The 56734-nt window shown below is 60.8% G+C and carries 51 protein-coding genes and 2 tRNA genes (2 of these 53 cut by a window edge); 30 read left to right on the forward strand and 23 right to left on the reverse strand.

Annotated features, from left to right (window positions below; all coding sequences use genetic code 11):
- The 6 genes from ptsP to TU73_RS17070 form a co-directional block, all read right to left on the reverse strand.
- Nucleotides 1-2144, reverse strand: the 5' portion of a protein-coding gene (gene ptsP, locus TU73_RS17045) for a phosphoenolpyruvate--protein phosphotransferase (protein WP_057013201.1). It extends 367 nt beyond the left edge of the window; the window shows 2144 of its 2511 coding nt (coding positions 1-2144); the start codon lies at nt 2142-2144; the stop codon falls past the left edge of the window.
- A 30-nt stretch (nt 2145-2174) separates the two neighbouring features.
- A complete protein-coding gene (locus TU73_RS17050; RefSeq protein ID WP_057013202.1) occupies nt 2175-3185 on the reverse strand; it encodes an SIS domain-containing protein in 1011 nt (336 codons plus the stop codon).
- The gene (nagA, locus tag TU73_RS17055; RefSeq protein WP_057013203.1) at nt 3178-4284 is read right to left on the reverse strand and encodes an N-acetylglucosamine-6-phosphate deacetylase; all 1107 of its coding nucleotides are present in this window, start codon (nt 4282-4284) and stop codon (nt 3178-3180) included. Before nagA ends, TU73_RS17050 begins: the two co-directional genes overlap by 8 nt.
- 10 nt (nt 4285-4294) lie before the next feature.
- A complete protein-coding gene (locus tag TU73_RS17060) occupies nt 4295-5053 on the reverse strand; it encodes a GntR family transcriptional regulator (RefSeq protein ID WP_043046851.1) in 759 nt (252 codons plus the stop codon).
- 263 nt (nt 5054-5316) lie between these two features.
- A complete protein-coding gene (locus tag TU73_RS17065; RefSeq protein ID WP_057013204.1) occupies nt 5317-5820 on the reverse strand; it encodes a L,D-transpeptidase family protein in 504 nt (167 codons plus the stop codon).
- Nucleotides 5821-5857: 37 nt separating this feature from the next.
- On the reverse strand, nt 5858-6406 hold the full coding sequence (locus tag TU73_RS17070) for an NUDIX hydrolase (RefSeq protein ID WP_057013205.1): 549 nt from the start codon (nt 6404-6406) through the stop codon (nt 5858-5860).
- Nucleotides 6407-6553: 147 nt separating this feature from the next.
- Between TU73_RS17070 and TU73_RS17075 the strand changes: the two genes are divergently transcribed.
- The 5 genes from TU73_RS17075 to purT all read left to right on the forward strand — a co-directional run bounded on the left by TU73_RS17075 (nt 6554) and on the right by purT (nt 9795).
- The gene (locus tag TU73_RS17075) at nt 6554-7156 is read left to right on the forward strand and encodes a CoA pyrophosphatase (RefSeq protein WP_057013206.1); all 603 of its coding nucleotides are present in this window, start codon (nt 6554-6556) and stop codon (nt 7154-7156) included.
- 35 nt (nt 7157-7191) lie between these two features.
- A complete protein-coding gene (locus TU73_RS17080; RefSeq protein ID WP_005791135.1) occupies nt 7192-7716 on the forward strand; it encodes a gamma carbonic anhydrase family protein in 525 nt (174 codons plus the stop codon).
- Nucleotides 7713-7928, forward strand: a complete 216-nt coding sequence (locus TU73_RS17085) for a DUF1289 domain-containing protein (protein ID WP_057013207.1) — start codon at nt 7713-7715, stop codon at nt 7926-7928. The genes TU73_RS17080 and TU73_RS17085 overlap by 4 nt, the downstream gene beginning before the upstream one ends.
- Before the next feature lie 148 nt (nt 7929-8076).
- Nucleotides 8077-8544: a preQ0 transporter gene (locus TU73_RS17090; RefSeq protein WP_057013208.1), complete on the forward strand. Its 468-nt coding sequence runs from the start codon at nt 8077-8079 to the stop codon at nt 8542-8544.
- Nucleotides 8545-8613: 69 nt separating this feature from the next.
- Nucleotides 8614-9795 (forward strand): formate-dependent phosphoribosylglycinamide formyltransferase, encoded by a 1182-nt coding sequence (gene purT, locus TU73_RS17095; protein WP_057013209.1) that lies wholly within the window; start codon nt 8614-8616, stop codon nt 9793-9795.
- Nucleotides 9796-9898: 103 nt separating this feature from the next.
- Here purT and TU73_RS17100 read toward each other — a convergent pair whose 3' ends face one another.
- The 3 genes from TU73_RS17100 to TU73_RS17110 all read right to left on the reverse strand — a co-directional run bounded on the left by TU73_RS17100 (nt 9899) and on the right by TU73_RS17110 (nt 13639).
- The gene (locus TU73_RS17100) at nt 9899-11209 is read right to left on the reverse strand and encodes an MFS transporter (protein WP_057013210.1); all 1311 of its coding nucleotides are present in this window, start codon (nt 11207-11209) and stop codon (nt 9899-9901) included.
- A gap of 366 nt (nt 11210-11575) precedes the next feature.
- A complete protein-coding gene (locus tag TU73_RS17105; RefSeq protein WP_057013211.1) occupies nt 11576-12814 on the reverse strand; it encodes a transporter associated domain-containing protein in 1239 nt (412 codons plus the stop codon).
- A 12-nt stretch (nt 12815-12826) separates the two neighbouring features.
- The gene (locus TU73_RS17110) at nt 12827-13639 is read right to left on the reverse strand and encodes a cytochrome C assembly family protein (RefSeq protein ID WP_057013212.1); all 813 of its coding nucleotides are present in this window, start codon (nt 13637-13639) and stop codon (nt 12827-12829) included.
- Between the two features lie 232 nt (nt 13640-13871).
- On the opposite strand from TU73_RS17110, the gene ffh reads away from it, so the two are divergent.
- The 11 genes from ffh to TU73_RS17165 all read left to right on the forward strand — a co-directional run bounded on the left by ffh (nt 13872) and on the right by TU73_RS17165 (nt 27810).
- Entirely contained in the window at nt 13872-15248 is a 1377-nt protein-coding gene (gene ffh, locus TU73_RS17115; protein ID WP_010207982.1) for a signal recognition particle protein, read from the forward strand.
- Nucleotides 15249-15499: 251 nt separating this feature from the next.
- On the forward strand, nt 15500-15751 hold the full coding sequence (gene rpsP / locus TU73_RS17120; RefSeq protein WP_003175899.1) for a 30S ribosomal protein S16: 252 nt from the start codon (nt 15500-15502) through the stop codon (nt 15749-15751).
- A 5-nt stretch (nt 15752-15756) separates the two neighbouring features.
- A complete protein-coding gene (rimM, locus tag TU73_RS17125; protein WP_003175898.1) occupies nt 15757-16293 on the forward strand; it encodes a ribosome maturation factor RimM in 537 nt (178 codons plus the stop codon).
- Nucleotides 16275-17048 (forward strand): tRNA (guanosine(37)-N1)-methyltransferase TrmD, encoded by a 774-nt coding sequence (gene trmD, locus TU73_RS17130; protein ID WP_172833430.1) that lies wholly within the window; start codon nt 16275-16277, stop codon nt 17046-17048. Before rimM ends, trmD begins: the two co-directional genes overlap by 19 nt.
- Before the next feature lie 45 nt (nt 17049-17093).
- On the forward strand, nt 17094-17444 hold the full coding sequence (gene rplS, locus TU73_RS17135; protein WP_003175895.1) for a 50S ribosomal protein L19: 351 nt from the start codon (nt 17094-17096) through the stop codon (nt 17442-17444).
- Between the two features lie 175 nt (nt 17445-17619).
- On the forward strand, nt 17620-18516 hold the full coding sequence (xerD, locus tag TU73_RS17140; RefSeq protein WP_003193961.1) for a site-specific tyrosine recombinase XerD: 897 nt from the start codon (nt 17620-17622) through the stop codon (nt 18514-18516).
- Between the two features lie 148 nt (nt 18517-18664).
- Nucleotides 18665-19396, forward strand: a complete 732-nt coding sequence (locus TU73_RS17145; RefSeq protein WP_005791088.1) for a thioredoxin fold domain-containing protein — start codon at nt 18665-18667, stop codon at nt 19394-19396.
- A 128-nt stretch (nt 19397-19524) separates the two neighbouring features.
- Entirely contained in the window at nt 19525-20829 is a 1305-nt protein-coding gene (locus TU73_RS17150; protein WP_003193959.1) for a homoserine dehydrogenase, read from the forward strand.
- A gap of 66 nt (nt 20830-20895) precedes the next feature.
- Nucleotides 20896-22305 (forward strand): threonine synthase, encoded by a 1410-nt coding sequence (gene thrC / locus TU73_RS17155; protein WP_057013213.1) that lies wholly within the window; start codon nt 20896-20898, stop codon nt 22303-22305.
- Nucleotides 22306-22474: 169 nt separating this feature from the next.
- Nucleotides 22475-26047 carry an ATP-binding protein gene (locus TU73_RS17160; protein ID WP_057013214.1) on the forward strand — a complete coding sequence of 1191 codons (3573 nt, stop codon included), beginning with the start codon at nt 22475-22477 and terminating at the stop codon, nt 26045-26047.
- Between the two features lie 518 nt (nt 26048-26565).
- Nucleotides 26566-27810, forward strand: coding sequence for an EAL domain-containing response regulator (locus TU73_RS17165; RefSeq protein WP_057013215.1), 1245 nt, complete (start codon nt 26566-26568; stop codon nt 27808-27810).
- Here TU73_RS17165 and TU73_RS17170 read toward each other — a convergent pair.
- Entirely contained in the window at nt 27779-28441 is a 663-nt protein-coding gene (locus TU73_RS17170) for a response regulator (protein WP_057013216.1), read from the reverse strand. The genes TU73_RS17165 and TU73_RS17170 overlap by 32 nt on opposite strands.
- A 206-nt stretch (nt 28442-28647) precedes the next feature.
- Between TU73_RS17170 and TU73_RS17175 the strand changes: the two genes are divergently transcribed.
- A complete protein-coding gene (locus TU73_RS17175; RefSeq protein WP_057013251.1) occupies nt 28648-28932 on the forward strand; it encodes a DUF3509 domain-containing protein in 285 nt (94 codons plus the stop codon).
- Nucleotides 28933-29102: 170 nt separating this feature from the next.
- Here the strand turns inward: TU73_RS17175 and TU73_RS17180 are convergent, their stop codons facing one another.
- The gene (locus TU73_RS17180; RefSeq protein WP_057013217.1) at nt 29103-30302 is read right to left on the reverse strand and encodes a CaiB/BaiF CoA transferase family protein; all 1200 of its coding nucleotides are present in this window, start codon (nt 30300-30302) and stop codon (nt 29103-29105) included.
- Nucleotides 30303-30433: 131 nt separating this feature from the next.
- Here TU73_RS17180 and TU73_RS17185 point away from each other — a divergent pair, with 131 nt between their 5' ends.
- Nucleotides 30434-30976, forward strand: a complete 543-nt coding sequence (locus TU73_RS17185; RefSeq protein ID WP_003193952.1) for a YaeQ family protein — start codon at nt 30434-30436, stop codon at nt 30974-30976.
- 157 nt (nt 30977-31133) lie between these two features.
- Nucleotides 31134-32843 (forward strand): single-stranded-DNA-specific exonuclease RecJ, encoded by a 1710-nt coding sequence (gene recJ / locus TU73_RS17190; protein WP_046069396.1) that lies wholly within the window; start codon nt 31134-31136, stop codon nt 32841-32843.
- A gap of 138 nt (nt 32844-32981) precedes the next feature.
- Here the strand turns inward: recJ and TU73_RS17195 are convergent, their stop codons facing one another.
- The 4 genes from TU73_RS17195 to TU73_RS17210 all read right to left on the reverse strand — a co-directional run bounded on the left by TU73_RS17195 (nt 32982) and on the right by TU73_RS17210 (nt 37513).
- A complete protein-coding gene (locus TU73_RS17195) occupies nt 32982-34262 on the reverse strand; it encodes a virulence factor family protein (RefSeq protein ID WP_057013218.1) in 1281 nt (426 codons plus the stop codon).
- Nucleotides 34262-36904, reverse strand: coding sequence for a bifunctional lysylphosphatidylglycerol flippase/synthetase MprF (gene mprF, locus TU73_RS17200; RefSeq protein WP_057013219.1), 2643 nt, complete (start codon nt 36902-36904; stop codon nt 34262-34264). Before mprF ends, TU73_RS17195 begins: the two co-directional genes overlap by 1 nt.
- 279 nt (nt 36905-37183) lie before the next feature.
- Nucleotides 37184-37260: transfer RNA gene (locus tag TU73_RS17205), tRNA-Met, on the reverse strand.
- 176 nt (nt 37261-37436) lie between these two features.
- Nucleotides 37437-37513 (reverse strand) — tRNA-Met (locus TU73_RS17210).
- Nucleotides 37514-37791: 278 nt separating this feature from the next.
- Here TU73_RS17210 and dinB point away from each other — a divergent pair.
- On the forward strand, nt 37792-38850 hold the full coding sequence (dinB, locus tag TU73_RS17215; protein ID WP_005791058.1) for a DNA polymerase IV: 1059 nt from the start codon (nt 37792-37794) through the stop codon (nt 38848-38850).
- Nucleotides 38851-38979: 129 nt separating this feature from the next.
- Here the strand turns inward: dinB and TU73_RS17220 are convergent, their stop codons facing one another.
- The 4 genes from TU73_RS17220 to TU73_RS17235 form a co-directional block, all read right to left on the reverse strand.
- Nucleotides 38980-39933, reverse strand: coding sequence for a lipoprotein (locus TU73_RS17220; RefSeq protein ID WP_046069392.1), 954 nt, complete (start codon nt 39931-39933; stop codon nt 38980-38982).
- A gap of 20 nt (nt 39934-39953) precedes the next feature.
- Complete coding sequence (locus tag TU73_RS17225; RefSeq protein ID WP_057013220.1) at nt 39954-41669, reverse strand: proline--tRNA ligase; 1716 nt, start codon at nt 41667-41669, stop codon at nt 39954-39956.
- A 205-nt stretch (nt 41670-41874) separates the two neighbouring features.
- Nucleotides 41875-43407 (reverse strand): AmpG family muropeptide MFS transporter, encoded by a 1533-nt coding sequence (locus TU73_RS17230; RefSeq protein ID WP_057013221.1) that lies wholly within the window; start codon nt 43405-43407, stop codon nt 41875-41877.
- Between the two features lie 43 nt (nt 43408-43450).
- On the reverse strand, nt 43451-43765 hold the full coding sequence (locus TU73_RS17235; protein ID WP_057013222.1) for an MGMT family protein: 315 nt from the start codon (nt 43763-43765) through the stop codon (nt 43451-43453).
- Between the two features lie 197 nt (nt 43766-43962).
- Between TU73_RS17235 and TU73_RS17240 the strand changes: the two genes are divergently transcribed.
- The 5 genes from TU73_RS17240 to groL all read left to right on the forward strand — a co-directional run bounded on the left by TU73_RS17240 (nt 43963) and on the right by groL (nt 48585).
- On the forward strand, nt 43963-44970 hold the full coding sequence (locus tag TU73_RS17240) for a DUF481 domain-containing protein (protein ID WP_057013223.1): 1008 nt from the start codon (nt 43963-43965) through the stop codon (nt 44968-44970).
- A 103-nt stretch (nt 44971-45073) separates the two neighbouring features.
- Complete coding sequence (locus TU73_RS17245) at nt 45074-45805, forward strand: HugZ family pyridoxamine 5'-phosphate oxidase (RefSeq protein WP_057013224.1); 732 nt, start codon at nt 45074-45076, stop codon at nt 45803-45805.
- Nucleotides 45806-45871: 66 nt separating this feature from the next.
- Nucleotides 45872-46348, forward strand: a complete 477-nt coding sequence (locus TU73_RS17250; RefSeq protein ID WP_057013225.1) for an FxsA family protein — start codon at nt 45872-45874, stop codon at nt 46346-46348.
- Between the two features lie 247 nt (nt 46349-46595).
- Nucleotides 46596-46889, forward strand: a complete 294-nt coding sequence (locus TU73_RS17255; RefSeq protein WP_043051598.1) for a co-chaperone GroES — start codon at nt 46596-46598, stop codon at nt 46887-46889.
- 49 nt (nt 46890-46938) lie between these two features.
- Complete coding sequence (groL, locus tag TU73_RS17260) at nt 46939-48585, forward strand: chaperonin GroEL (RefSeq protein WP_057013226.1); 1647 nt, start codon at nt 46939-46941, stop codon at nt 48583-48585.
- A 58-nt stretch (nt 48586-48643) separates the two neighbouring features.
- Here the strand turns inward: groL and TU73_RS17265 are convergent, their stop codons facing one another.
- Together TU73_RS17265 and TU73_RS17270 are read right to left on the reverse strand one after the other, a co-directional pair.
- On the reverse strand, nt 48644-49378 hold the full coding sequence (locus TU73_RS17265; protein WP_057013227.1) for a phosphatase PAP2 family protein: 735 nt from the start codon (nt 49376-49378) through the stop codon (nt 48644-48646).
- Between the two features lie 51 nt (nt 49379-49429).
- Nucleotides 49430-51379, reverse strand: a complete 1950-nt coding sequence (locus tag TU73_RS17270; RefSeq protein WP_057013228.1) for an LTA synthase family protein — start codon at nt 51377-51379, stop codon at nt 49430-49432.
- Between the two features lie 200 nt (nt 51380-51579).
- Between TU73_RS17270 and colR the strand changes: the two genes are divergently transcribed.
- The 5 genes from colR to TU73_RS17295 all read left to right on the forward strand — a co-directional run bounded on the left by colR (nt 51580) and on the right by TU73_RS17295 (nt 55350).
- Nucleotides 51580-52263, forward strand: coding sequence for a two-component system response regulator ColR (gene colR / locus TU73_RS17275; RefSeq protein WP_003208587.1), 684 nt, complete (start codon nt 51580-51582; stop codon nt 52261-52263).
- A complete protein-coding gene (locus TU73_RS17280; protein WP_057013229.1) occupies nt 52253-53533 on the forward strand; it encodes a sensor histidine kinase in 1281 nt (426 codons plus the stop codon). The genes colR and TU73_RS17280 overlap by 11 nt, the downstream gene beginning before the upstream one ends.
- A 188-nt stretch (nt 53534-53721) precedes the next feature.
- Nucleotides 53722-54402 carry a class I SAM-dependent methyltransferase gene (locus TU73_RS17285; protein ID WP_057013230.1) on the forward strand — a complete coding sequence of 227 codons (681 nt, stop codon included), beginning with the start codon at nt 53722-53724 and terminating at the stop codon, nt 54400-54402.
- Between the two features lie 4 nt (nt 54403-54406).
- Complete coding sequence (locus tag TU73_RS17290) at nt 54407-55126, forward strand: lipopolysaccharide kinase InaA family protein (RefSeq protein WP_057013231.1); 720 nt, start codon at nt 54407-54409, stop codon at nt 55124-55126.
- Nucleotides 55123-55350 carry a hypothetical protein gene (locus TU73_RS17295; RefSeq protein WP_043051098.1) on the forward strand — a complete coding sequence of 76 codons (228 nt, stop codon included), beginning with the start codon at nt 55123-55125 and terminating at the stop codon, nt 55348-55350. Before TU73_RS17290 ends, TU73_RS17295 begins: the two co-directional genes overlap by 4 nt.
- Nucleotides 55351-55426: 76 nt before the next feature.
- On the opposite strand, the gene TU73_RS17300 is transcribed toward TU73_RS17295, so the two are convergent.
- Both TU73_RS17300 and TU73_RS17305 read right to left on the reverse strand, forming a co-directional pair.
- Complete coding sequence (locus TU73_RS17300; RefSeq protein ID WP_057013232.1) at nt 55427-56524, reverse strand: DUF1513 domain-containing protein; 1098 nt, start codon at nt 56522-56524, stop codon at nt 55427-55429.
- 2 nt (nt 56525-56526) lie between these two features.
- On the reverse strand, nt 56527-56734 hold the final stretch of the coding sequence (locus tag TU73_RS17305) for an imelysin family protein (protein ID WP_057013233.1). 857 nt of this gene lie beyond the right edge of the window; 208 of the gene's 1065 nt are visible here — the last part of the coding sequence; the start codon falls outside the window, past its right edge; its stop codon occupies nt 56527-56529.

The raw sequence follows: 56734 nt of genomic DNA on the forward strand, positions 1-56734 counted from the left end.
ATGGATAAAAAGTCCGCATGCTTGGCCAACTGCTCGGCCATCAGCGCGGCGGCGGGCACTTCGATCATCACGCCCAGCTCGGGGCGTTGCGTCAGCTCAAGCTCCACGCACAGTTCATCCAGGCGCTGGCGGATCTGCAGCAATTCATCCACTTCGCTGACCATCGGCAACAGGATGCGGCAGCGCGCCAGTGGCGAGACTTGCAGCAGGGCGCGCAGTTGCTGGTCGAGCAGTTCCGGGCGCACCTGGGCCATGCGAATACCGCGCAGGCCCAGTACCGGGTTGGCCTCGACGGGCAGCGGCAGGTAGTCGAGCTGCTTGTCGCCACCCACGTCGATGGTGCGGATGATCACCGATTTGTCGCCCATGGCATCCAGCACGGCTTGATAGGCCTGGCGTTGCTCCTGTTCATCCGGCGCGTTGCGGCGGTCAACGAAGAGGAATTCAGTGCGCAGCAGGCCGACGCCGTCGGCGCCGTTGTCAAACGCCACTTGGGCTTCGGCGCTGGAGGCGACATTCGCCGCGACTTCAACCGTCACGCCATCGGTGGTGCACGCCGGTTGTTGGGCTTGGGCCTGTTGCTGCTGGCGTCGCAATTTCTGTGTTTCGCGAATCTGATGAACCTCGGCGTGGCGTGCATCGCTGGGGGCCAGTTCCAGACGGCCGTTGGCGGCGTCGAGCACCACCCGTTGGCCTTGGGGTACGTCGAGCACTTCATTGCCCAGGGCGACGAGACACGGCAAGCCTTTGCCCCGGGCCAAAATGGCCACATGGGATGTGGCGCCGCCTTCGGCCATGCAGATGCCCGCAGCCTGTTGCGCGCTCAGTTGCAGCAAGTCCGAGGGCGTCAGCTCATGGGCGCTGACAATCGCCCCCGCCGGCAGTTCGAAATGCCAGGCTTCACCCAGCAACGCACGCAGCACCCGTTGTTGCAGGTCGCGCAGGTCATTGGCACGCTCGGCAAACAGCGGCTTGCCCAATGCCAACAGTACGGCGCATTGGGCCTGGATCGCATCGCGCCAGGCGTGGGTGGCGGCGCTGCCTTGTTCGATGGTGGCGGTGGCCGCGTCGAGTAAGGCCGGGTCTTCCAGCAGGGCGAGGTGGGCGGCGAAGATCTCTTCTTCTTCGACGTTCTTGCGTTGGCGCGCCTGGTCCAGCGTATTGCGGATTTCGCCGCGCACTTGCTCAAGGGCCGCATCCAGGCGTTGCAGTTGTTCTTCGACGCTATAACTGCCGCTGTCTTGCGGCAGCTCGATGCCAGCCAGGCGGAACAGCGGCCCACACACCAGGCCCGGTGCCGCGCATACGCCTTGCAGCACGTTGGCTTCGGTATTCGCCCGGCGTGGTGTGGCAACGACCGGCGCGTGATGCTCCTCTTGGATCGCCACGGACAGCGCGGCGACCAATGCCTGTAACGCCGCCTCGCCATCCTTGCCACGACAGGTCACCCGTACCTCATCACCTTCGCCAATACCCAGCCCCATCAGGCCGATCAGGCTGTCGCAGGCCGCCGATTTATCAGCGAAGTGCAGTTGCGATTGGCTGCTGAAACCCTGTGCAGTCTTGCGGATCAGCGCGGCAGGGCGCGCATGCAAGCCGCCACGGTGGGTGATGCGTACCATGGCGCTCACTTCTGCGAACGAGTTATCCACAGCGGTTTGAACCGGTGCGGATGTGCGCAGGGCAATGCGCATCAGCGCTTCACCGACCTTCACCGTCTTGCTTGCAATCGGTTGCAGCTCGAAGCGTTCACTGTTGGTCAGGATGATCAGGCTGACCAGACTTTTGCACTGGCGCGCAATGCGGTCCAGATCAAACTGCACCAACGGCTGGCCCTCGCTCACCCGTGCGCCATCCTTCACCAGCAAGGCAAAGCCTTCGCCATTGAGCTCCACGGTGTCGATGCCTACATGCATCAGCACTTCGGCACCGCTGTCGGCGCGGATGGTCAGGGCATGCCCGGTGCGGGCGACATGGATGATCACGCCGTCACAGGGCGCGTGCAGGCAATCATTCAGCGGGTCGATGGCCACGCCATCGCCCATGGCGCCGCTGGCGAACACTTCGTCGGGAACGTTGCCCAAGGCCAGCACCGGCCCGCTTAAGGGGGCGCTGAGGGTCAGTACATTATTGTTGTTGGACATGGGCACGGTACTCATCAGGAAAACGCCGCTTTAGTGAGTGCGGGTGACTTTGCTCAGGTGGCGCGGCTGGTCCGGGTCCATGCCCCGTGCCTCAGCCAGGCCGGCGGCCATCACGTAGAAGCTCTGGATCGCCAGGATCGGGTCCAGGCTCGGGTGTTCGGCGCGGCTCAGGGTCAGGTCACGCTCGGCGATATCGTCCGGCGCGGCCAGCAATACGCGGGCGCCGCGTTGGCGCATATCGGCGGCCAGGCTCAACAGGCCGGCTTGTTCGGCGCCGCGTGGGGCGAATACCAACAGCGGGTAGTTCTTGTCGATCAAGGCCATCGGCCCATGGCGCACCTCGGCGCTGCTGAAGGCTTCGGCCTGGATCGCCGAAGTTTCCTTGAGCTTGAGCGCGGCTTCCTGGGCGATGGCAAACCCGGCGCCACGGCCGATCACCATCAAGCGCTGGCTATCTTTAAGGGCGTCGATGGCCGTGCGCCAATCCTGTCTGGCGGCGTCACGCAGGCCATCGGGCAAGGCCTGGCAGGCTTGCAGCAGGTCGGCTTCCTGATTCCAGTGGCCGATCAACTGCGCGCTGGCGCTGAGGGTGGCAATAAAGCTCTTGGTGGCGGCCACGCTGAGTTCCGGCCCGGCGCACAGTGGCACGTGGAATTCGCAGGCGGCTTCCAGCGGCGAGTCTTCGGCGTTCACCAGCGAGATGCTCAGGGCGCCGCGCTTGCGCAATAGGCGCAGGCTGTTGACCAGATCCGGGCTCTGCCCCGACTGGGAGAACCCAAACGCCACCTGGCCGCTGACCTTCATCGGCGCCTGCAACAGGGTCACCACCGACATCGGCAACGACGCCACCGGGATGCCCACATGCTGCATGGCCAGGTAGGCGAAGTAACTGGCGGCGTGGTCGGAGCTACCACGGGCGATGGTCATCGCCACTTGCGGCGGTTGGCGACGCAGGCGCCCGGCAACTTCTTCCAGCATGGGATTCAGGCGCTGCAGTTGTGCCGCAACGGCGTCGCAGGAGGCCAAAGCCTCTTCAAGCATTTTTGAAGTCAATGGTGTCTCCTTCGACCATTACGTCGGTGAGTGTCAGTGAGCGGTCCAGGCGCACGCAGTCGGCAAAGCTGCCGGGCTGCAGGCGGCCGCGTTCTTCCAGGCCCAGGTAGTCCGCAGGAAATTGCGACAGGCGTTGTGAGGCTTCGCTGATGGGCAGGCCGATTTTCACCAGGTTGCGCAGCGCCTGATCCATGGTCAGGGTGCTACCGGCCAGGGTGCCGTCGGCCAGGCGCACGCCACCCAGGCATTTGGTCACGGTGTGGCTGCCCAGCTTGTATTCGCCGTCGGGCATGCCGGCGGCAGCGGTGGAGTCGGTGACGCAATACAGGCACGGGATCGCGCGCAGGGCCACGCGCATGGCGCCGGGATGTACGTGGAGCAGGTCCGGGATCAGCTCGGCGTATTGGGCATGGGCCAGCGCGGCACCGACGATGCCGGGTTCGCGGTGATGCAGCGGGCTCATGGCGTTGTACAAATGGGTGAAGCTGGTGGCGCCGGCGGCGAGGGCGGCGACGCCTTCTTCATAGCTGCCCAGGGTATGGCCGATCTGCATGCGCACGCCGCGTTCGCTGAGGGCGCGGATCAGGCCGTCATGGCCGGCGATTTCCGGTGCGATGGTGATTACCCGGATCGGCGCCAGGCGCAAATAGGCTTCGACTTCGGCCATCAGCGCGGTATGGGCGAAGTTGGGTTGGGCGCCGAGTTTGCCTGGGTTGATATAGGGGCCTTCCAGGTGCACACCGAGCACCCGCGCACTGCCGGCAGGGCGTTGCTCGCAGAAGCTGCCGAGTTCACTGAGGACCTGGGAGATTTCATCCACCGGGGCAGTCATGGTGGTGGCCAGCAGCGAGGTGGTCCCAAAACGCACGTGGGTGCGGGTAATGGTCTCGAAGGCGTTTGCCCCCTCCATGATGTCGGCACCGCCACCGCCGTGCACATGCAGGTCGATAAAGCCTGGCAGCAGGTAGGGCAGGTCGTTGTCAGCCGGGTCGCAAGGCGTGCCTTCGATGGCAACCACCTTGCCGTGCTCGTGCACCAGGCGGCCGCGAATCCAGCCACTGGGCGTGAGAATATTGTCTTCTGGCATGGGCAGTTCTCTAGAGTCGCAATTCAGCGGAATAGTCGTGGCGACGCAGCTCTGCGACAAAGTCGTAGTAGTCGTTGCGGCAGTAGGTATCGGTAATTTCAATCGGCGTGTTGTCGGCGGTGTAGCCAACGCGGGTCATCAGCAGCATGGCGGTGCCGGGGGCGATGCCCACCAGCTTGGCGAATTCGTCCGAGGCATTGATTGCCTGGATATGTTGCAGGGCGCGCACGATGGGCTTGCCGATGCCTTCCAGGTATTCGTACAGCGAATTGCCGATGGCTTGCGGGTGCGGCAACACCGAGGCGGGCATGGCGGTCATTTCAATCGCCATCACCGTGTCATCGGCTTTGCGCAAACGCTTGAGGCGCGCCACTTTGTCGGTGGGCGACAGGCACAGGCGGATCAGCTCTTCGTGGGTCGGCGGGGTGATGTCGCGCTCCAGCCACTGTGACGTGGGAACAAAGCCCTTGAGCCGCAGCATTTCGCTGAACCCCGACAAACGCGACAAGGGCTGTTCCAGGCGCGGTGTGATAAAGGTGCCAGAGCCTTGGCTGCGCCGGATCAGGCCCTGGGCAAACAGCACTTCCAAGGCTTTGCGGGCGGTGACCCGCGAGATGCTTAACTGCTCGCTGAGGGCGCGTTCCGATGGCAAGGCCTGCTCGGATTTCCACTGGCCGGCATGGATCGCCGCTTCAAGGTTGCGGGCCAATTGCAGGTACAGCGGCGTGGATTGCTTGTCGTCGGGGCGCAGCGTCAGGATGGGATTCATCTGTGAAGTTTCCGATGCGGTTATTGGAGTGTTGTCGCCCGGTAATGGCCGGAAATTAATACCACTTAAATACCATGTCAATGCTGCCAAAACGGTGCGAACCCCGGTTCCTGGGCTCTTTAATGGGGCTTGGTATCAAGTGGTATTAGAGAGGTCTTTGTGGCGCGCACAAGTGCAGGGTCCCGCGCGGTGAACTGGTATTCACCGGCAGGCGCTGCCAGGGGCAGGAATTATTTTCGAATTAATTTACGAACGGTACGAGATTACGGCCGGATCTCGATCAGGGTGCCGTCCTTGACCAGGTTCCACACTTCACGCATATCCACATTACGCATGCCGATGCAGCCGTCGGTCCAGTCCAGGGTGTGGAACCACTGCTCCGGGTAGTCTTCTGTGTCGGGGGTGCCGTGAATCATGATCATGCTGCCCGGTTTCACCCCTTCGCGGCGGGCGCGGGCGGCGTCGCTGATGTTCGGGTAGGAGATGTGCATGGCCAGGTTGAAGCGCTCGCTGGTCTTGCGCCAGTCGATCCAGTAGAGACCTTCGGGCGTGCGGCGGTCGCCTTCGATCAGCTTGTGGCCCTTGGGGTTCTTGCCCAGGGAGATGCGATAGGTCTTGAGGGGCTTGCCGTCGTTGATCAGTTGCAACTGGTGGGCGGACTTGAGCACCAGGACTTTCTCGACGGTTTTACCGCCGAGGGTTTCCACCGTGGAGGCTGGGGACAGCGTGGCGAACGACAGGCAGATAAGAACAAGCAACCAACGCATTGAAACGGTATCCCTGATAAAGGTGCTGCCTGGAAGGTTATTTGGCTGGGCGCGTCATCGGTGGCACCGACTCGCTGCGCACCGGGAACAGTTGCTGCCGACGGTCAGCGAAAAAGCATTCTAAGGTACGCCCGACGGTGCGGAAAGCCAGCTCGGACCAAGGGATGTCGGCTTCATTGAACAGCTTCACCTCAAGGCTTTCGGGGCCTGCGGCAAAGTCCAGGTCGATCAGCTCGGCGCGATAGAAGATGTGCACCTGGCTGATGTGCGGCACATCGATCAGGGTGTAGATGCTCAGGTTACGCACCCGGGCACAGGCTTCTTCCAGGGTTTCACGCATGGCCGCCTGTTCCACGGTCTCGCCGTTTTCCATAAAGCCTGCGGGCAGGGTCCAGTAACCCAGGCGCGGTTCGATGGCGCGGCGGCAGAGCAGTACTTGATCACCCCAGACTGGCACGGTGCCGGCGACGATATTGGGGTTCTGGTAATGAATGGTCGAGCAGTGATCACACACATAACGCAGGCGTACGTCGCCCTCGGGAACGCGTTGGATAACCGGTTTACCGCACTGGCTGCAGAAATTCATGCTGGGGTTCCTGGAGAATGGGCACATCTTGGCTTGGTGCCGGGCGTTCCTGCAAGTTGTCGTTTCGCGACATGCACCGGGTTTTGGGCTTGGGCGCCCGCCCGCTTTGGTGCATGATGCAAGGTAGCCAACAGACCGAGATGACTCATGCTGGACGAGCTACTTCGCCGGGTAAGCAATCACACCCCTCACACCTTGGAAACTGACGGGCGTTTCCCCGAGGCCGCGGTACTGGTGCCGATTACCCGCAGTGACGAACCTGAGCTGATCCTGACCCTGCGCGCCAGCGGCCTGTCGACCCACGGTGGCGAAGTGGCCTTTCCTGGCGGGCGCCGCGACCCTGACGACCCGGACTTGGTCTTCACCGCCTTGCGCGAGGCCGAAGAAGAAATCGGCCTGCCACCCGGGTTGGTGGAGGTGATCGGGCCGTTGAGCCCATTGATTTCCCTGCATGGCATTCGCGTAACGCCCTACGTCGGCGTCATTCCCGATTACGTCGAATACCTGGCCAACGACGCCGAAATCGCCGCCGTCTTCAGCGTACCCCTGGAGTTTTTCCGACAGGACCCACGCGAACATACCCATCGGATCGATTACCAGGGCCGCAGTTGGTACGTGCCCAGCTACCGGTTCGGCGAATACAAGATCTGGGGCCTGACGGCGATCATGATTGTCGAACTGATCAATCTGCTCTATGACGACGCCAAGATCAGCCTGCACCAACCGCCCAAGAGCTTCACCAATATCTAAGCCATCGCTTGAATGGCGAGCCGTGAGGAAAAACCATGAAATACCGCCTGGGCGACGCCCGTGTCGAGACCCATCCCAACAGTTGGGTAGCACCGAATGCCACGCTGGTAGGCAAGGTCAAGCTGGAGGAGGGCGCCAACGTCTGGTTCAACGCGGTGTTGCGCGGCGACAACGAGCTGATCCTGATCGGTAAGAACAGCAACGTGCAGGACGGCAGCGTGATGCACACCGACATGGGCTACCCGCTGACCCTCGGCACCGGCGTGACCATCGGCCATAACGCCATGCTGCACGGCTGCAGCGTCGACGACTACAGCTTGATCGGCATCAACGCCGTGATCCTCAACGGCGCCAAGATCGGCAAACATTGCATCATCGGCGCCAATTCGCTGATCGGCGAAGGTAAGGAGATTCCTGATGGTTCGCTGGTGATGGGCTCGCCTGGCAAAGTCGTGCGTGAGCTGACCGAGGCGCAGAAACGTATGCTCGAGGCCAGTGCCGCGCACTATGTGCATAACTCGCAGCGCTATGCCCGAGACTTGGTTGAGCAGGAAGAATGAGTGCGGTTGAACGGCCTGTTGCCTCGCCGTGCGTGAGTATTTGCGCGCTGGATGATGACGACATCTGCACCGGCTGCCAGCGCAATGTGGATGAAATCACGCGCTGGAGCCGCATGGATAACGCCGAGCGCCGGGTGGTGCTGGGGTTGTGCCATGAGCGGGCGGTGGCGAGTGGGATGGTGTGGATGACCCCTGGGAAATCTGGCGCCTGACAGGCCGCCATCGCAGGCAAGCCAGCTCCCACCCTTGATGTGTGAATACCTTCAAATGTGGGAGCTGGCTTGCCTGCGATGAGGCCCTGCCAGACGACATCCTTGTAATTGTGTACCCTGTGCGGCATTGCCCACAGGTTCATCCTCCATGTTCTTCCTGATCGCCTACATCAGCAGCGTCGTGCTGATCAACTTCGCCTTCTCCACCGCCCCACACCTGGACATCATCTGGTCCGCCTGGGGCGGCCTGGTCTTCATCCTGCGCGATATGGTGCAAACCCGCTTCGGCCATGGCGCAATCATCGCCATGCTGGCGGCGCTGGTGCTGTCGTATATCACCTCCGACCCGTCCATCGCCCTGGCCAGTGCCACGGCGTTCGCAGTGTCCGAGTGCATCGACTGGCTGGTGTTCAGCATCACCAGGCGCCCCCTGCATGACCGCCTGTGGATAAGTTCGGCGCTGAGCATTCCCCTCGATACCTTTATCTTCTTCGGCCTGATCGGTGCGCTGACGCCTGCGGTGGCCGGTACTGCGCTGGTGTCGAAGTTCGCCGGGGTCACGGTGGTGTGGTTGATCATGGCCTGGCGCCTGCGCAAGCGCGCCGTCGCCAACTGAGGCCAATTCTTGCAGTTCATGTAAAATGCCGGCCTTTCTCCCCATGATCCGCTCCCCTGAGGACCTGAGATGACCCGAATCGGAACTCCATTGTCGCCAACCGCGACCCGCGTTTTGCTGTGTGGCTGCGGTGAGCTGGGCAAGGAAGTGGTAATCGAGCTGCAACGCCTGGGCGTTGAAGTGATTGCCGTGGATCGCTACGCCAACGCGCCAGCCATGCAGGTGGCGCACCGTAGCCATGTGATCAACATGCTCGACGGCGCCGCCCTGCGTGCGGTGATCGAGGCGGAGAAACCGCATTTCATCGTGCCGGAAATCGAAGCCATTGCCACTGCGACCCTGGTGGAACTGGAAGCCGAAGGCTTCACCGTGATCCCGACCGCGCGTGCCACATCACTGACCATGAACCGTGAAGGCATCCGTCGTCTGGCCGCCGAAGAGCTGGATCTGCCGACCTCGCCGTATCACTTCGCCGACACCTTTGAAGACTACAGCAAGGCCGTCCAGGACCTGGGCTTCCCCTGCGTGGTCAAGCCGGTGATGAGTTCGTCGGGCAAGGGCCAGAGCCTGCTGCGCAGCGCAGAAGATGTGCAAAAAGCCTGGGATTACGCCCAGGAAGGCGGGCGTGCCGGTAAAGGCCGGGTGATCATCGAAGGTTTTATCGACTTCGACTACGAAATCACCTTGCTGACCGTGCGCCATGTCGGTGGCACCACCTTCTGCGCCCCGGTCGGTCATCGTCAGGAGAAGGGCGACTACCAGGAATCCTGGCAGCCACAGGCCATGAGCCCGATTGCCCTGGCCGAGTCCGAGCGCGTTGCCAAAGCAGTGACCGAAGCCCTGGGTGGCCGTGGCCTGTTTGGCGTGGAGTTGTTCATCAAGGGCGATCAGGTGTGGTTCAGCGAAGTGTCGCCGCGCCCCCATGACACTGGCCTGGTGACCCTGATTTCCCAGGACCTGTCGCAGTTTGCCCTGCACGCCCGCGCCATCCTCGGCCTGCCGATCCCATTGATCCGTCAGTTCGGGCCTTCGGCGTCGGCGGTGATCCTGGTGGAAGGGCAATCGACCCAGACGGCGTTTGCCAACCTCGGCGTTGCATTGAGCGAGCCGGACACGGCGTTGCGTCTGTTTGGCAAGCCAGAGGTCAACGGCCAGCGCCGCATGGGTGTGGCGTTGGCGCGGGATGAGTCGATTGAAGCGGCTCGGGCCAAGGCAACCCGGGCTTCCCAGGCAGTGGTGGTAGAGCTCTAAAAGCATCGGGGGCAAGCCCCCTCCCACACTTGACCCAGTTCACAGAGTCAGATTTGTGAATACATTCAAATGTAGGAGGCGGCGTGCCCCCGATAGCGGTCTATCAGACCACGCGATTCAAATCGTTATCCCGCGTTTCTTTCAGGCACAGCACCGCAATCAAGCTCAGCAACGCTGCCGCCGACACATACCCACCCACATAACTCAGCCCACCCATCGCCACCAGCTTGGTCGCAAAGAACGGTGCCGCCGACGCCCCGACAATCCCACCCAGGTTATACGCCGCCGAAGCGCCGGTATAACGCACACGGGTCGGGAACAATTCCGGCAGCATGGCGCCCATCGGCGCGAAGGTCACGCCCATCAAGAACAGCTCCAACGCCAGGAACAACGCCACGGCCCAGGTCGAACCATGGGTCAGCAACGGCTCCATGGTAAAACCCGACAGAATCGCCAGGATCGCGCCAGCGATCAGCACCGGCCTGCGCCCATAACGATCACTGGCCAGCGCCGCCAGCGGCGTTGCCAAGCCCATGAACAATACCGCGAAGCACAGCAGGCCGAGGAAGGTTTCACGGCTGTAGCCCAAGGTCGACACGCCATAGCTCAAGGAAAACGCCGTGGTGATATAGAACAGCGCGTAGCACACCACCATCGACGCAGCGCCCAGCAGCACCGGCAGCCAATGCTGGCTGAACAGTTCTACCAGCGGTACTTTCACCGGCGCTTCTTTAGCGACGGCGTTGGCGAACACCGGGGTCTCGTGCAGCTTGAGCCGCGCATACAGGCCGACCATCACCAGCGCAGCACTGAGGATGAACGGAATGCGCCAGCCCCAACTGCGGAACTGCTCGTCATCCAGGCTCATGGCCAAGATCAGAAACAGACCATTGGCCGCCAAAAAGCCAATCGACGGGCCCAATTGCGGAAACATGCCGAACCAGGCGCGCTTGCCCTTGGGCGCATTCTCGGTCGCCAGCAATGCCGCGCCGCCCCATTCCCCGCCAAGGCCCAGGCCCTGGCCGAAGCGCAATACGCACAAGAGAATCGGTGCCCAGGCGCCGATGCTGTCGTAGCCTGGCAGCAAGCCGATCAAGGTGGTGCACACACCCATCAGCAGCAGCGAGGCCACCAGGGTGGATTTACGCCCGATACGGTCGCCGAAGTGGCCGAACAACGCCGAGCCCAGCGGGCGTGCGATAAAGGCGATGCCGAAGGTCAGGAACGAGGCCAGCATCTGCGCGGTTCCGGAGCTCTGGGGAAAGAACACCGGGCCGATCACCAGCGCGGCAGCCGTGGCGTAGATATAGAAATCGTAGAACTCGATGGCAGTGCCGACGATGCTCGCCGTGGCGACGCGGGCGGTCGAGTTGGTCGGCGCGGCGGTCGCAGCGTCTTGGTAGGTGGTGCTCATGGCAGTATCCCTGACGGTCATTGCGCGTTTGGACGCGGATTATTATTGGTCGAACACCCATGGATCAGGGTTGTGCGCGGGGTGGCTCGGGATGGGAGCCGGCACCGGTCGGACAAGGTGAAGCTGTGCCTTGACGCGCTGAGTGCGGGTAGCACGCGGTCGGGCGGGGGCTTGGGTAAGCCGCAGGGATTATAGGAAGGGGGCTAAGGATCCAACAAGGGGCTGGTGAGGATCTATGGCCTGGAACTGGATCAATGTGGGAGCTGGCTTGCCTGCGATAGCATCACCTCGGTTCAACTGAAGGACCGAGTCGCCTGCATCGCAGGCAAGCCAGCTCCCACATTGACCGGGTTGAGCCTGCTGAGGTCAGGCGGCCACCGGCACATGGCTGGTATGCCAGATCAATACCTTGCTCACCCGGTTGTCCTCGGTCTCGAGGATTTCCAGGCGATAGCGGCCGATCTTCAGGCACACCGCGCAATCCGGAATGGTTTCCAGGGCTTCGGTCACCAGGCCGTTGAGGGTCTTGGGGCCATCGCTGGGCAGGTGCCAGCCCAGGCTCTTGTTCAGTTCGCGGATCGAGGCGGCGCCGTCGATGATGTAGCGGCCATCGGGCTGGGCTTCGATATGCGGGTTATCCACAGTCTGGTCGCTTTCGAATTCGCCGACGATCTCTTCAAGAATGTCTTCCAGGGTAACGATGCCCAGCACTTCGCCGTATTCGTCCACCACCATGCCCAGGCGCCGCTGCTGCTTGTGGAAGTTCAGCAGTTGCAGTTGCAATGGCGTGCTTTCCGGGACGAAGTAAGGTTCGTGGCAGGCAGCGAGCAGCGCCTCTTTGGTCAGGCTGGCGTCGGGCAGCAGGTGCTGGACCTGGCGCGTGTTGAGCACTGCTTCGACCTGGTTGATATCGCTGTGGAACACCGGCAGGCGGGTGCGTTGGGAGCTGCGCAGTTGCTCGATGATTTCGTCGATCGAGTCATCCAGGTTGATACCGTCCACTTCGCTGCGCGGTACCAGGATGTCGTTGACGGTGATGTTATCCAGGGCGTGGATACCAGGCATGCCGGGCATGCGGTCTTCGTCGGCTTCGGGCTGCGGTTCGTTGTCGTGGTGGGGTTGGGGCTCGTCGCTGTGTTTCACCACGCCGGCCTTGCGGGCAAACGGGCGCAGCAGCAACAGGCTGATGCCATTGAGCAGCCAGGCCAGGGGGTAGAGGATTTTCAGCGGTACACCCAGCAGGGTGTTACCAAAACCCAGCACCGCTTGCGGATGGCGGGTGGCCAAGGCGCGGGGCAGGTAGTCAGCCAGTATCAGCAGCAGGGCGCAGGAGATCAGCCAGCCCAGCCATGGGCCGTTCTGCGCCCAGGCATAGATTGCCAGCAGCGTGCAGAGGATCACCACCGCGGCACGGCACAGGCTGTTGCACAGGATCAGGCTATGGCGCGGGAAGCTCAGGCGTGCGGCTGCCTTGTCGCCCTGGCGTGTACCGGGGCGCAGGGCCAGCAGGTGTTGTTGCGCGGCTTCAATGGCGGTAAACAGCGCCGCCCATAAAACCAGCAGGGCAATTACGGCGAGCATCGGCCCCAGGGGCAAGTTGTCCATGATCGCTGCCCGTCAGATATGCAGGATGTATTCGCGAACCAGCTTGCTGCCGAAATAGGCCAGCATCAGCAGGCAGAAACCGGCCAGGGTCCAGCGGATTGCCTTGTGCCCGCGCCAGCCGAGGCGGTTGCGGCCCCACAGCAACACGCTGAACACCACCCAGGCCAGGCACGCCAGCAAGGTCTTGTGCACCAGGTGCTGGGCGAAGAGGTTCTCGACGAATAGCCAGCCGGAGATCAGCGACAGCGACAGCAGGGTCCAGCCGGCCCACAGGAAGCCGAACAGCAGGCTTTCCATGGTCTGCAGCGGCGGGAAGTTCTTGATCAGCCCGGACGGGTGCTTGTGCTTGAGCTGGTGGTCCTGCAGCAGCAGGAGCAGGGCCTGGAATACCGCGATGGTGAACATGCCGTAGGCGAGGATCGACAACAGGATATGGGCAAGGATGCCCGGTTCCTCGTCAATCACCTGTACCGTGCCAGTGGGCGCGAATTGCGCCAGCAGCACTGTCAGCATGCCCAAGGGGAATAGCAATACCAGCAGGTTCTCGACCGGAATGCGGTAGCAAGCCAGCAGCGTCAGCGCGATGACGGCCGCCGCGATCAGGCTGGCGGCGCTGAAAAAGTCCAGGCCCAGGCCCACCGGGGTCATCAGGTGGGTGAACAGGCTGGCGGCATGGGCCAGCAGGGCCAGCACGCCAAGGCCGACGAGCAGACGTTTGTCCGCTTTAGTGCCTTGGGCCAGACGAGTGCCCTGGTAGAGAGTCGCAGCGGCATACAAAATGGCGGCGGCGAGGCTGGGTAGCAAACTGGGTGACAAGGGGAGCATAAATCCTGATAGGCAAGCCCGAAAGGCGCTGAGTTTGGCACACACCTGCGCTCCACGAAAGACTCCCGGGCCAGACAGCGGGTGTGCATGGGCGCAGTCTTCGCTATAATCCGCGACCTGCCCACGCCGCAGGCTCGGCGAACGCTGTTATTAATAGCGATTTCCCCCAGCCTGGGCCGCCATTACCTCGGTCTACCTGCATTTCGATGAATAGGGCCTGAAAGGATCGCGCATGTTTGAAAACTTGACTGACCGTCTCTCGCAGACGCTGCGCCACGTAACCGGCAAGGCCAAGCTGACCGAGGACAATATTAAAGACACCCTGCGTGAAGTGCGCATGGCGTTGCTGGAAGCCGACGTGGCTTTACCGGTGGTGAAGGACTTCGTCAACTCGGTCAAGGAGCGTGCGGTCGGCACCGAAGTGTCCCGCAGCCTGACCCCGGGCCAGGCCTTTGTGAAGATCGTCCAGGCCGAACTCGAAAGCCTGATGGGCGCGGCCAACGAAGATTTGAACCTCAGCGCCGTGCCACCGGCCGTCGTGCTGATGGCCGGTTTGCAGGGCGCGGGTAAAACCACCACCGCCGGCAAGCTGGCGCGTTTCCTTAAAGAGCGCAAGAAGAAATCCGTGATGGTGGTGTCGGCCGACGTGTACCGTCCGGCGGCCATCAAGCAGTTGGAAATGCTCGCAGGCGAAGTGGGCGTGACCTTCTTCCCGTCCGACCTGAGCCAGAAGCCGGTCGACATTGCCAATGCGGCAATTAAAGAAGCCAAGCTCAAGTTCATTGACGTGGTCATCGTCGATACCGCCGGTCGCCTGCACATCGACGAAGAGATGATGGGCGAGATCAAGGCGCTGCACGCTGCGATCAACCCGGTCGAGACGCTGTTCGTGGTCGATGCCATGACCGGCCAGGATGCGGCCAACACCGCCAAGGCCTTTGGTGACGCACTGCCGCTGACCGGCGTGATCCTCACCAAGGTCGACGGCGACGCCCGTGGCGGTGCTGCGCTGTCGGTGCGTGCCATCACCGGCAAGCCGATCAAGTTCATCGGTATGGGCGAGAAGAGCGACGCGCTCGAGCCGTTCCACCCCGAGCGTATCGCTTCGCGCATCCTCGGCATGGGCGACGTGCTCAGCCTGATCGAGCAGGCCGAAGCCACGCTGGACAAGGACAAGGCCGACAAGCTGGCCAAGAAGCTGAAGAAGGGTAAGGGCTTCGATCTCGAAGACTTCCGTGACCAGCTGCAACAGATGAAGAACATGGGCGGCCTCGGCGGCCTGATGGACAAGCTGCCGAACATCGGTGGTGTGAACCTGGCGCAGATGGGCAATGCCCAAGGCGCGGCAGAGAAGCAGTTCAAGCAGATGGAAGCCATCATCAATTCCATGACCCCGGCCGAGCGCCGCGACCCTGAGCTGATCAGCGGTTCGCGCAAACGTCGGATCGCCATGGGCTCCGGCACCCAGGTGCAGGACATCGGTCGCTTGATCAAGCAGCACAAGCAAATGCAGAAGATGATGAAGAAATTCTCCGCCAAAGGCGGTATGGCCAAGATGATGCGCGGCATGGGCGGTATGTTGCCCGGCGGCGGCATGCCGAAAATGTAAAAGTTTCGAGCGGGAGTTCACTCCTGCTCCGACCCACAGGGATGTGGGATCTCCAGCAAACCCGCCGTTGGCGGGGGCTGACTCGCCGTTTTAACCGACGGCTCTATAGCAGATCTGAGTGGCACGCTGACTAGGCGCCAGAAAAAGACATTTGCAAAAGTCCGGATATTCCTTAGAATATGCGGCCTTTCGGGCACCTATGCCCGCTGTGCATTTAGATTTGCAGCACCGACTACAGGAACGATGTTCACATGCTAACAATCCGTCTTGCCCTTGGCGGCTCCAAAAAGCGCCCGTTTTACCACTTGACCGTAACCGACAGCCGCAACCCGCGCGACGGTTCGCACAAGGAACAGGTTGGTTTCTTCAACCCTGTTGCTCGTGGTCAAGAAGTTCGTCTGTCCGTGAACCAAGAGCGCGTAGCCTACTGGCTGAGCGTTGGCGCACAGCCATCCGAGCGCGTTGCAAAACTGTTGAAGGACTCGGCTAAGGCCGCAGCCTGAGCAATATGAACGCGACGCCAGCTGTTGCTGATGATTTGATCGTTATCGGCAAGATTTACTCTGTTCATGGCGTTCGCGGCGAAGTGAAGGTGTATTCCTTTACTGATCCGACTGAAAACCTGTTGCAGTACAAGACTTGGACGCTCAAGCGCGAGGGTAGTGTGAAACAGGTTGAGCTGGTCAGTGGACGCGGGAGCGATAAGTTCCTGGTCGCGAAGCTCAAGGGTCTTGATGATCGTGAAGAAGCTCGTCTTCTGGCCGGTTATGAGATCTGCGTGCCGCGCAACCTGTTCCCTGAATTGACCGACGGCGAGTACTACTGGTACCAGCTCGAAGGTCTGAAGGTTATCGATCAACTCGGGCAATTGCTGGGGAAAATCGACCATCTTCTGGAAACCGGCGCCAATGATGTAATGGTGGTCAAGCCTTGCGCTGGCAGCCTGGATGATCGCGAACGCCTGTTGCCCTATACCGAGCAATGCGTGTTGGCCGTCGACCTGGCAGCGGGCGAGATGAAGGTGGAATGGGACGCGGACTTCTAGGCGTGGCTAATTTGCGCATTGAAGTGATCAGTTTGTTTCCCGAGATGTTTTCCGCCATCAGCGAGTACGGCATCACCAGTCGGGCGGTGAAACAGGGGCTGTTGCAGCTTACCTGTTGGAACCCGCGAGACTACACGACGGATCGACATCACACTGTGGACGATCGCCCATTTGGCGGTGGCCCGGGCATGGTGATGAAGATCAAGCCCCTGGAAGATGCGTTGGTTCAGGCCAAGGCCGCCGCCGGGGAGAAGGCGAAGGTGATTTACCTGTCCCCTCAAGGCCGTCAGCTGAAACAGGCGGCGGTACGCGAACTGGCGAATGAGGAAAGTTTGATCCTGATTGCCGGTCGCTATGAAGGCATTGACGAGCGTTTTATTGAAGCTCATGTCGATGAAGAGTGGTCGATTGGGGACTATGTATTGTCAGGCGGCGAGCTGCCGGCAATGGTCCTGATAGATGCGGTTACACGACTGCTGCCTGGAGCTTTAGGGCATGTGGACTCTGCGGAGGAAGATTCCTTCACGGATGGTTTGCTGGATTGCCCGCACTACACCCGACCGGAGGTGTATGCGGATCAGCGTGTTCCCGACGTATTGCTAAGTGGCAATCACGCACACATCCGGCGTTGGCGTTTACAGCAGTCCCTTGGTCGGACCTATGAACGACGCGCCGATCTTCTGGAAAGCCGCTCGCTTTCTGGAGAAGAGAAGAAGCTGCTCGAGGAATACATCCTCGCGCGGGACGATAGTTAACAACGTATCGATGGTAGGTCCATTGACTTACCTTAGGAGCACAGCATGACTAACAAAATCATCCTTGCACTCGAAGCAGAGCAGATGACCAAAGAGATCCCTACCTTTGCCCCGGGCGACACCATTGTCGTTCAGGTGAAAGTGAAGGAAGGCGACCGTTCGCGTCTGCAAGCGTTCGAAGGCGTGGTAATCGCCAAGCGTAACCGTGGTGTGAACAGTGCTTTCACTGTTCGTAAAATCTCCAACGGTGTTGGCGTAGAGCGTACCTTCCAGACCTACAGCCCGCAAATCGACAGCATGGCCGTCAAGCGTCGCGGTGACGTACGTAAAGCCAAGCTGTACTACCTGCGTGACCTGTCCGGTAAAGCAGCTCGCATCAAGGAAAAACTGGCTTAAGTCCAGCTTCCCGATGCAGAAGAAAGCAGCCTACGGGCTGCTTTTTTGTGCCTGAAATTTGATCGTTCCCACGCAGAGCGTGGGAACGATCGTACGCGCGACACAAATCCGTGTGGGAGCTGGCTTGCCTGCGATAGGATCTACCGGACATCACCGTCATCAGCCTGAGCCCCCCATGCCCGCCATCGACCATCCCCTGATCGACCGCTTCCTCGACGCCCTCTGGCTGGAAAAAGGCCTGTCAGACAACACACGCCAGGCTTACCGCAGCGACCTGGCGCTGTTCAACGGCTGGCTGCAGGAGAAAAACCTGGAACTGATCAACGCCGGCCGCGAGCTGATTCTCGATCACCTGGCCTGGCGTCTGGAGCAGAACTACAAGCCGCGCTCCACGGCGCGATTCCTGTCCGGCGTGCGTGGCTTTTATCGCTACCTGCTGCGGGAAAAGCTCATCGCCGTCGATCCGACCCTGCAAATCGACATGCCGCAACTCGGTAGGCCGTTACCCAAATCCTTGTCGGAAGCCGACGTGGATGCTTTGCTCGCCGCCCCGGACCTGAGCGAAGCCATCGGCCAACGCGACCGCGCCATGCTGGAAGTGTTGTACGCCTGCGGCCTGCGGGTGACCGAGCTGATCAGCCTGACCCTGGAGCAAGTCAACCTGCGTCAGGGCGTGCTGCGGGTGATGGGCAAGGGCAGCAAGGAACGGCTGGTGCCGATGGGCGAGGAGGCGATTGTGTGGGTCGAGCGCTACATGCGCGATGCGCGCCACGAGCTGCTCGGCGGGCGCCCCAGCGATGTGCTGTTTCCCAGCCTGCGCGGCGAGCAGATGACGCGCCAGACCTTCTGGCACCGCATCAAGCACCAGGCCAAAGTGGCCGGGATCGGCAAGGCGTTGTCGCCCCATACCTTGCGCCATGCGTTCGCCACCCACTTGCTCAACCACGGCGCGGATTTGCGCGTGGTGCAAATGCTGCTTGGGCACAGCGACTTATCCACAACCCAGATCTACACCCATGTGGCACGCGCACGTTTGCAGGACATGCACGCCAAGCACCACCCGCGCGGATAAAACCGTCGGAAATGGCCCATTTTAGCTGTCGCGGTCTGCCCTCCCGCCCAACTGTGGTAGGCTTTGCCGGTTCGCGAAGGGGACGGCACCCGTTGTGTTCCAGATCAGTATTCTGCTCCCGTCCCTGCCTCTGCCTTCAGGAGTTCCCATGCGCTTGACCCAGATTATTGCCGCCGCAGCCATTGCGTTGGTTTCCACCTTTGCGGTCGCCGATGATGCGGCCGAGCAGACCATTCGCAAGAGCCTGGCCAACCTGGCGCTCGACACCCCGATCGAAAGCATCAGCGCCAGCCCTATGGCCGGCCTGTATGAAGTCAAGCTCAAGGGTAGCCGTGTGCTGTACGCCAGTGCCGACGGCCAGTACATCGTCCAGGGCTACCTGTTCCAGCTCAAGGACGGCAAGCCGGTCAACCTGACCGAGAAAGCCGAGCGCCTGGGCGTGTCCAAGCTGATCAACGGCATCCCGGTGGCAGAAACCGTGGTTTACCCCGCCATTGGCGAAACCAAGACCCACATCACCGTGTTCACCGACACCACCTGCCCGTACTGCCACAAGCTGCACGCTGAAATCCCGGCATTGAACAAGCTGGGCGTGGAAGTGCGCTATGTCGCCTTCCCACGCCAGGGCCTGGGTTCGCCGGGTGACGAGCAGTTGCAGGCTGTATGGTGCTCGGCTGACAAGAAGGCGGCCATGGACAAGATGGTCGATGGCAAGGAAATCAAGTCGGCCAAATGCGCCAACCCGGTTTCCAAGCAGTTCGCCCTTGGCCAGTCCATTGGTGTGAACGGTACACCGGCTATCGTTTTGGCCGACGGCCAGGTGATTCCGGGCTACCAGCCGGCGCCGCAAGTTGCCAAACTGGCACTGGGTGCCAAGTAAGCATTAGTCGTCGAGCCTTTGACGATCATGACCCGGCGAACCGTCGACGGGTCATTAATTGAGAGCCGCAGTTGCGCGGCTGTTTTCACGGCCGACCTTGAGTCGGCCGTTTCATGGGGAGTTCTTCAGTGAAACCGGTCAAAGTAGGCATCTGTGGGTTAGGGACCGTCGGTGGCGGTACCTTCAACGTACTTCAGCGTAATGCTGAAGAAATTTCCCGCCGCGCAGGTCGCGGGATTGAAGTGGCGCAGATTGCCACGCGTTCGCCAAAGCCTCAGTTCGAAACGACCGGTATTGCGATTACCAACGATGTGTTCGCCGTGGCCACCAACCCTGAGATCGATATCGTTATCGAGCTGGTAGGCGGCTACACCGTGGCCCGCGAGCTGGTGCTCAAGGCCATCGAGAACGGCAAGCACGTGGTCACCGCCAACAAGGCGCTGATCGCCGTGCACGGCAACGAGATCTTCGCCAAGGCCCGCGAAAAGGGCGTGATCGTCGCGTTCGAAGCCGCCGTAGCTGGTGGTATCCCGGTGATCAAGGCGATCCGTGAAGGCCTGTCTGCCAACCGTATCAACTGGGTGGCCGGCATCATCAACGGCACCGGTAACTTCATCCTCACCGAAATGCGCGAGAAGGGCCGTACCTTCGAAGACGTACTGGCCGAAGCCCAGGCCCTGGGTTACGCCGAAGCTGACCCGACCTTTGACGTGGAAGGCATCGACGCAGCGCACAAGCTGACCATCCTGGCCTCCATTGCCTTTGGTATCCCGCTGCAGTTCGACAAGGCCTACACCGAAGGCATCACCAAGCTGACCACTGCCGACGTGAACTACGCCGAAGCCCTGGGCTACCGCATCAAGCACCTCGGCGTGGCGCGCAGCACCCCGGCAGGCATCGAGTTGCGTGTGCACCCGACGCTGATCCCGGCCGACCGCCTGATCGCCAACGTCAATGGCGTGATGAACGCGGTGATGGTCAATGGCGACGCCGCCGGCTCCACCCTGTTCTACGGTGCCGGCGCCGGCATGGAGCCGACCGCCTCGTCGGTGATCGCCGACCTGGTGGACGTGGTCCGCGCCATGACCAGCGACCCGGAAAACCGCGTACCGCACCTGGCCTTCCAGCCGGACTCGCTGTCGGCCCACCCGATCCTGCCGATCGAAGCCTGCGAAAGCGCCTACTACCTGCGTATCCAGGCCCAGGACCATCCCGGCGTGCTGGCCCAGGTGGCGAGCATCCTGTCGGAGCGTGGTATCAACATCGAGTCGATCATGCAGAAGGAAGTCGAGGAGCAAAACGGCCAGGTGCCGATGATCCTGCTGACCCACCGCGTGCTCGAGCAGCATATCAACGATGCCATCCACGCCCTGGAAGCCCTGCAAGGTGTGGTTGGCCCGGTGGTGCGTATTCGCGTCGAACACCTGAACTAACCGATTGTTCCAGGGGCCCCGACTGTTTGGCGGCCTCTGTTCGAGAATGTTTTAGAGGAGCCAGTCATGCGTTACATCAGCACCCGCGGCCAGGCACCGGCCCTGAATTTCGAAGACGTCCTGCTGGCAGGCCTTGCCACCGACGGCGGCCTGTACGTGCCGGAAAACCTGCCACGCTTCACCCAGGAAGAAATCGCCTCCTGGGCCGGCCTGCCGTATCACGAGCTGGCATTCCGGGTGATGCGTCCGTTCGTCACCGGCAGCATTCCGGATGCGGACTTCAAGAAGATTCTGGAAGAAACCTATGGCGTGTTTTCCCACAACGCCATCGCGCCCCTGCGCCAACTGAACGGCAATGAGTGGGTACTGGAGCTGTTCCACGGCCCGACCCTGGCGTTCAAGGACTTTGCCCTGCAATTGCTCGGTCGCCTGCTCGACTACGTGCTGGAAAAACGTGGCGAGCGCGTGGTGATCATCGGCGCCACCTCCGGCGATACCGGCTCGGCGGCCATCGAAGGGTGCAAGCACTGCGAGAACGTCGACATCTTCATCCTGCACCCGCACAAGCGTGTTTCCGAAGTGCAGCGTCGCCAGATGACCACCATCTTTGGCGAGAACATCCATAACATCGCCATCGAAGGCAACTTCGATGATTGCCAGGAAATGGTCAAGAACAGCTTCGCTGACCAGAGCTTCCTCAAGGGCACACGCCTGGTGGCGGTGAACTCGATCAACTGGGCGCGGATCATGGCCCAGATCGTCTACTACTTCCACGCCTCCCTGCAGTTGGGCGGCCCGGCGCGTTCGGTGTCGTTCTCGGTGCCCACCGGCAACTTCGGCGACATCTTCGCCGGTTACCTGGCGCGCAACATGGGCCTGCCGATCAACCAGCTGATCGTCGCCACCAATCGCAACGACATCCTGCACCGCTTCATGAGCGGCAACCAGTACGTCAAGCAAACCCTGCACGCCACGCTGTCGCCGTCCATGGACATCATGGTGTCGTCGAACTTCGAACGCCTGCTGTTCGACATGCACGGTCGCAACGGCGCGGCCCTGGCCGAACTGATGGGCAGCTTCAAGCAAGGTGGCGGTTTCAGCGTTGATGAGGAACGTTGGACCGAAACCCGCAAGCTGTTCGACTCCCTGGCCGTGGACGATGCGCAGACCTGCGAAACCATTGCTGAGGTCTATGCCCAGACCGGCGAAGTGCTCGACCCGCACACGGCCATCGGTGTGAAGGCCGCCCGCGAATGCCGCCGCAGCCTGGACATCCCGATGGTGATCCTCGGCACTGCCCACCCGGTCAAGTTCCCCGAAGCGGTGGAGAAGGCCGGTGTTGGCAAGGCCTTGGAGTTGCCGGAGCACTTGGCCGACCTGTTCGAGCGTGAAGAGCGCTGCACCGTGCTGGCTAACGACCTGAAGGCAGTGCAGGCGTTTGTCAGCCAGCACGGTAATCGCGGCAAGCCGCTCTGATCAACAGGGCCGCCTGAAGGCCGATGGGCATCTTCTGCTGCCCATCCACCCAAGACGCGGTGGGGCAACAATCAGCTTTTTTGCAGTCGGCCAAGCCCGTCCTCGTGACGGGCTTTTTTATTTTGGCGAGCCATACTTGTCCCTTCGCCTAATCAAGGAAGCTAAATCGGTGCAGGTTTTGATCCAATGGACATGGCGGCTGATGTGCATGCTGTGGCTCACCCAAATACCGGCAGGCCTGGCGGCCGTCAGCCTGCCCTTCAAACTGGTGCCGGCATTTATCCCCCTTGAGCCGTTGCCCCTGGCGCCCGCCGAACAGAAGTGGCTGGCGACGCATCGGAGCTTGAAGGTGGGCATTTCCATTGATGACTATCAGCCGATCGATATCACCCGCGACCGCAATCGCTACCAGGGTATCAGTGCCGATTACCTGAGCCTGGTCGGTGCTCGGTTGCAGATGCCCATGCAGGTGCTGGGTTTTGCCGAACGGGCCCAGGCGGTTGAGGCGCTGCGCAGTGGGGCCATCGATATCCTGACCAGCGCCAATGGTTATGAGCGTGATGTCCCCGGGTTGCAGTTCACCCAGGACTATATGCCCGATCAATCCGTGGTGGTGTTGCGTCGTGACGAGTTTCAAGACGACGACCTGGTGGGCAAGAAAGTGGTGTTGCTCGACGGCTACGCCAATGTGCATAACGTGCAGGCGGCCTATCCCGATAGCCACATCATGCTTGCGCCCAACCTTTACAGCGGCCTGGAAGCACTCAAGCAAGGCGATGCCGATGCGTTTATCGGCAATGAAGTGATTGTTCGGGCCTATAAGTCGCTGCGGCCTTATCTGGGCTTGCAGATCAAGGAGCAGAGCCGGCTGGCCCCCATCGGCTTTGCCTTCGCCACCCGCGCGGCCGAGCCGTTGCTGGGGGCGATGATGAACCGCGCCCTGGCGAGTATCGACGAGTCGGTGCAGCGCGAAATCCTCGCACGCTGGACCACCGGGCTCGGCGTCGGTTTCAGCGGCGAGCGTGTTGAGCTGTCGGCCTCGGAACGCACCTGGTTATTGCAGCATCCCCATGTCGTGGTAGTGGCCCAACAGATGTCGCCCTACATATTCAAGGACAAGGACGGTCACTGGGTGGGCTTGAACGTAGACCTGTTGCATCGTATTTCGCGCATGACCGGTTTGCAGTTTGTCATCGAAGAAGTGCATTCCACCGCGCAAACCCTGCAATGGCTGGAAACGGGCAGGGCGCAGATGAACACCACCCTGGCGGCGAATCAGGAACGCAGGGCGTTGCTCGACTTCAGTCATGGTTTTGGCGGCTCCGGCTGGGTGTTTGTCGAACGCGCCGATGCCACGCCGCTGACCGGTTTGAAACAGTTGGAGGGCAAGGTCCTGGCGCTGCCGGCGCGCCATGTGCTGGAGAGTGATATCCGCCAGATGTACCCCCGGATCAAGCTGCGCCTGGTGGACAATTACGCCCAGGCCCGTGAGTTGGTGCAACGGGGTGAAGCGGCCGCCACTGTGCAGACCGAAGTGGAGGTGCAGAGTTATACCGAGGACGGCTTGCGGATCGGCCGCAGTGTCGATGGCAAGTGGTCGTCAAACTGTCTGTCGGTGCGCAAGGATCAGCCTGAGCTGTTGAGCATCCTGAACAAAGCCCTGGAGGCCTTGCCCGTAGCCGAGTTGAGCGCGTTGCGCCTGCGTTGGATCGGCGCCGTGGCGATTCCGCTGCCGGCCTGGCAACGGGTGCCGTCATGGGCTTATTGGACGATGGCCACGGCGCTGCTGTTTGTCCTCGTGTCGCTGGTGTGGAACAGCCGGCTCAAGCGCCAGATCCGCCAGCGGCTGGAAGCCGAGCAGCGCCTCAATGACCAATTGGCGTTCAAGCGCGCCTTGCTCGATGGCATGCCCAACCCGCTGTTCGTCCGCGACCTGGCCGGGCGGCTGATGACCTGTAACAAAAGTTATGAACAGCAACTGGCGACCCGGCTGGAGTTGATCCAGGGCCTGACGCTGATGGAGAGCGGGGTCATGCCCGAGGCTACGGCGGCGCGCCTGCACGCAGGCCACATGGAGCAACTGGCCACGCAGCAGCCGTTATTTGTCGACCGGCAGCTGGAGTTCAACGGCGGCAGCATTCACGTCTACCAGTGGACCGTGCCCTTCTTCGACGCCCAGGGCCGCTTGCAGGGGCTGCTGGGCGGTTGGATCGATATCAGCGAACGCAAAGACCTGGAGCACCAACTGATGGATGCCCGCCAGGCCGCCGACGAAGCGAACTACGCCAAAAGTGCGTTTCTCTCCTCCTTGAGCCACGAGATTCGTACACCCATGACCGCCATCATTGGTTTGCTCGAGCTGGAACAAGAGCGCTGCCTGGCAAGCGGCCAGCCGGTGTCTGAAACGCTGCAGGTGGCCCATCGTTCGGCACGGGAGCTGATCGCCTTGATGGGCGATAGCCTGGACCTGGCCAAGATCGAGGCCGGTCACCTGCAACTGGTTCCGCAGACCGTCGAGTTGAAGGGCTTTTTTGAAGGCATCCAGCGCCTGTTCGAAGCCACGGCACAAAAAAAGGGCCTGCATTTGACCCTGGCATTTGATCCGGCCGCCCAGGGCTATTACTGGTTCGACCCGCTGCGCTTGCGCCAGGTCATGCACAACCTGCTGGGCAACGCGTTGAAGTTTACCGAGCGGGGCGGGGTTCGCCTCAGTGTCAGTTGCCAGCGCGATGAGAACGAAGCCGAGTATCTGCACCTTTGCGTCGAGGACAGCGGCCCGGGGATCAGCGCCGAGCAGCAGCCGCGTGTGTTCAAGCCGTTTACCCAGGTGAGCGCGTTGACCGCGGCGGAACATGGCGGCACCGGGTTGGGCCTGAGTATCTGCAAGCAACTGGTGGAGTTGATGGACGGGCGCATTCACCTCGACAGCGTGGTGGGCGAGGGCACGGTGGTGTGCATTGACCTGCGCCTGGATCGGGTCAGCACCGATGATCTGCCGGCGACGCCGACCGCAACGTTGCCGCCCATGGGGTGCAGCCTCTCGGTGCTGGTGGTCGATGACCTGGCGGCTAATCGCCTGGTGCTGGCCCAGCAGTTGCAGTTCCTCGGGCATCAGGTGATTGCCCTGGATTCAGCCGACGCCGCGTTGCAACGTTGGCGTGAGCAACATTTCGACGTGCTGGTGACCGATTGCCAGATGCCGGGCATGTCCGGGTATGCCTTGAGCGAGGCGATCCGGCGCATCGAAGCCGGGCAACAACGGTCTCGTTGCGCCGTGATCGGTTGTACCGCGAACGCCATGAACAATGAGCTACAACGCTGCGAGGAGGCCGGCATGGATGAGCTGCTGGTCAAGCCGGTGACCCTGGAGCACTGGACCCGTGTGCTGGCCCGCGTGGCGTCGCAGCGGTCGTTCGACATCCAGGCCTTGCGCACCATGACCCAGGCCGACGGGCCGGTGCTGCGCAGCATGTTGCAGGAACTGGCGAAGAGCCTGGACCACGAACATGAGGTATTGGCGAGCGCCCTGGCCGAGCGTGACGTTGCGCGCTTGAATGCGGCGCTGCATCGGCTCAAGGGCATTTGCTCGCTGGTGGATGCCCTGCCACTGGCCAAGGCCTGCGTAGCCCTTGAGCAGTGCGCCCGTGAACAGCGCGGCGCCGAGCTTGAAGCACCCTGGTTGCGCTTGTCCGAGGTGCTCAAGGCGTTTCGTCGCGACCTGCAACCCTATCTGGATGCCTGACACCCTAATGCCGATCAGCTAAGCGAGCGCAATGCTCAAGGCAACGAAGATTCCCTGTGGGAGCTGGCCTGCCTGCGATAGCCATAAGTATCTATACAACTTTAATGTGACGCAGGGCCTGTGGTGAGGGAGCTTGCTCCCGCGAAGACGGCCTGGCAGCCGACGCTGATCTAACTGATGCCCCGCGATCCAATGTGGGAGCTGGCTTGCCTGCGAAGGCGGCCTGAAAGCCGACCAGGCTCTCGGATCAGACCGCGTACATATCCGTTCCTGCGGTAATGGCTGCTATCGGTTCCGCTTTTACATGAACGGCCCCCCAAAAGTAACCAAAAGGCTCTTGCCCCACTACTCGGCACCACACCGCCTTCGCAGGCAAGCCAGCTCCCACAGGAGATCTGCGCTTGACCGACAAGGCTTGCCCCTCCCACATTTAAGCAAGCTTTTAGGACACGTCCTATGTGGCACACCGCAGCATATGACTACTGTGCAGGACTTTCCCTGTACCGACACCCTTACCCATGCGATCCCTGAACGTCCTGATCCTCGAAGACAACCCGTTTCAACTGATGGCCCTGCACCAGATGCTCAATGCCAACGGCGTGTTCAATGTACGGGCCGCGGAAACGGTCGAAACCGCCCGCCAGTCCCTGGACAGCAAAGGCCCGGTGGATATCGCCATTTGCGATCTGTACCTGGAGCAGGGTGATAGCCTGGAGCTGATCCGCGAATTGGCCGAGCGCCGTCTGGCCCAAGTGCTGGTCCTGCTCAGTAATGCCGAGCCTGATGTGTTGGAAGGCGTGGCGAATATGGCACGGCAGCTGGGACTCAAGGTATTGGCGTGCCTGCCCAAACCAGCCTCGGCAACGTTGATCGGGCAAGTCTTGGTCGATTGCCAGGCGCACTTGCGTCCGGGACCAGCGGTATTGTCCTGGGAGCCTGTGCGTCAGTTGCTCGGTTTGAGCGACAGGGAGCAGTTGCCGCCGTCGGCGGATGTCAGCCAGGCCACCATCGCGGCGTGTGGCAGGGTCTGGTACCAGCCCATCGTCAGCCAGGCCGGTGTGTTGCAAGGTGTAGAGGCGCTGGCGCGTTGGCAGTTATCGGAAGGCGAGCTGCTGCTGCCCGATGAATTCCTGCCGGTGCTCGAGTTTGCCGGCATGGAGGAGGCCTTTACCTGGCACGTGCTGGAACAGGCGCTCGGCCTCGCGAACCGGGTCATGGGCGAGACCGGCCAAGTGCTGCCGGTGGCGGTGAACATTCCTGGGCGCATGCTCGAGCGTGCGCACTTTCCCCAGGTGCTGCAAGGCTTGCTGCAACTTCACGGCGTGCCCGCACACAGCCTGACCCTGGAGCTGGTGGAAACCTCAACGTTGAAAACCGACAGCGCGCATGTCACTGGTTTGTTGCGCCTGCGCATGTTGGGCTGCCAGTTGTCCATCGGCGATTTCGGCATGGGCGGCACCAGCTTGCAACATTTGCTGGAGCTGCCTTTCACCGAGCTGAAAATCCCCCCGGCCTTTGCCTGCGGGATGGCCAATGACGATCGCAAGGCCGCGGTGGTGGCCGGTGCCATGAGCATGGCCAAGCGGCTGAACATCGCTGTGGTGGTCACTGGCGTGGAAACTGCCGCCGATTATCACGCCGTGGGTGAACTGGGAACGGCGTGGCTGCAAGGCTGCTTCATTGCCCGGCCGATGGACGCCGAGGCGCTCAAGCAATGGATCGCGTTCCAGGCTAGGCCAGCCCGTGTTCCTGCACATAAATAAACAGCGCGGCATCGTTGCCCAGCCCCAGCTTGCGCATGGCGCTGACTTTTTGCGCACTGACGGTCTGCTTGCTGCGATGCAGGTGTGCGGCGATCGCGCCTACGGTCATGCCACTGGCCAACAGGCGAATCACTTCCAGCTCCCGGGGTGACAGCTGTTCCTGGGAATGCAGGCGATCAGCGCCGACTTCCCCGGCCAGGCTCAGCGCCTGGCGAATGGTCTGGGCCACATAGGTGCGTTGCTGGCGTACCTGGCGGATCGCCTGCGGCAGTTCATCGGCCAGGCTGGCCTTGCTCAGCAGGCCCATGACGCCCAACGCCAGGATGGAATGAAACAGCCCGGCGTTATTGAGCATGGTCACCACCACAACGGGCAGGTTCGGATGGTGCCGGCGCAGTTGCTCGATCAGGCGCAACCCGTCGGCCTCGGGTTCGGCGGGCATCATGAAGTCGGTCACCAGCACATCGCAGGCACAGTGTTGCAGCAACGCACTGAGAGCCTGGGGTGAGTTCGCCTCGCCGACGATGCTGAGGTGCGGGTCACGCTCGAGCACGGCGCGCAGGCCAATCAGGAAAATCGGATGATCGTCGGCAATGACGACGCGCAAAGGTGTTTCAGACGCGGCTCTCAAGGCAGGCTCCCGGGATAATCCAGGGATTCTAGCCTGTGAGCGGTTGTTTTTTCTCTGTCATGTTTTCCGCGCATGCTCGTTTCCCTCAAGCAGCGGATTACACAAAAGGTCGAACTTTCTGCTTTGAGCACGGGTCACTTGAATGTCAGCATCTTCGTGACATTTTTGTTTTTCGAACCTTTTCGAATGATTGAGTGGTGATCGAGATGGAAAGTATCAACCTATTGCTCAGTGCGGCACTGAGCCCCTATCAGGTTACGCTGACCACTTCTGGTGTGCGGGACGACTGCCTGGTAACCGTGAAGAATCCCGGTGGCGCCATTGTGGTTGAACGTGAAGTCGACCGTGGGCAATTGACCGATAAGCGCGCCTTGGTAGACGTGGTGGATTGCCTGCTTCGCGACCTGAAGATTGCCGAAGGGCGTCTGGAACCCTCCGTCATTGCAGCCTTGCGCAACGCCGCCCAGACCCGTGGCGGCGCACTGGCATGAAACATTATTTTTCTTCGGAACCTTCCTGCGGGGCGGTCAGTCAGAGTTGGTAACAGCAAGAGCAATCATTGTGCTCCGGTGTTTGCCGCTTGCTGTACGGGCCTTTTTAAGGCCGCGTTTAACCCCGAGTTGTCTCCCCACTGCTCGGGGTTTCTTTTTGCCTGCGATTCTCAGATCGCGCCATTTTCACGCAGGCGGGTAATAGCCGCCGCGTCGTAGCCCAGGGCATTGAGCACCACGCTGTTGTGCTCACCCAATTGCGGGCCGACCCATTCGCAGCTGCCCGGTGTATCCGAGAGCTTGGGCACGATGCCCGGCATCTTGAAGTCCTTGCCGCCTGGAAGCTGCGCCTTGAGGAACATTTCCCGGGCCAGGAATTGCGGGTCGCCCAGCATGTCTTCGGCGCTGTAGATGCGGCTGGCGGGCACCTCGGCCTTGTTCAGTTGCTCAACCACCTGGTCCAGCGGCAGCGAATTGACCCAGCGGTCGATCACGCCGTACAGCTCGTCGCGGCGCAGGTCACGCCCGTCATTGCTGGCCAACTGCGGGTCATCCGCCAAGTCGTCACGTCCGATGGTGGCCATGAAGCGTTTGAAGATCGCATCGCCATTGGCGCCGATCTGCACATGCTTGCCGTCCGCGCTGGTGTGGATCGAGGACGGCGTGATACCAGGCATGATGTTGCCGGTGCGTTCGCGAATAAACCCGAAGACGTCGAACTCGGGGATCATGCTTTCCATCATGGCGAAGATGGCTTCATACAGCGCTACATCCACCACTTGGCCCAGGCCGCCGTTGACTTCGCGATGACGCAGCGCCATCAACGCACCGATCACCGCCCACAACGCGGCAATCGAGTCGCCGATGGAGATCCCGGTACGCACGGGCGGGCGGTCCTCGAAGCCGGTGATATAGCGCAAGCCCCCCATGGACTCGCCCACCGCGCCAAACCCGGGCTGATCCTTCATCGGCCCGGTCTGGCCGAAGCCCGAGAGGCGCACCATCACCAGCTTGGGGTTCAATGCGTGCAGGGTTTCCCAGCTCAGGCCGAGTTTTTCCAGCACGCCGGGGCGGAAGTTTTCGATCAGGATGTCGGCGTCGGCCAGCAGTTGCTTGAGGATCGCCAGGCCATCGGGATGCTTGAGGTTGAGGGTCAGCGACTGCTTGTTACGCGCCTGCACGAACCACCACAACGAGGTGCCCTCATACAGCTTGCGCCATTTGCGCAGTGGGTCACCGCCGTCCGGCGATTCGACCTTGATCACCTCGGCACCGAACTCAGCGCAGATCCGCGACGCGAATGGGCCAGCGATCAATGTGCCCAGTTCGATGACTTTCAGACCGGCAAGGGGTTTGGCATTAAGCGACATGGGGATCCTTACAAGCACGGGACGGAGGTGTCTTGCTTTTTAACATAGGTGAGCAGATACAGCGCAGATTCGTTGAATGACCCCGCCATCGGTTAGACTGGCCACCTTTCCCTGTCTCTAGAAGCCCGTTCATGGCCCAGCCGTCCACGACCTACAAATTCGAACTCAACCTCACCGACCTCGACCGCTCGGTGTATGAGAGCGTCAAACAGACCATCGCCCGCCACCCTTCGGAAACCGAAGAGCGCATGACCGTGCGTCTGCTGGCCTACGCCCTTTGGTACAACGAGCAGTTGGCGTTCGGGCGTGGCCTGTCAGATGTAGACGAGCCGGCCCTGTGGGAAAAAAGCCTGGATGATCGGGTTTTGCACTGGATCGAAGTCGGTCAGCCGGATGCCGATCGCCTGACCTGGTGCTCGCGCCGCACCGAACGCACCAGCCTGCTGGCCTATGGCAGCCTGCGTGTTTGGGAAGGCAAGGTGGTGCCGGTGGCCAACAACCTGAAAAATGTGCACATTGCCGCCGTGCCCCAGGAAGTGCTCGAGACCCTGGCCAAGGACATGCCGCGGGTGATCAAGTGGGACGTGATGATCAGCGAAGGCACGATCTTCGTGACCGACGACCGTGGCCAGCATGAAGTGCAACTGCAATGGCTGGTTGGCGAGCGTGGTTGAAAAGGTGGGAGCTGGCTTGCCTGCGACGGCATCCACTCGGTGTGTCTGATGTACCGAGTCGTATGCATCGCAGGCAAGCCAGCTCCCACATTTGATCTTTGTTGCGTTCAATATCTGTGTTTAACCGATGTATTAGAAGAGAAGCGCCCGTCACCCCATGCGTATCGATCCCCGCCCATTGCCCGCCGTCCTGCCCTTCCTCGGTGAATTGCCGCCGCTGTTGACCCGTCTCTACGCCGCACGCGGGGTGCAATCGGAAGCCGAGCTGGACAAGAGCCTGGCGCGGTTGATTCCCTACCAGCAGCTCAAGGGCATCGATGCGGCGGTGGACTTGTTGGTGACGGCCCTGGAGCAGCGTCAGCGCATCCTGATCGTCGGTGACTTCGACGCCGATGGCGCCACGGCGAGCACCGTGGGCACCCTGGGCCTGCGTTTGCTCGGGGCGGCCCATGTCGACTACCTGGTGCCCAACCGCTTCGAATACGGCTATGGCCTGACCCCGGAGATTGTCGCGGTGGCGCTGCAACGCGAGCCGCAATTGCTGATTACCGTGGACAACGGTATCTCCAGCGTCGAAGGCGTGGCGGCGGCAAAGGCGGCGGGATTGAAAGTGCTGGTGACCGACCACCACTTACCGGGCGATGAACTGCCGGCGGCGGACGCCATCGTCAATCCGAACCAGCCGGGCTGCGGGTTTCCCAGCAAGGCCCTGGCCGGGGTCGGGGTGATTTTCTACGTGCTGATGGCCCTGCGTGCGCGTTTGCGCAGCCTGGGCTGGTATGACAACAGCCCACAGCCGAACATCGGTGAGCTGCTCGACCTGGTGGCCCTGGGCAGCGTCGCTGACGTAGTGCCGCTGGACGCCAACAACCGCATCCTCGTCCATCAGGGCCTGGAGCGTATCCGTGCCGGTCGAGCGCGGCCCGGGATCAAGGCGATCCTCGAAGTAGCCAAGCGCGACCATGCCCGCATCACCTCCACCGACCTGGGTTTTATCCTCGGCCCGCGTCTGAATGCGGCCGGGCGCCTGGATGATATGAGCCTGGGCATCGAATGCCTGCTCACTACCGACGTTGCCGCCGCACGGGAAATGGCCGCGCAACTGGACGGCATGAACCAGGATCGCAAATCCATCGAGCAAGGTATGCAGCGCGAGGCCCTGGCCCAGCTCAAGGACTTGCCGGTGGAGTCGATGCCGTACGGCTTGTGCCTGTTCGACCCGGAATGGCACCAAGGGGTGATCGGCATCCTCGCGTCGCGCATGAAGGAGCGCTATTTCCGCCCGACCATCGCTTTCGCCGATGCAGGCGATGGCCTGCTCAAGGGCTCTGGGCGTTCGGTGCAGGGCTTTCATATCCGCGATGCACTGGCGGTCGTTGCCAGCCAGCATCCCAACCTGATTACCAAGTACGGCGGCCACGCCATGGCGGCGGGGCTGACCTTGCCCGAAGCGAACTTCCCGCTGTTTGCCGAAGCCTTCGATGCCGAAGTGCGTCGGCAACTGCGTGAAGAAGACCTCACCGGCCGCCTGCTCTCCGACGGCACCTTGGCCGTGGAAGAGTTCCACCTGGAACTGGCCCGTGCCCTGCGCCATGCCGGCCCATGGGGGCAGCACTTTCCCGAGCCGTTGTTTCACGGGGTGTTCCAGTTGGTGGAGCAGCGGGTAGTGGGGGAGCGGCACCTGAAGGTGGTGCTCAAGAGCGAATGCGGGTCAGTGAAGCTTGATGGCATCGCCTTCGGCGTGGACCGCGAGGTGTGGCCGAACCCGACTGTGCGTTGGGTGGAGTTGGCTTACAAGCTGGATGTGAATGAGTTTCGGGGCAATGAAACCGTACAGCTGATGATTGCCCACATCGAACCGCGCTGAATCTCAGCCACAGCACAAGGCAAATGTGGGAGGGGGCTTGCCCCCGATAGCGGTGGGGCAGTCACAACATCATTGACTGACACTCTGCTATCGGGGGCAAGCCCCCTCCCACATTTGGTTTTGTGTACAGCCCTGGAGTTATTCGGCCTTGGCCTGATGCTTGACGATAATATCCACCAAGCGCTTGGCCAGCGCCGGGTAGTTTTCATCGAAGTGGTGCCCGCCCGGCAGCTTCATGGCTTCGCCCACCGCGGTCTTGTCGGTGCAGCCACTCTCATCGACTTCTTCGGCACCATAGATGCATACGACCTTCTCTGGCGGCAGCTTGGCCATTTCCGGGCCGGTCGCGGCTTCTTTGCCGGCATTACCCAGCCAGCCTTCCACTTCGATTTCAAAGCTGCCGGTGCGGGCGAAGGCCAGCAGGATGATTGCGTCGACCCGTTGCTGTTCGTTTTCCGGCATACGGTTGTAAATGGCCGGCAGTACATCGGCGCCGAACGAATAACCGGTGAGCACGAAACGCTTGGTGCCCCATTTCTGCCGGTAATGCTGCATCAGCTCAGTGAGGTCCTTGGCGCTTTGTTCCGGGGTCTTGTGCTGCCAGTAGTAGCGCAGGGTGTCGATGCCGACCACCGGGTAACCGATCTTGGCCATCTCGCCGGCCACGTCGCGGTCCAGGTCGCGCCAGCCGCCGTCACCGGAGAGGAACAGGGTCACGGTGTCCTTGGCTTGGCCAGCGGGTACTTCCACCACTGGAATGGCCAGGCCGCCGTTGTCCGAACCTACCAGTTGCTTGCGCAGCTCGTTGTTCAGAATTTGCGGGTAATGAATGTCGTAGTCGCTGATGCTGGTAGTGGCACGCGGTGTGTCGCGTACGAAACTGGCGCTTTCATCGTCAGGGTTGTCGTTCCACGCCACCAGCCAGTTGCCATGGGCGGCGGTTTTCGGCAGTGGGTCCTTGCAGCCTTCCTGGGTCAATGCGAAGCCCACCGAGATGGCGTTGGCCTTGTCATCGTTCTGGGTGGCCAGCCAGCGCCAGGCGAGTGCGGCGCCAGGGCCGATGCCGCTGACCAACGTTGCCGGGCCCTTGAGCTGGGCCAGGGCACCTTGCAGGGCTCGTTCCTGCGCTGTGCAATCAGCCTTGGGCAGGACCACCTGGATGATCTGTGCCGCGCCGCCCTGGCTCAGGGCAATCAGCTGGCTGTCGGTCAGGGTTTCATCAGCCATCACCGCCACGGCTACACGAGCTTTCGCGGTGCTGGCCGGGGTCACGCGGGTCATCACCGAGCCGTCGGCCTGGGGCAATTGCTCCAGGATCGGCTGTGGGGCAGGGCGGTTCCAGTACCAATAGCCGCCACCCAGGATCAGGGCGAGCAGCACTACAAAGGCCAATACATACCGCCAGGAGCGTCGAATCATCAGCGTTTCACCAATCCAGTCAAGCCGCCCGCGATCAGGGCGGCGGTATCGGCCAGTGCCACCAGCGGATCAAGTCCTGCGGGCACGGCCATGTAACGGGGTTCCCAGTCAGGCTGGAACTTGTCTTTGAAGCGGCGCAGACCTTGAAAGTTATACAGTTGCTCGCCACGACGGAACACCATCGAGCCCAGGCGCTGGGTCAACGGTGCGCCACGCCGCGGTTGCAGGCCCGACAACGGCACCATGCCGAGGCTGAAGCGGGCGTAGCCGTGGTTCTTATAATGTTGAATCAGGCCCACCATCATGAACTCCATGGTCAGCTTGGGCGCGTCCGGGTGGGCACGCATCAGGTCAAGACTGGCCAAGTCATGGTTGTAGGTCTCGAGCAGATTGGCAAAGGCCACCGGGCGCCCTTCGAAGCGAATGATCGCGATACGGAAGTGCTTGAGGTAGTCGTCGCTGAAACGGCCCAGGGAGAAGCCTTTTTCCCGCACATTCTTACCTGTCAGCCAGGCATCGGAGATAACTTTTAATTCATCCATCGGCGCCTGGCCGGGTTCGAAGATTTCCAGGGACAGGCCGTCCCGGGTGCCACGGTTCCAGGTGTAGCGCAAATCCTTCATCTCTTTGCCCTTGGCTTCCAGGTCAAAGCGTTTCAGGTCGACGCGGGCTTCTTCGCCCAGCTTGATCGCGGTGAGGCCGATGTCCATGTAGTACGGCAGGTTCTCGGCACGGACCTGATAGAACACCGGGCGGGCATGATGGATGTCGCACAGATCACGGAACTGCCAGATCATCTCGGCACGCGGTTGGGTCGGGCCGATCGGGTCGTACAGGGCCACCAGGCTGCGTCCGCGACGGGCGTACATCAGGAAGGCTTCGTCGTTGGGGTGGAACAGCAGCGCCTTGTCGCCAGTCAGCGCCAGGCCGCCGTCGGGCTGGGAGGAGGCCATCAGGATCTTGGTGGCGCGCTCCAGTTCCTCCGGCGTCGGCAAGTGGATGACCGGGCGTGCAGTGCGCAGCAGCCAGGTCAGCGACACGATTACCAGCAGTACCGCGGCACCCAGCAATGAGCGCAAGCCACGTGGGGCGTTGGCGTCGAGAGTGAACTGCCACCACAGTTGATGGCTGTAGGGCACGTCCTGATAGGCGAACAGCAGCAACCAGATCGAAGCGCCGAGTACACAGACACTGGCCACCAGGTACAGCGGCGAAAAAGGCAATTCGGTCAGGCGGCTGGCGCGGTAGAACGAGCGACGGAAGATCGCCAGCAGCACCGCAGTCATAGTCATCAGGCTGGCTTCTTCCCAGTCGAAACCTTTAAGCAGCGAAAGCAGGGCGCCCACCAGCAGCAACACCATGGTCAGCATCCATGCCGCCGACAAGCGTCGACGCAGGCCCTGGGCGAGCAGCAGGCATAACACGCCGATCAGGCTGGCACCAAAGTGCGAAGCGTCAATCAGGCGGTGGGGAATCAGGAAGCCGATGTTTTCCAGGCGTGAGTCGATCTCCGGCGTGGCGCCGGAAAACAGCAGGACCACGCCGGACAAAAAAACCAGTACGGCCAGTACTGGCGCCGCCAGCCCCGAGGCCACCCGCAGGCTTTGCTGGGTCTGGAATAGACGCTGGGCCTCGTTGACCAGCAGGAACACACAGGCGATCAACAGCGGCAAGACCACGTAGATCATCCGGTACAGCAGCAAGGCGGCAGCCAGGGGCGCGGCACCGAGTTTGTCGGCGAAGGCCGCCAGCAGGATCGCTTCGAATACACCCACGCCTCCCGGCACATGGCTGAGCACACCGGCGGCCAGGGCCAGCAGGTACACCAGCAGGAACGGACCGAAGGGCGGTGCTTCCGGCAACAACATATAAAGGACGGTGGCGGCAGCGGCGACGTCCAGTGCGGTGATGATCAGTTGCAGGAAGGTCAGGCGACGACCAGGCAGGCGCAGGGTACGGCGACCGGCCTTGACCAGCAGGTTGTCGGGGTAGGGCTGTTCCGGCAGGCGGCGGCGATAGATACCGATGCACAACGCGGCTGACAGCAGCAGCACGGCACCGGCGATGCCGCCGAGCAGGCCTTGCGGCAGATGCAGGTAAGTCGAGGCCGCCGGCAGGTTGCTCAAGGTGGCCAATGCGGCCAATGGCGGCAGGGCACAGCCCAAGGCCAGGCTGGCGAACACGGTCATGTGTGCTACTTCCGACGCGCCGATGCCATGCCGTGCATATAGACGGTAGCGCACCGAGCCGCCCGAGAGCATCGACAAACCAATGGCGTTGCCGATGGCAAAGGCGGTGAAGCCACCCAGGGCCAGGGTCTTGGCGGGCAACTTCACCCCGGCATAACGGGCACCGGAGAATTCATAGCCGAGCAGGATGACGAAGCCGGCGACCGCCGCTGCAAACGCGCCGAGCAGGGCTGGCTTGGGCACCTCCAGGATCGAGTCATGCAGGGCATAGAGATCCAGTTCCAGCAGCAGGTGTCGGCAAGCGATCAGGGCGATAGCAAACAACAGCAGCGTAACCGCCAGGCCGATAGGCTGTCGGTACTTGCTCAACAGATCCAGCCAGCGCAAGCGGGTGGGCGTGATCGGTTGTTCTGCTGTGACAGTGTCTTGTGGTTCAGACGAGTTGGCGCGCATCAATCACCTCGTGGATTGTGCGCGACAGGATGGGGGTATCCAGCCAAGTTACCAATCCCTATGGACAAAATAATTACAAATATTAACGCGGATCACCGGGTGGGGCGACTGCGGCCATTGGTCGTAGAGGGGAGCGCTTGAGCATTGAGCCTAGCGTGCAATGAGATGGACTCTACAAACCCTGTACGGTTTCATGAAAGATGCCATGTCATTGTTTCAGGAGAACTTTTTCACCGGATACAAAAAAGGCCACTCTTTCGAGTAGCCTTTTTTGATGTTTGGTTGCGGGAGCCGGATTTGAACCGACGACCTTCGGGTTATGAGCCCGACGAGCTACCAGACTGCTCCATCCCGCGTCTGTGGGCGGCATTCTACAGCCCAGCGGCAGGGTGTCAACCGTTAATGCGCCGATGGGGCCAATTAGTGCGAATTATTCTGAAATCAAGGTGTTGGCGCGTTTTTGGTAAGAGGGGGGAGGAAAAACAGACGCACACAAAAAAGGCCACTCTTTCGAGTAGCCTTTTTTGATGTTTGGTTGCGGGAGCCGGATTTGAACCGACGACCTTCGGGTTATGAGCCCGACGAGCTACCAGACTGCTCCATCCCGCGTCTGTGTGTCGGCATTCTACAGAGGAACGCGAGTGTGTCAACCCGTGAATCGAATAAAAGCGCTTGTGCTTCAATCGCTTAGCTCTTAAAAGTGCCACCCTGAACCGCTCGGAGCCAGTCAGGCCGAGGCTTTCAGCTCTATCGGAAGGCTGAATTCGATTGAGAAAATGAATTCCTCTGGGAAACTTCCTACCATTTGGAAGGAAGAATCAAACTACTGGTGCTATATACAGGTGCGGATGCGATACTGCCCACCCGTTGGTTCACACCCCGTTTATATGACGCAGCGCAAAATCATCCACGTCGATTGTGATTGCTTCTACGCCGCCATTGAGATGCGCGACGACCCGAGCCTGGCGCAAAAGCCCTTGGCCGTGGGTGGCTCGGCGGACCGTCGGGGCGTGATCGCTACTTGCAACTACGAAGCACGGGCGTACGGTGTTCGTTCTGCCATGTCGTCGCGCCACGCCTTGAAGCTGTGCCCGGACCTGACCATCGTCAAGCCGCGCATGGATGCCTATAAAGAAGCATCGAAGGAAATCCAGACGATCTTTCGCGACTACACCGACTTGATCGAGCCGTTGTCGCTGGATGAAGCCTACCTTGACGTCTCCGACAGTCCGCATTTTGGCGGCAGTGCCACGCGCATTGCCCAGGATATCCGCCGCCGCGTTTCCAACCAGCTGCATATCACCGTGTCTGCCGGTGTGGCGCCGAACAAGTTTTTGGCCAAGATCGCCAGCGACTGGAAGAAACCCAACGGCCTGTTCGTGATCACTCCGGACCAGGTCGAAGACTTTGTCTCGCAGTTGCGCGTCAGCAAGCTGCACGGCGTCGGCAAGGTCACGGCGGATAAGCTCGCACGCCTGGGGATCGAAGACTGCCTGCAATTGCGCGAATGGAACAAACTGGCGCTGGTGCGCGAATTCGGCAGTTTTGGCGAGCGCCTGTGGAGCCTTGCCCGTGGGATTGATGACCGCGTGGTACAGAACGACAGCCGTCGACAATCCATCAGTGTGGAAAATACCTACGACGTGGACTTGCCGGATCTCTCAAGCTGCCTGGCGAAACTGCCCGAGCTGATGGAAACCCTGGCCGGGCGGATGGCGCGCATAGACAGCAGCTACCGGGCAGGCAAGCCGTTTGTCAAAGTGAAGTTTCATGACTTTACCCAGACGACGCTGGAACAGGCCGGGGCAGGGCGGGATCTGGAAAGTTATCAACAGTTGCTGACCCAGGCGTTCAATCGCGGGGGCAAGCCGGTGCGGTTGCTGGGGATTGGGGTGCGGTTGCTGGACCTGAGCGGCGGCAACGAACAGCTCGAGTTTTCCTGGTAGCAGCCCGAAACAAATGTGGGAGCTGGCTTGCCTGCGATAGCAGCGTGTCAGTCACAAATGCTTTAACTGATACACCGCTATTGCAGGCAAGCCAGCTCCCACAGTTTGATTTTCACAGGTGTTGAGCGATCAGCGTGCGCCGGGATCCGCCACCAAACGCCCTGCATCCTTGGTCAACGCCTGCACAAACTCCTGCTGCAATTCCGGATCATTGCGCGTCAGTTCAATCAGGCTTTGTTCCAGTTCGCTGGCCTCTTCTTCCAGGCCCAGTTCCGACAGGCGTTTGACCCGGTGTACCCACTGGTTCACCTCGTCATCTTCCAGGTCGTCGTAGATCAGCCCGTGGGCTTCCAGCAATTTGCCGCGCAGGCTGTTGCTGACCGCCAGGGTCGAGTCCGTATGCACGTCATCCTGGCCGTCTTCGACGCTGATCTTCAAGGTCGTGACGCGGTTCAGGTCTTGCTCGGCAAATGGGCTGTCCAACAGGTTCAGGCGTAGTATGCCGTTGCGGTCGGTGGTCAGCTCATGGGTCTGCTTGCCGGCGGTGACCTGTACCGGGCGTTCGCTCCAGGGCAGGCTCGAATACTCCAGGCGCTTGTCGCGCTGGACTTCATCGATAGCCGCCAGGTTCTGTTGCGCACGGCCGTGGGATTGCACGTTCATGAACGGGTTGATGCCGTCCACACCGTAGCTCAACCAGTCACGGGTCACGCTCGTGGGCAAGTTGCCGAGGGCGAAGATATTCGCCACGTTGGCGCCCACGCCGGCCACCAACGCCACGGCACCCAGCGGCATCTCATAGAGTTTGCGCCAGGGCTGATAGGGCGTGTAGCGGTCGTAACGACGGGTGACTTCGAATTCGGTGACTTCGAAGGTCTTCTGCTCATGGATGCGAACCCGACGTTGCGGCAGCTCCAGCACTTTGGGTTCGCCGACATCGATCTGCAGGCTGTGGTCAAGCAACTTGCGCTCGATCCGCTCCTCGTGCTCACTGCGTTGCGACATCTGATTGGCGCAGCCGCTGACCAGCAGGGCGCCGCACAAGGCGGCGCCCCCCAGGGCTCTGGTGTGTGGCTTGAACATGACGTCTCTTGGTCTGGTTTTCAGCGACGAATGCGCGCCTGGAGGAAAGACAGCACGTCAGCCACCGGCAACGGTTGGGCTTTGGCTTCGGTCCGGCTCTTGTATTCCAGGTTGCCATCGGCCAGGCCACGGTCACTGACCACGATCCGGTGCGGGATGCCAATCAGTTCCATGTCGGCGAACTTGATACCCGGGCTGGTCTTCTTGTCCCGGTCATCCAGCAGCACTTCAAAACCGGCGGCCGTCAGTTCGGCATACAGTTTGTCGGTGGCTTCGCGTACCTGCTCGGTTTCGTAGCGCAGTGGCACCAGGGCCACCTGGAACGGTGCCAGGGCGTCACTCCAGATAATGCCTTTTTCGTCGTTATTCTGTTCGATGGCAGCGGCTACCACACGAGAAACGCCGATGCCGTAGCAACCCATTTCCAGGGTGATCGGCTTGCCGTTCTCGCCCAGCACTTCGCACTTCATCGCCTTGCTGTACTTGTTGCCCAGCTGGAAGATATGCCCGACTTCGATGCCGCGCTTGATTTCCAGGGTGCCTTTGCCATCGGGGCTTGGGTCGCCGGCGACAACGTTACGCAGGTCAGCCACGGTCGGAACCGGCAGGTCACGCTCCCAGTTCACGCCGAAGTAGTGCTTGTCGTCGATGTTCGCGCCGATGCCGAAGTCGCTCATCAGCTCCACCGAACGGTCGATAATGATCGGCAGCGGCAGGTTCAGCGGGCCCAGGGAACCGGCACCGGCGCCGATGGCGTCACGCAGTTCGGCGTCGGAGGCCATGACCAGTGGGCTGGCCACGCCAGGTTGGTTGGCCGCCTTGATTTCGTTGAGCTCATGGTCGCCACGGATGACCAGGGCGATCAGCTTGCCTTCTTCTTCGGCGTGCACGATCAAGGTCTTGATGGTCTTTTCAATCGGCAGATTGAATTTTTCCACCAGGGCCGCGATGGTCTTGGTGTCAGGGGTATCGACCAGGCGCAGTTCCTCGGCCGGTGCGGGGCGGGAAGTTTCCCGTGGCACGGCTTCGGCTTTCTCGATGTTGGCCGCGTAGTCGGAGCCGTTGCTGAACACGATATCGTCTTCGCCGGATTCGGCCAGTACGTGGAATTCGTGGGAGCCGGCACCGCCGATGGAGCCGTTGTCCGCTTCAACCGGGCGGAATTTCAGGCCCAGGCGGGTGAATACGTTGCAATAGGCCTGGTGCATGCGGTCGTAGGTGACCTGCAGCGACGCGAGGTCGGCGTGGAAGGAATAAGCGTCCTTCATGATGAACTCGCGGCCACGCATCAGGCCGAAGCGTGGGCGGATTTCATCACGGAACTTGGTCTGGATCTGATACAGGTTCAGTGGCAACTGCTTATAGCTGCTCAACTCGTTGCGCATCAGGTCGGTGATGACCTCTTCATGGGTCGGGCCGGCGCAGAAATCGCGGCCATGACGGTCCTTGAAGCGCAGCAACTCAGGGCCGTACTCTTCCCAGCGCCCGGATTCCTGCCACAACTCAGCCGGTTGGGTGCTCGGCATCAACACTTCCAGAGAGCCGGCGGCGTTCATTTCTTCACGAACGATGGCTTCGACCTTGCGCATCACCTTCAAGCCCATGGGCAACCAGGTGTACAGGCCCGAGGCCAGTTTGCGGATCATACCGGCGCGCAGCATCAGTTGGTGGCTGATCACTACCGCGTCGGAAGGCGTTTCTTTCTGTGTGGCGAGCAAATATTGACTGGTACGCATGGTAGGCCGTTGTCGGTTGCTTGGACTTGAAATGACTTGGGATTGTACGGGCGGTTGCTGCCGGAGTACAGGCGTGACGTTGCGGGGGGATCTGACTGACTGTGGGAGATCCAATGTGGGAGGGGGCTTGCCCCCGATGGCGGTGTGTCAGTGTCAGATGTACTGACAGACACACTGCCATCGGGGGCAAGCCCCCTCCCACATTTCAGTCTTCCTGCGGCGGATTCAACCGGGCGCGCCGATTCTCCTGGAACCAGTGCAACGCAATCAGGAACAGCGTCGGCAGGCCCAGCAGGCAGGTGATCATGAAGAAGTTGTGGTAACCGAACTTCTCCACCATCACCCCCGAGTACCCACCGATCAGGCGTGGCAGCAACAGCATGATCGAGCTGAGCAACGCGTACTGGGTTGCGGAGAACTTGAGGTTGGTCAGGCTCGACAGGTAGGCGACAAACGCCGACGTGGCCAGGCCCGAGCTGAAGTTATCCAGGGAAATGGTGACGATCAGCATCTGCAGGTCGGGGCCCATGTCGGCGAGCATCACGAACAACAGGTTGGTGCCGGCCGAGGCCACGCCGCCGATGAACAGGATCGGCAGGATACCGAACCGCACAATCAACAGGCCGCCCATGCCGGCGCCGAGCAGGGTCATGATCAGGCCGAAGATCTTGCTCACCCCGGCGATCTGGTCCTTGGTAAAGCCCTGGTCGATGTAGAACACGTTGGCCATGACGCCCATCACCGTGTCGGACATGCGATAGGTGGCAATCAGCCCGAGCAGCAGCAGTGCCTGCCAGCGATAACGCAGGATGAAGTCGTTGACCGGCGTCAGCACCGGCGCCAGGCCCCGGCGACCCATGGCCGAAAGGCACAGCGAAGTAAGCGTGATATAGAGGATGGCGCGCAGGAATGCGCGGTCTTCCATCAGCAGTTCCCATAGGCTCACACCCTGGAACAGCACGCTGGCGAAGTCAGTGTTGTACAACTGAGTGAACATCGCCGGCACCGAGACCAACAGCACGATCAGCACAAACACCGACACCAACTGGTGCGCGAAACTGTAGCGCCCGGCCTGCAACTGGGTGCGCAGTGGCACATCAGGTTCACGCATGAGGAAGGTGGTCAGCAGCGCCGGCACCATCAACACGCCGAACAGTACATAGGTGCCGGTCCAGGCCGAGTGTTTATAGTTGAAGCCGGTGGAACCGAAGCCTTCGGCAAAGAACAGCGCGCCGGCCGTGGCCAGCAGGGCGGCGATGCGATAACCGGACATATAGCTTGCGGCCAGGGCGGCCTGGCGGCTGTCGTCGGCAATTTCCAGGCGATAGGCATCGACGGCAATGTCTTGGGTGGCCGACGCGAACGCGACCACCACCGCAATGGCGATCAACCAGGACAAGTGTTTTTGCGGATCGCAGAAGCCCATGCCGATCAATCCGAGGATCACCAGTGACTGGGCCAGCACCAGCCAGGAACGACGACGCCCCAGTTTTCCGAGCAACGGCAGGCGCCATTGGTCGAGCAGCGGCGACCAAACCCATTTGAAGGCGTAGGCCAGACCGATCAGGCTCGCATAGCCGATGGTCTCGCGAGCCACACCGGCTTCACGCAGCCACACGGAAAGCGTCGAGAACACCAACATGTAAGGCATGCCGGCGGCGAAACCGAGCAACAACAGCACTAACGTCGAGGGGCTGGCATAGGCGGCGAGCGCGGCGCGCCAGGTTTTACGGGGCATGGGCTGGAGTCTGCCTCAGATTTGCGGAAACAAAGCGCGCACTCTAACCGCTGTGCTCTACCGGGCGCCAGCCATGACGCTGAATATCAACGCGATTATTCAGGATAGTGACGCCTTCGCTACGCAAACGCGCACGTTGTTCGTCACCCGAGGCACTGCCCACCGGCAGGCTTATCCGACCGCCGGCACCCAGCACCCGATGCCAGGGCAATCGCGTGTCCTCGGGCAACTGGCTCAGGGTGCGCCCGACCCAGCGTGCGGCGCGGCCCAGGCCAGCCAGTTGGGCCAGCTCGCCGTAGCTCACCACGCAGCCTTCCGGCACTTGCGCCAGCGTCAGGTACAAGGCGGTACGACGCATTTCGGCGGGGCTTTGCGGCGTATCGGCAGGTAGATTCACTGTGTGGGGATATCCGTTGAGATCGTCGTTGTTTTGTCAGAAACGTCTGTAAACATGGCGATGAGAATTGAACTCAATATAAATCCTTGAGTCAGTTCTAGCCATGTAACACTATAACGCCCTTTATTTTCGCCCCCCCCTGAGCCCCGTATCTGCTTATGTTGTCCAGAACCCTGCTGTGCCTTGCTGTTTTCAGTGCTTCCACGCCCTTGCTCGCCGATACCGTGTGGTTGAAAAACGGTGACCGCCTGACCGGCAAGATCAAAGTCTTCGACGGCGGCAAATTGTTGATCCAGACCACCTACGCTGGCTCCATCCCGGTGGACTGGAAGCAGGTCAAGACCCTGGAAAGCGACCAGGAACTGCTGGTCAAGCAGGACGCCTACAGCGGCGAAAAGGCCAAGGCCTTGCACGCCTCGGATGATGGCAAGGTGGTGCTGGCCAATGGCGAGGCGCCCAAGACCGTGGAGCTGGCAAGTATCCAGCAGATCATGAAGCCAAAGCCAGTGATCGAAGACCTGGTATGGAAGGGCAACGTCGACCTGGCGCTGGACTACAAGCGTGCCGACAAAGACACCAACGACTACGACATCGATTTCAAGACCTCGGCCCGTCACGGCCAGTGGCGTCATACAGGCAAGGGTGAATACAACCGCGAGTTCCAGGATGACGTCACCACCACCGACAACTGGGCGCTGGAATACAACCTGGATCGCTTCATCACCGAGCACTGGTTCTGGCAGGGCCGCTTGACCTACAAGCGTGACAAGGTCGAAGACCTGGCTCGCCAGCGCGTTGTCGGTACCGGCCCGGGCTATCAGTTCTGGGACGATGAGCTGGGCGCCTTCTCCCTGGGTTCGCTGGTCAACCGCACCGATTATGAATATGCCGACGGCGGCAAGGACAACTTCTATTCCCTGGCCATGAAGTGGAACTACAACCGCTATCTGGTGGGCAAGACCGTCGAGTTCTTCACCAACGGTGAGTTGGGCAAACCCCTGGCCGGGCCGGCCGAGTATTCCCTGGATGCCGAAATGGGCCTGCGCTATAAGGTCACCGAGTGGGCTTCGCTGAACTTGAAGGCCGAGCGCAACGAGGTCAGCGGCAACTCCGACAGCAGCTTGAGCAAGACCCGCTACACCGCAGGCTTTGGTGTGGCCTGGTAAAACCTGCGTCGGCCACCCTGGCAACCTGCGCGGATATTGATTACCTTGTGTTGAGATCCATTCCCATATGCCATGGGCGGCGGAACACCCAAGGAGTCATACGTTGAGCGCGCACGTTGCCAAGAACGCCCGAGAGCTGTTGCTCAAGGAATACCGTGGGGCCCTCTCCACACTGTCCAAGGCCATGCCCGGGTTTCCCTTTGGCTCGGTCGTGCCCTATTGCCTTGACGAACAGGGCCGCCCGCTGATCCTGATCAGCCGCATCGCCCAGCACACCCACAACCTGCAAAAAGATCCCAAGTGCTCGCTGCTGGTGGGTGAACGCGGGGCCGATGATGTGCAGGCCGTGGGGCGCCTGACCTACCTGGCCGAAGCCGGAAAGCTTGAAGACGAAGCAGCGATTGAAGCCGCTGCCGAGCGCTATTACCGCTATTTCCCCGATTCGGCCAACTACCACAAGGCCCACGATTTCGATTTCTGGGTGCTCAAGCCGGTGCGCCATCGGTATATCGGTGGGTTTGGCGCGATTCACTGGGTCGAGCAGTTGACCTTGGCCAACCCGTTTGCCGGCAAGGCCGAGCGCAGCATGATCGAGCACATGAACAGCGATCACACCAAGGCCATCGCCCATTACGTCGAACTCGGCGGGTTGCCCACGTCCGAGCCTGCACAGTTGGCTGGCATCGACAGCGAAGGCATGCACCTGCGTATCGGCCAGTCCCTGCATTGGTTGCCCTTCGCAGCGCCTTGCAACACGCCGACACAAGTGCGCGAAGCCTTGGTTTCATTGGCTCACGCCGAGGCCTGGCCGAAAATAACCGCCGCCAATGCTTGAATTCACGAAATGGCGACGTCATCTAAGGTGGACTGGCAAGGCATTCTTGCGTTGAGGAACCATTTGATGCGCCCTTTTTTATTGCTCTTTCTGCTGTTCCCGGTGTTGGAGCTGTTCGTATTCGTTCAAGTCAGCGGTGCGATCGGGTTTTTCCCGGCATTGCTGTTGATCATTGCCGGCTCGATGCTCGGCGTCCTCGTGCTGCGCGTCGCCGGCCTGGCTACGGCGCTGCGTGCCCGTGAAAGCCTGAACCGCGGCGAGTTACCCGCCCAGACCATGCTGGAGGGCTTGATGATGGCCCTGGCGGGTGGCTTGTTGATCCTGCCGGGCTTTGTCAGCGATGTGGTCGGCCTGGTCCTGCTGCTGCCGTTCACGCGCAAGCTGCTGGCCGGCAAGATGCGCCAGCGCGCCGAAGACGCGGCGATTCGCCAACGCGCCTTCGCCGACGACCTGCAACCCCGTGGCGGCCCGGCCCCGCGCCAGCCCCTGGGACGCGAAGGCGATGTGATTGAAGGCGAATTCGAACACCGCGACAGCAAATAACCGCTTCACTGGCACGGCACCTTCGGGTGCCGTGTTGCATTCACCCCGCCGCCGACACAAAAAATTTCATCCTTGCCCCCTTGTAATAACCGCAGCCGCCCTTATGTAACGGTCACCGCAAGGTTTCTGGTGGTGACACTAGACAGACTTCCGCGATTCGCCCAGCGAGTCGCGACCGGCACCGCCGGAATTTAACCCGCCGGAATTGATACCGGCCGATGAAAATCACAATTAGGAGAGATCGACAATGAAGCTTCGTCCTCTGCATGACCGCGTCGTCATCCGTCGCAGTGAAGAAGAAAAGAAAACCGCTGGCGGCATCGTCCTGCCAGGTTCGGCTGCTGAAAAAGCCAACCACGGTGTGATTCTTGCTGCGGGTCCAGGCAAGGCTCTGGAAAACGGTGAAGTACGTGCGCTGGCCGTGAAAGTGGGTGACAAGGTTGTTTTCGGCCCTTACTCCGGCAGCAACACTGTGAAAATCGACGGCGAAGACCTGTTGGTCATGAGCGAGAGCGAGATTCTCGCCGTTCTGGAAGACTGATTCCCCGTTCATTTTCCCGTTACTACAAAGTATTTAAGGAATATCGATCATGGCTGCTAAAGAAGTTAAATTCGGCGATTCCGCCCGCAAGAAAATGCTCACCGGTGTCAACGTCCTGGCTGACGCAGTAAAAGCGACCCTCGGCCCGAAAGGTCGTAACGTGATCATCGAGAAGAGCTTCGGCGCTCCGACCATCACCAAGGACGGCGTTTCCGTAGCCAAAGAGATCGAACTGGAAGACCGTTTCGAAAACATGGGTGCGCAGCTGGTCAAAGACGTTGCCTCCCGTGCCAACGATGACGCAGGCGACGGCACCACCACCGCTACCGTCCTGGCCCAGGCGATCGTCAACGAAGGCTACAAGGCCGTCGCTGCCGGCATGAACCCGATGGACCTCAAGCGCGGCATCGACAAGGCGACCATCGCCATCGTGGCTGAGCTGAAGAACCTGTCCAAGCCATGCGCCGACACCAAGGCCATCGCTCAGGTAGGTACCATCTCTGCCAACTCCGACAGCTCCATCGGCGACATCATTGCCCAAGCGATGGAAAAAGTCGGTAAAGAAGGCGTGATCACCGTTGAAGAAGGCTCGGGCCTGGAAAACGAACTGTCGGTTGTAGAAGGCATGCAGTTCGACCGTGGCTACCTGTCCCCGTACTTCGTCAACAAGCCTGAGACCATGGTTGCCGAACTGGACAACCCGCTGATCCTGCTGGTCGACAAGAAGATCTCCAACATCCGCGAAATGCTGCCAGTGCTGGAAGCCGTAGCCAAAGCCGGCCGCCCACTGCTGATCGTTTCCGAAGACGTTGAAGGCGAAGCCCTGGCGACGCTGGTCGTGAACAACATGCGTGGCATCGTTAAAGTCGCGGCCGTCAAGGCTCCAGGCTTCGGCGATCGTCGCAAGGCCATGCTGCAGGACATCGCCGTATTGACCGGCGGTACCGTTATCTCCGAAGAGATCGGCCTGAGCCTGGAAAGCGCCACCCTGGAAAACCTGGGTAGCGCCAAGCGCGTGACCATCTCCAAGGAAAACACCATCATCGTTGACGGTGCTGGCGTTGAAGGCGACATCGAGTCCCGTATCGCCCAGATCCGTGCACAGGTTGTTGAAACCTCCTCGGACTACGACCGTGAAAAACTGCAAGAGCGCCTGGCCAAGCTGTCCGGCGGCGTTGCAGTGATCAAGGTTGGCGCTGGCTCCGAAGTCGAAATGAAAGAGAAGAAAGCCCGCGTTGAAGACGCCCTGCACGCAACCCGTGCAGCCGTTGAAGAAGGCGTGGTACCTGGCGGTGGCGTTGCGCTGATCCGTGCCCTGGAAGCCCTGACTAACCTGACCGGCGACAACGCTGACCAGAACGTCGGTATCGCGGTACTGCGTCGTGCCGTTGAAGCACCGCTGCGCCAGATCGCTGCCAACTCCGGCGACGAGCCAAGCGTTGTGGTCAACGAAGTCAAGAACGGCAAAGGTAACTACGGTTACAACGCTGCGACTGGCATCTACGGCGACATGATCGAAATGGGCATCCTGGATCCTACCAAGGTGACCCGTTCGGCGCTGCAAGCAGCATCCTCCATCGGCGGTCTGATCCTGACCACCGAAGCGGCGATCGCTGAAGCACCGAAGAAAGAAGGCTCGGCTGGCGGCGGTATGCCAGACATGGGCGGCATGGGTGGCATGGGCGGCATGATGTAAGCCAGCCTTACCCCCGTACTGAAAAAACCCCGCCTGCAGTGATGCAGGCGGGGTTTTTTTATAGGGGGTGGGTAGCGATGGATGTAGCTTGCCTTGATGGTCGGTACAGCAGCAGGCAATACATGGCCAGGCAAATCAGCCAGCAAAAAATTGCTGTCCACACATTGTGGGAAAAAAAGTGCGCCCCTTGGAGCATGCGGCTCACCGAAAAGACACTGCCCAGACCGACTGCAACGATGAACGCGTTGCGCGCCATCCTCGGCTTGCGATCCCTCAGGGCAAAGAACCAGGCGAACAAGGCAAACCCGGTTGCCGCATGCCCACCGGGCCAGCAGCGACCTGGCTTGTCGGTAAGCGGGCGAGGGCTTAGCAGTTCGCTATAGGTTTCCTGGCCGCCAAATTCCTTCAGGCTCCATGGGCACTGCACGGCAGTGATGGTTTTCAGTGGCGATACGAAGGCTGTCGCCAGCCCCAGGGAAAGCACCAGGCATCCCAGTTCGCGGCGGTAAGGCTTGAGGCGCTGCAGGATAAAGGTGCCGACAAACCCAAGGATCGCCAGGACCGAAAACAGGATCACCAACTCCTTGGCACGGTCATGCAGGATGTCTTCGAGGAAGAAGCTGTAGCGACCGATAAAACCGCCATTGGCTGCGCTGTAGAACTGCTTGGCAAGATCCATGTCCAGCGAAGTCAGCTCCAGCATCAGCAATACCAGCGCAGCGGCGACGGGAATGCCCAGGCACAGCCAGAAATCAAGGGGCTTGGAAGGCGGAGCAGTGGGGTGAGAGCGCATGGCAGACCTTAATGTAAAACGTCCCGTACTGACCTGTACGGGAAGATTTGTTCAGCGTGTGCTCAGGGTCGGGGCCTCGTCCTTGTGCACCCTCCAACTCAGCAGTTGTTGTTTGAAATCGTAACTGGCGGCTTGATAGTAGGTAATCGCCCGCTGGATCAATGGATCATCGCTGCCCACGCGCAACTCCTGGCTCTCCCCAAGGGCTTGGTCGTGGCGACGCAGCCCTTGGCGTGGGCTGAGGATCGCCAGGTCCTTGCCGTCAAACAAGCCCAAATGCTGGTAATTGCCGATCACCACTCGCGGCGGCAGCGGGTTGTCTTGCAACAGGTTGCGGCCAAAGAAGGTCGATTCGTAACTCAAGTTGATCAGGCCCAGCAGGGTCGGTGCAAGATCGATCTGGCTGGCCAGTTGGGCGGACTCCCGTGGGTCGATCAGCTTGGGCGCATAGACAAACAAAGGAATCTGGTAGTTGGTGATCGGCAGGTCTTCCTTGCCTGCGCTGCCGGCGGTGTGGTCGGCGACGAACACGAAGATCGTGTTATCGAACCATGGCTTCTGGCGTGCAGCCTCGAGGAACTGGCCGATGGCGTAGTCGGTGTATTTCACCGCACCGTCGCGGCCTTTGCCGGACTTGATATCGATACGCCCGTCCGGGTAGGTGTAGGGGCGGTGGTTGGAGGTGGTCATCAGTTGCAGCAAGAACGGCTGCTGCTTGGCGTAGTCGGCGTCGGCCAGTGTCAGGGTCTGTTTGAACAGGTCCTCATCGGCCATGCCCCAGGCGTTTTTAAATGAGATTTCTGATTCGGGCACGCTGCTCTGGTCCACAACCCGATAGCCATTGCCGCTGAAAAACGCGTTCATATTGTCGAAGTAGCCGCGCCCGCCGTAGACAAACACGCTGTCGTAGCCAATGGCCGCGAGCTGCTGCCCAAGGCTGGCGAACCCGCTTTCACGACCGATGCGCTTGACGATCGAACGACCTGGCGTGGGTGGGATCGCCAGGGTAATGGCTTCCAGGCCGCGGTCGGTGCGAGTGCCGGTGGCATAGAAGTTATTGAAGTACAGGCTTTGTTTGCGCAATGCATCCAGGTTGGGCGTGAGGTTGCGTGCATCGCCGTTGCTGCCCATGTACTTGGCGCTGAAGCTTTCGATGGTGACCAGCACGATGTTGGGCTTGCGCAGTGTGCCCGGGTTGGTGATGGCGCGGCGAATATCCAGCGGGTCCTGGTCGATAAAACGTGCATTCGGCTCGCTGAGTTCGGCGCGCAATTGCCGGGCGACCACGTCGGTAGGCAGGCTTTTGTAGAACTGGGTGTAGTCCAGTTCGTTATTGCGGAACGCGGCGAAGAATTGGTAAGGGCCGTTGCTGGCCAACTCGTTCTTGTAAGCGTTGCCGCCTTGGGCACGTGGGCTGTCCTGGCTGATCAGTTGCAGGCTGAGGCCGGCGACCACCAACAACCCCAGACCATTAAGCAGCCGGCCACGCAGTGCCGGCAACGGCGCCGCCATGGCGGCATTGAAGGGTTTACGCAGGGCCAGGCTCATGAGGATCGCCAGCATTGCCAACAGGCTCAGCAACTTGCCGATCGGATAGGATTCCAGCAGGTTGTTCAGCACCTCATCGGAATACACCAGGTAGTCAACGGCAATAAAGTTGAAGCGTACGCCAAACTCATCCCAGAACAGCCATTCGGCCACCGAAGTAAACAGCATGGCGAACAGGCTGGCCGTCAGCAGCGCTTGCAGGAACCAGCGGTGGCCGCGGCGGCGCCAGAGTGCAGGTGGGCAGAGCAGTAAATACAGGCCCAGCGGTAAAGCTGCGTAGGCAAGGAAGGCCAGGTCGTAGAGCATTCCCACGCCAAACACCGGCAGCCAGTTGCCGCCCACTTCATTCAGATGAGTCACAAGCAGCACGCTGCGAGTGAGCAGGAACACCAATAACCAGGCACCGGTTATCAACAGCAGATAGCGCATTGGCGCCGTTTTGAGAAAGCCCATATCTATATTCCTGATATCAATGGGCGCGATCTTCTGCCTGAGGCTGTGGTGGGTTTGTGAAGCTATAGTGAAAAACTCGTTTACCCCTGTAATCAGTTGAATACCCTTATCGGTGGGTCTTTCAGCTCTATCCCTGAACCCCGCTTGGCCTTAAGCTGCGCGAGCCAACACGGCTGTTACCGCGTACGGAGACACTGCCCATGCGAATTCTATTGGTTGAAGACAACCGCGATATCCTCGCCAACCTGGCCGATTACCTCGGGCTCAAAGGCTATACAGTGGATTGTGCGCAGGACGGTTTGTCGGGCCTGCACCTGGCGGCCACCGAGCATTACGACCTGATCGTGCTCGATATCATGCTGCCCGGCATCGATGGCTACACCCTCTGCAAACGCCTGCGCGAAGACGCGCGCCGCGATACGCCGGTGATCATGCTCACCGCCCGTGACCAGTTGGACGACCGCCTGCAGGGCTTCAAGTCTGGCGCCGATGATTACTTGCTCAAGCCATTCGCCTTATCGGAACTGGCCGCGCGTATCGAGGCGGTGCTGCGTCGTGCCCAGGGTGGCGGGCGCCGTGCCCTGCAGGTGGGTGACCTGAACTACGACCTCGACACATTGGAAGTCACCCGCGAAGGGCGTCTGCTCAAGCTCAACCCCGTTGGCCTGAAACTGCTGGCGGTGTTGATGCAGAAGAGCCCGCACGTACTGCGCCGGGAAATACTCGAAGAAGCGCTGTGGGGCGATGATTGCCCGGACAGCGACAGCCTGCGCAGCCACGTTCACCAATTGCGCCAGGTGATCGATAAGCCATTCGCCAAGCCGTTGCTGCAAACGGTGCACGGCGTGGGTTACCGCTTGGCCGAGGGTCGTGATGGAGTTTAAGCAAAGCCTTGCCCAGCGGATCATCATCGCCTTTGCCTTGATGAGTGCGTTGGTGGCGGGGGCCTTCGCCATGGGGATCGTTGCGACGGTGCACCTGGTGGAAGAGAAGTTGATCTCGGCTGGCCTGGGCGGTGACCTGCAACGCCTGCTGTTGATGGACAGTGTCGAAGACTGGAGCCACCGGCCGGAGCCGGACCAGCTGTTTTACTTCAGTGGCGGGCGCGGCGATTTCGAACTGCCCAAGGATCTGCGCCACCTGGAGCCGGGTTTTCATGAGGTGTTTCGCGAGTCGCTGTCGTATCACGCCATGGTCGAGGTGATCGATGGCCGGCGTTATGTGCTGCTGCAAGACCAAAGCGATTTCGAAGAACGTGAGCGTGTGCTGTTTGCCGTGGTGCTGGTGGGGTTCGTGCTCAGCCTGGCGCTGGCGGTATTCCTCGGTTGGGTGCTGGCCCGCAAGGTGATGGCGCCGGTGGTGCGGTTGGCTCGCCAGGTGCGTCATCGTGACCAACTGCTGGGCCTGGCCCCGCCCCTGGCCCCGGATTATGCTGCCGATGAAGTGGGCGAGCTGGCGGTGGCGTTCGACGCCACCCTGGGCCGCTTGCGTCAGGCGCTGTCCCGCGAGCAACTGTTTACCAGCGATGTGAGCCACGAGTTGCGCACGCCCTTGATGGTATTGGCCAGCTCCTGCGAACTGTTGCTGGAAAACCCGGCCATTGATGAACGTGGGCGCCGCCAGGTGGAGCGCATCGCCCGTGCCTGTGAAGAAATGCGCGAACTGGTGCAGACCTTCCTGATGCTGGCGCGCGCCAAGCACGATGATGCTGCCGTTGCGCCCCAGGGCAACCTCAGCCAGGTCGCCGAAGACCTGCTCGGTATCTGGCGCGAGCCTATCGAGAAAAAAGGCCTGGAGTTGATCTACCGACCAGGCAACCCGCTGGATACCCGCTACAACACCACTTTCTTGCACGCGGTGATGGGCAACTTGCTGCGTAACGCGCTGCACTACACCGAGCACGGGTTTATCCGCCTCACGTTGGAGCCCAGTGGCTTCGTGGTGGAGGACACCGGTGTCGGCATTCCCGAAGAAAAACGCGAAGCGATGTTCGAGCCGTTTGTACGCGGCAGCGAGAACCGCGGCGAGGGTCTGGGCCTGGGCCTTTCATTGGTGCAACGGATCTGCGAGAGCCAAGGCTGGAACGTGAGTTTGAGCACCATGGAACCCAATGGCTGCCGATTTCACGTGGAGTTGAGCCAGGTCAAATCCTGACCGTTCAGTCTGTCGTTTTGCTGATGCAGAGTGCCCGCTTTTCAGCGAAGATGGCCCCATGCTACTGAATGTTTCTGTAAAGTCTTGAAATGTATGCAGTTGGACAGGACAAGATTTTCACAATGAGTTGACCTGTTGATCACAGTTCGCTGCATAAGGTTGTAGGCATCAGTTACTGGAGACGTGCGATGCCTTCCCCAATCAAGTTGGAATTTTCCGAAAAGTACGACGATCAACACGCGCAACAATATTTGCTCAAACATCAGGACAATCTGGCTCGCCGGTTGTCCCACAAACGCGACGAGCAACTGGCGCGCGGTGCGCTGGCCATGGCCGGTGAACCCGGTCTGGTGCTGGATCTGCCTTGTGGCGCTGGACGCTTCTGGCCGTTGCTGGCCGAAAAACCCAACCGTGTAATTATCGGGGCTGACAATTCGGCGTCGATGTTGAAGATCGCCACTACCGCCCAACCGGCGGATGTGGTGAAACGGGTACGCCCTTTGCAGACATCTGCCTTTGATATCGATTTGCCAGATAACTCCGTCGACAGTATTTTCTGCATGCGCTTGATGCACCACATCGGTGAGCCTGAGCACAGGCTGACAATATTGCGCGAGTTTCAGCGGGTTACCCGTGACAGCGTGATTATTTCGCTGTGGGTAGATGGCAATTTCAAGGCCTGGAAGCGCAAGCGCAGCGAAGTACGTCGTCGCAAACGAGGTGAGCAGGAAGGTTACCAAAACCGGTTTGTGTTACCGGCTGCTACTGTCGAGGCAGAATTCGAGCAGGCCGGTTTCCGTGTTCAGGAATCCCTGGACTTCATACCGCTCTACGCCATGTGGCGAGTATATGTATTGCGCAAGAGGTAACAGGATGGCAGTTGAGTGCGTAGCAGGCAGTCATGTAGCTCCCGAAGAACGATTTGATTTTTTCTGGCGTCAGCAAGGCGAGTGGGTTGAAGAACCCAATCGCCGACGTGGTGGCGAAAGCGGCGTGCAGCGTGTGGTAGGCCCCAACGGGCGGTTGCTCTATAGCAAGCGCCAGACCGGCCATATTTACCGCAGTTGGCTGCACCCCTTTGGGCGCCCGACCGTGCTACGTGAACGTGATGCCCTCAAGGGCCTGCGTTTGCTGGATGTGCGCGTGCCGGAGCTGGTGTTCTGCGAGGCGCGACGCGACCCGGAGCACCAATGGAAAGCCCTGCTGGTCACTGCGTCCCTGGACGGTTTCGACGAGATCGAAAACTGGTACGCCGCTGGCGGCCGTGAACAGTATGGCGAGGCCGTCCACGAGCGCTTGCTGCAGGAATTGGCCGGCACCCTGGCCCGCATGCATAAAGGCCGCTGGCAGCACGGTTGCCTGTATATCAAGCACATCTTCGTGCGGGTCACCGGCGAGCCCGAGGCGGCGACTGTAGAAGTGGCCCTGCTGGACTTTGAAAAATGTCGCCAACGCTTGACCGCTTATCGGGCCGCGTCCCATGACATGCTGCAATTGCGCCGCCATTCGTCGTGGAATGATACCGACTGGAAAAAACTCAGCTACTTTTACGAGACGGCGTTTGGCAGCGCTATCAAGGGTTTAATCAGATGAAGCTAGAAATAGCACGAGGTTTGTTCCTGGTCGGGGCGTTGGGCGTTTCAGCCCTGGCCCTGGCGGTGTGGGAACAACCTCGCACACAAGTGCTCAGTGCGGTAGATGGCGGTGGGCAATGCCTGTTGCCACGCATTGCCAAGGCGAGTGTGGCGGCCAAGCCTGATCATGAATTGCTGTTATTCATGTTCGGGATGTCTCAAGCGATGAAGCCGCAGAGTTGAAACGATTGCCCCCAAAAAAAGGGCCTTGCGATGCGAGGCCCTTTTTTTATGCCTGAAGCTCCTACAGAGGGGTATTTCAGATCAGGTGCAGGTGGTTATCCCAAAAGCCGGCCGGTAATTCCAGCGGCTTGGCCAGCAGCGTTGACTGGCGGCAATCATAGAAGCGGCATCGCCCTTGGCCTGACGTGACGACGAATCCATCGGCTACTGCACCCACACCGGCGCAGTCGGGTAGCGGCCCATCCAGGCGCAGCTCGGCGCTGTCCATGTCCCAGATAAAGAAGCGATTGCCCCGTGGCGCGGTCAGTGCCACCAGGCGCAGTTCGCTGTGCACCGCCACGCTGGCGGTGTAGTGCCCCATCGCCTGCAACTGCTCATCAGCCACCGGAAACGCCACGAAAGGCTGGCCCGGGCGCTTGATCGCCAGCAACTCCGAGCGTTCCTGGGACGGCCCCATGAACTGCTGCCCGGTGAGGATAGTGCCATCGTTGGCGATGCCCATATGGCGCACGCTGTTCATCTGCTGGCCCAGGGTTTCCTTGCTGATCAAGGTGCCATCGCGGTGCATCAGCACCAGGCTCGGCTCCATGGCGTTGAGGTTCATCTCTACCCGGCTTTCGGCTTCGGTGCGAATACCGCCGTTGGCCACCACCAGTGTTTCGCCGTCGGGCATCCAGGAGACCTGATGCGGGCCGATGCCGTGGGTGGAAATCTCGCCACTATGCACCAGCCGCTCGCCTTCGAACTTATACACACCCAATAGGCCGCGGCCGGGGTCAGACGTGTCGTTCTCGGTGGCGTACAGCCAGTCGCCGCTCTTATGGATCACCGCATGCCCGTAGAAATGGCGGTTGGCGTTCGAACTGATGGTTTGCAACAGCGCGCCATCACGCAGGTCGATCAGGTAACTTTCGGTGCCCGGGCGGCGGGCGACGAACAGCGCAATCGGCAACGTCGGATGGTTGATGATGTCGTGGCAGCGCTGGCCGACCCGGGTGGCAAACACCTGCTTGCCATCCAGGCGATAGCCGACGGCGTAGTGCTTGCCGTCGGCATCATCCCGCGCCGACAGCAGCAGCGGGCCTTTATCCTTGCCTTTGAACAGCGTCCAGCCGCCCAACGTAAGGGCGCTGAGCAGCACGCTGCCCACCGCCAAAGCCTGTCGCCTGAGCATCATCAGTCACCGTCGTTGGCGTTGAAGCCCAGTTGGATTCCCAGGGCCTTGGCCAGCTCGCCTTCATGCAGGCGGTGGACCACGTTGAGGCTGTCGTAGATGTCGTTGAGCTGCTGGCGCCCGGCGTCATCGTTCAACAGTTCGTTGAGGCTGCGCTGGTTACTGGCGAACAGTTTCAAGGACGCGGCATAGGCGGCGTCGATCTTCTCG

Origin of the sequence: Pseudomonas libanensis, assembly GCF_001439685.1 — a bacterium.
GTDB classification, from domain to species: domain Bacteria; phylum Pseudomonadota; class Gammaproteobacteria; order Pseudomonadales; family Pseudomonadaceae; genus Aquipseudomonas; species Aquipseudomonas libanensis.

What these genes read in the sequence shown, in the direction of transcription:
- TU73_RS17240 (WP_057013223.1), top strand. Translation starts at nt 43,963, where the DNA reads ATGTTGTCCAGAACCCTGCTGTGCCTTGCTGTTTTCAGTGCTTCCACG.
- TU73_RS17145 (WP_005791088.1), top strand. Translation starts at nt 18,665, where the DNA reads ATGCGCTTGACCCAGATTATTGCCGCCGCAGCCATTGCGTTGGTTTCC.
- TU73_RS17070 (WP_057013205.1), bottom strand. Translation starts at nt 6,406, where the DNA reads ATGAATTTCTGCAGCCAGTGCGGTAAACCGGTTATCCAACGCGTTCCC.
- TU73_RS17250 (WP_057013225.1), top strand. Translation starts at nt 45,872, where the DNA reads ATGCGCCCTTTTTTATTGCTCTTTCTGCTGTTCCCGGTGTTGGAGCTG.
- TU73_RS17175 (WP_057013251.1), top strand. Translation starts at nt 28,648, where the DNA reads ATGGAAAGTATCAACCTATTGCTCAGTGCGGCACTGAGCCCCTATCAG.
- thrC (WP_057013213.1), top strand. Translation starts at nt 20,896, where the DNA reads ATGCGTTACATCAGCACCCGCGGCCAGGCACCGGCCCTGAATTTCGAA.
- TU73_RS17050 (WP_057013202.1), bottom strand. Translation starts at nt 3,185, where the DNA reads ATGCTTGAAGAGGCTTTGGCCTCCTGCGACGCCGTTGCGGCACAACTG.
- TU73_RS17195 (WP_057013218.1), bottom strand. Translation starts at nt 34,262, where the DNA reads ATGATTCGACGCTCCTGGCGGTATGTATTGGCCTTTGTAGTGCTGCTC.
- rimM (WP_003175898.1), top strand. Translation starts at nt 15,757, where the DNA reads ATGAACGCGACGCCAGCTGTTGCTGATGATTTGATCGTTATCGGCAAG.
- TU73_RS17165 (WP_057013215.1), top strand. Translation starts at nt 26,566, where the DNA reads ATGCGATCCCTGAACGTCCTGATCCTCGAAGACAACCCGTTTCAACTG.
- TU73_RS17110 (WP_057013212.1), bottom strand. Translation starts at nt 13,639, where the DNA reads ATGCTCCCCTTGTCACCCAGTTTGCTACCCAGCCTCGCCGCCGCCATT.
- TU73_RS17285 (WP_057013230.1), top strand. Translation starts at nt 53,722, where the DNA reads ATGCCTTCCCCAATCAAGTTGGAATTTTCCGAAAAGTACGACGATCAA.
- TU73_RS17060 (WP_043046851.1), bottom strand. Translation starts at nt 5,053, where the DNA reads ATGAATCCCATCCTGACGCTGCGCCCCGACGACAAGCAATCCACGCCG.
- TU73_RS17085 (WP_057013207.1), top strand. Translation starts at nt 7,713, where the DNA reads ATGAGTGCGGTTGAACGGCCTGTTGCCTCGCCGTGCGTGAGTATTTGC.
- TU73_RS17180 (WP_057013217.1), bottom strand. Translation starts at nt 30,302, where the DNA reads ATGTCGCTTAATGCCAAACCCCTTGCCGGTCTGAAAGTCATCGAACTG.
- purT (WP_057013209.1), top strand. Translation starts at nt 8,614, where the DNA reads ATGACCCGAATCGGAACTCCATTGTCGCCAACCGCGACCCGCGTTTTG.
- TU73_RS17225 (WP_057013220.1), bottom strand. Translation starts at nt 41,669, where the DNA reads ATGCGTACCAGTCAATATTTGCTCGCCACACAGAAAGAAACGCCTTCC.
- rplS (WP_003175895.1), top strand. Translation starts at nt 17,094, where the DNA reads ATGACTAACAAAATCATCCTTGCACTCGAAGCAGAGCAGATGACCAAA.
- TU73_RS17105 (WP_057013211.1), bottom strand. Translation starts at nt 12,814, where the DNA reads ATGGACAACTTGCCCCTGGGGCCGATGCTCGCCGTAATTGCCCTGCTG.
- trmD (WP_172833430.1), top strand. Translation starts at nt 16,275, where the DNA reads ATGGGACGCGGACTTCTAGGCGTGGCTAATTTGCGCATTGAAGTGATC.
- TU73_RS17230 (WP_057013221.1), bottom strand. Translation starts at nt 43,407, where the DNA reads ATGCCCCGTAAAACCTGGCGCGCCGCGCTCGCCGCCTATGCCAGCCCC.
- TU73_RS17300 (WP_057013232.1), bottom strand. Translation starts at nt 56,524, where the DNA reads ATGCTCAGGCGACAGGCTTTGGCGGTGGGCAGCGTGCTGCTCAGCGCC.
- TU73_RS17270 (WP_057013228.1), bottom strand. Translation starts at nt 51,379, where the DNA reads ATGGGCTTTCTCAAAACGGCGCCAATGCGCTATCTGCTGTTGATAACC.
- TU73_RS17075 (WP_057013206.1), top strand. Translation starts at nt 6,554, where the DNA reads ATGCTGGACGAGCTACTTCGCCGGGTAAGCAATCACACCCCTCACACC.
- TU73_RS17235 (WP_057013222.1), bottom strand. Translation starts at nt 43,765, where the DNA reads ATGCGTCGTACCGCCTTGTACCTGACGCTGGCGCAAGTGCCGGAAGGC.
- TU73_RS17290 (WP_057013231.1), top strand. Translation starts at nt 54,407, where the DNA reads ATGGCAGTTGAGTGCGTAGCAGGCAGTCATGTAGCTCCCGAAGAACGA.
- TU73_RS17100 (WP_057013210.1), bottom strand. Translation starts at nt 11,209, where the DNA reads ATGAGCACCACCTACCAAGACGCTGCGACCGCCGCGCCGACCAACTCG.
- TU73_RS17185 (WP_003193952.1), top strand. Translation starts at nt 30,434, where the DNA reads ATGGCCCAGCCGTCCACGACCTACAAATTCGAACTCAACCTCACCGAC.
- groL (WP_057013226.1), top strand. Translation starts at nt 46,939, where the DNA reads ATGGCTGCTAAAGAAGTTAAATTCGGCGATTCCGCCCGCAAGAAAATG.
- TU73_RS17220 (WP_046069392.1), bottom strand. Translation starts at nt 39,933, where the DNA reads ATGTTCAAGCCACACACCAGAGCCCTGGGGGGCGCCGCCTTGTGCGGC.
- TU73_RS17295 (WP_043051098.1), top strand. Translation starts at nt 55,123, where the DNA reads ATGAAGCTAGAAATAGCACGAGGTTTGTTCCTGGTCGGGGCGTTGGGC.
- TU73_RS17265 (WP_057013227.1), bottom strand. Translation starts at nt 49,378, where the DNA reads ATGCGCTCTCACCCCACTGCTCCGCCTTCCAAGCCCCTTGATTTCTGG.
- rpsP (WP_003175899.1), top strand. Translation starts at nt 15,500, where the DNA reads ATGCTAACAATCCGTCTTGCCCTTGGCGGCTCCAAAAAGCGCCCGTTT.
- recJ (WP_046069396.1), top strand. Translation starts at nt 31,134, where the DNA reads ATGCGTATCGATCCCCGCCCATTGCCCGCCGTCCTGCCCTTCCTCGGT.
- TU73_RS17090 (WP_057013208.1), top strand. Translation starts at nt 8,077, where the DNA reads ATGTTCTTCCTGATCGCCTACATCAGCAGCGTCGTGCTGATCAACTTC.
- TU73_RS17280 (WP_057013229.1), top strand. Translation starts at nt 52,253, where the DNA reads ATGGAGTTTAAGCAAAGCCTTGCCCAGCGGATCATCATCGCCTTTGCC.
- colR (WP_003208587.1), top strand. Translation starts at nt 51,580, where the DNA reads ATGCGAATTCTATTGGTTGAAGACAACCGCGATATCCTCGCCAACCTG.
- TU73_RS17255 (WP_043051598.1), top strand. Translation starts at nt 46,596, where the DNA reads ATGAAGCTTCGTCCTCTGCATGACCGCGTCGTCATCCGTCGCAGTGAA.
- xerD (WP_003193961.1), top strand. Translation starts at nt 17,620, where the DNA reads ATGCCCGCCATCGACCATCCCCTGATCGACCGCTTCCTCGACGCCCTC.
- TU73_RS17080 (WP_005791135.1), top strand. Translation starts at nt 7,192, where the DNA reads ATGAAATACCGCCTGGGCGACGCCCGTGTCGAGACCCATCCCAACAGT.
- dinB (WP_005791058.1), top strand. Translation starts at nt 37,792, where the DNA reads ATGACGCAGCGCAAAATCATCCACGTCGATTGTGATTGCTTCTACGCC.
- TU73_RS17065 (WP_057013204.1), bottom strand. Translation starts at nt 5,820, where the DNA reads ATGCGTTGGTTGCTTGTTCTTATCTGCCTGTCGTTCGCCACGCTGTCC.
- nagA (WP_057013203.1), bottom strand. Translation starts at nt 4,284, where the DNA reads ATGCCAGAAGACAATATTCTCACGCCCAGTGGCTGGATTCGCGGCCGC.
- ffh (WP_010207982.1), top strand. Translation starts at nt 13,872, where the DNA reads ATGTTTGAAAACTTGACTGACCGTCTCTCGCAGACGCTGCGCCACGTA.
- mprF (WP_057013219.1), bottom strand. Translation starts at nt 36,904, where the DNA reads ATGCGCGCCAACTCGTCTGAACCACAAGACACTGTCACAGCAGAACAA.